Here is a 56,828-nt window from a genome sequence, read left to right on the forward strand (position 1 = left end):
GCGTCTCGAGCTCACGGGCAGTCATCGAGCCGGTCGTCCCCGACCACCACCGTCACCTGGTCGACAGGAACCCGGCGATACCCCTCATCTCGCTGCCACAGCAGATACCGCGAATCGCTCTCACCCAACAACAACCAGAGTGTGTCCGTCTGTACACCTCCCCCCTCCACGGTGAGCGTCGCCTCGGAGGGGAATGTGACACACACGGGATCCGCCCGTAACCCATAGAATGGGAAGTACGATCCCTCGGCACCCTCTCGCCTGAACCGGTCGGCGACCGACGGAGCCCACGAGATCGTCGCGGAGAGAGCCACCGATCCCGCCAGAAAGACCGTGAGGACGAGAGAGCCGGGCCCGAGGGGGATCGCCCCTGCATATCGGCGCACCAAGCCCATGCTTCCCACCATGACGAGGAAGAAGACCACGGCTACCGCAGCAAAGGGCAAACCAGCGATGACGTGGTCGAAGGTGTCATGAGCGACCGAGCCACTGGGTAGTGCGAGTCGCTCCTCCAACAGCTGGTAACCGAGCACTCCGAGCGCGAGCGTCGATCCACCTACAAGCGACAGCGCAAGAGGCGCCGCCCACGCCAAGTGGTCACTGAAGCGTCGCACACGCCACTCGGTCACGATGCCCACGCACAGGACGAGCACCGCGATGCTCACGACGATGTATGTCACAGCGTTGTGCGACGTCTCCGCCAACCGGCGAACTCCCAGAAAGGCCAGCCAAGCGAAGACGACGGCGAGGACAGCCGCGAGCACTCGGTCGGCCCGAGTTCCGTCGGCCGGGAGGCGCGCAGCGGTCGCGTAAGCGAGAACGGCGACGCACAGGACGGCGAGCGCGGACCACGTCACGGCGCTCGATGACAGGAAGCCGAGGGTGCCGCCGACGACGAGGGCGGCGAACATGGCGACGAAACCGAAACGCCGATCCTCGTCCTCCGGGATCGCCGCGGCGGGGATCTCTACGATCCGGTGGCTGACCGGCCCCGTGGACAGCTCGTGCGCCTGACTCACGGCCTCCGGGAACGAAGCAGCACTCAAGTGCGCCTGCGCCCCCATGCCGAGCACCACCATGCGACGGACTGCAACCGTCATCCTTCGACGCCACACGGTGGTCGGTAGCGGATCACCAGCCAGGCGTTGCAGCAACGGGTTCCGCAACTTCTTCCGCAGCAGTACGAACTGGGGCGCTCGACCGTCCGCCCGGAGGTTCTTCGGCATCGTCGTGGCGATGTGCGCTGCCTCGACTCCGGCGTCCCGGAGTTCCGTCATCACCGCCGCGGTCTCTTCTCGTGCAGCCGTCGAACGCGAGAGAGGACTCGTGCGTCTGATCATGCAGATCAGCCGACCCGGCGAAGGGCTCAGCGGACTCTCGACGACCTGCGATTGCGTTGCGGCTGCGACGGACGTGAACTCCGGGCCAGCGGACGCATCGACGGACACGTGGACATACAGCGTCGGCAACGCACTTCCTCATGAGAATCGACGCGAGACCCGCAGGCCCGGCTCAGCTCGAGTATGAGACCGCGCTCGTGCCGGATCGTCTTGCACGTCGCGTCGGCGCGTCGTACCCCGGTAGGACGCGCCTCTCAGCCCGTGCTCCGACGCGGGGGGACGCGCCCGGCGGCGAGGGTTCCTCCGTCCCGAGAAGCGATCCGCGGAGGTCCGCAGTGTCCGTCCCCGTCATGACCGTCCCCGGCGAACCGCCGGCGTCGGTGTCGTCCGCCGCCGTCCGCGCCACCGGCCTGACCAAGGTCTACGGCTCCGGCGAGACGGCCGTCCACGCGCTGGCCGGCGTCGACGTCGCCTTCGCCCGCGGCGAGTTCACCGCGATCATGGGCCCGTCCGGGTCGGGCAAGTCGACGCTCATGCACTGCCTGGCCGGCCTGGACACCGCCACCTCCGGGCAGGTCTTCCTCGGCGACACCGACCTGACCCGACTGCGCGACGACGAGCTCACCCGGCTGCGCCGCGACCGGGTCGGCTTCGTCTTCCAGGCCTTCAACCTGCTGCCGGTCCTCGACGCCCGCGAGAACGTCGTGCTGCCGATGCAGCTGGCCGGCCGCCGTCCCGACCCGGCCTGGTTCGACGCCGTCGTCGCCCGCCTCGGCCTGCGCGAGCGGCTCCGCCACCGCCCGTCGGAGCTCTCCGGCGGCCAGCAGCAGCGGGTGGCCATCGCCCGGGCGCTGCTCCCCCGCCCCGACGTCGTCTTCGCCGACGAGCCCACCGGCAACCTCGACTCGCGCTCGGGTGCGGAGGTGCTCGACCTGCTGCGCAGCAGCGTCCGCGAGACCGGCCAGACCGTCGTCATGGTCACCCACGACCCGACCGCGGCCTCCTACGCCGACCGCGTCGTGCTGCTCGCCGACGGCCGCCCCGCCGGCGAGGTCGAGCGGCCCACCGCCGCGTCGGTGCTCGAGGCGCTGCGCGGGCTCGGGGGCTGACCGGTGCTGTCCACCACCCTGGCGAACCTGCGCGCCCACCTGCCGCGGCTGGTCGCCGCCACGCTCGCCGTCGTCATCGCGGTCGCCTTCGTCGTCGCGACGCTGGTCCTCGACGAGACCGCCCGCGTCACGCTGCTGCGGGCCGCGGGCGCCGAGTACGTCGGCACCGACGTCGTGGTCACCGCCACCGACGGCTCCTCGCTGGCCGGTGCGGTCGGCGCCGTCGCGGCGGTCCCCGGCGTGCGCGCCGTCGACCCCACCACCTCCGCCGACGTCCAGGCCCGCTTCCCCGGCCGGTCGGAGGCCCACCTGCAGGTGCAGGCCGTGGCCGCCGACCCGGTGCTGCGCTGGCAGCAGGTCGCCGCCGGCACGCTGCCCGACTCCCCCGGCGAGCTCGCGGTCGCGACGACGACCGGCGCCGCGGTGGGCGACGTCGTGGCCGTCACCGTGTACGACCCCGTCACCGGCGAGGTCACCTCCACCGCCGACGCGACCGTCACCGGCCTCGTCGACCTCGGCGGCGACCCCGGCGCCGGGCTGTTCGCGCGCGGCTTCGCCGTCGCCGGCCAGGTGGCCGCCTGGGGCGGGCTCGAGCCCACCGAGCTGCGGGTCGTCGGCGAGCCGCGCACCGATCCGGAGGCACTGGCGGCGGCGGTGGCCCCCGCGCTGGGCTTCGCGGCGGTCGAGCTGCGCACCGGCGAGCAGGCCGCCGAGGACGCGGTCGCCGACGTCACCGGCGACCGGCTGGCCCTGGCCGCGGTGCTGCTGGTGTTCGCCACCGTCGCGGTGCTGGTGGCCGGGCTGGTCATCGCCAACACGCTGGCCGTGCTCGTCGCCCAGCGCACGCGCGACCTGGCGTTGCTGCGCTGCGTGGGCGCCACCTCCCGCCAGGTGCGGCGCAGCGTGCTCACCGAGGCGGCGGTCACCGGGCTGGCCGCCTCGGTGGTCGGGGTGGGCGCGGGCGTCGCGCTGGCCGCCCTCGTCTCGGGACTGGTCGGCACCGACTCACCGCTGCCGCTCGAGGGCGTCGCCGTGCCGCTGTACGCCGTCGGCGCGGGGGTCGCCGTCGGCACGCTGACGACGCTGCTCGCCGCCCTCGGCCCGGCCCGCGCGGCCACCCGGGTGGCGCCGCTGGCCGCCCTGCGGCCGGTGGACGCCGCCCCGCTGCGCAGCCGCGGCGGCCTGCTGCGGTTCGCCACCGGGCTGCTGCTCGTGCTCGGCGGCGCCGGCCTCATGGCGCTGGGCGTGCTGACGGTGGACGTGTACGCGTCGCTGGCCGGCGGCACGGCGAGCTTCCTCGGTGTGGTGCTGCTCGCCCAGCGGGCGGTGCCGCCGGTGGTGGCCGCGGCGGGGCGGGCGCTGGGCCGCATCGGCGGGGTCCCCGGCCGGATGGCCGCGGGCAACGCCTCGCGCAACCCGCGCCGGACCGCGGCGACGGCGACCGCGCTGCTCATCGGCGTCACGCTGACCACCGCGATGGTGGTGGGTGCCGCCTCCACCCGGGCCACCGCGCAGGCCGGCCTCGACGCCGCCTACCCCGCCGACGTCGAGATCGGCGCGTACGGCGAGCTGCCGGCGTCGCTGCTGCCGCAGCTGGAGGACGTCGACGGCGTGGCCGGCGGGACGGCGCTGCTCGGCGTGGACGTGACCGGGCCCGACGGGCAGCCGCTGTGGGTGCAGGGCGTGGACGCCGCCGCGGCGACGCCGGTGCTGCGCAGCACGGCCGGCCTGTTCCTGCCCGCGATCGGCGAGGCCGTGCTGCCGCAGTGGGCCGCCGACACCTACGGCCTGCGCGCCGGCGACACGATGACCCTGCGGGCGGGCGAGCGCAGCCGGGCGCTGACCGTCGCCGTCGGGGACACCGGCCTGGGCACGCCGCTGCTCTCGACGGCCGACGTGCGGGCGCTCGTGCCCGGCGCCACCACGGCGACGCTGTGGCTGCGCCTCGACGACGGCGGCGGCCAGCGCGACGCCATCGAGGAGGTCACCGAGCTGACCGGCGCGGCGGCTCCCGGCGCCTTCGTCACCGGCCTGGCCAGCGAGCGCGCCGCCATCGACTCGGTCCTCGACGCGCTGCTGCTGGTGGTCACCGGCCTGCTCGGCGTCGCGGTGCTGATCGCGCTGATCGGCGTGGGCAACACGCTGGCGCTGTCGGTGGTCGAGCGGCGGCAGGAGAACGGCCTGCTGCGGGCGATGGGGCTCACGCGGGGGCAGCTGCGCGGGCTGCTGGCGTGGGAGGCGGTGCTCGTCGCCGGCGTCGCGGCGGTGCTCGGCGTGCTGCTCGGCGGCGCGTACGGGCTGATCGGGACGGCGTCGGTGCTCGGCGGCCAGGACGCGGTGCTGCTCGACGTCCCGTGGCTGCAGGTGGGCGGCATCGTCGTCGTCGCGACCGGAGCCGGTCTGCTGGCCTCGGTGCTGCCGGCCCGCCGTGCGGCGCGCACGGCACCGGTCGCCGCCATCGCCGCGGTGTGAGCGTGCGCTTCCGTGGACGTGCCCGGGGCACGTCCGCGGAAGTGCACCTCAGGGCAGGACGTCGTCCGGGGGCAGGGGCCAGCGCGGCACGCCGGCCACCGCACCGTCGCCGAGCGGTGCACGGAACTCGGCGGGGCGCTTGGCGAGGAAGGCGGCCACGCCCTCGGCGGCGTCGGGGCCGCTCCCGAGCTCGGCCAGCGCCCGCGACTCGACGCGGTGGGCGTCCCAGGGCGAGGACGCGCCGAGCATCGACCAGAGCATCTGCCGGGCCGCGCCCACCGCCACCCCGGAGGTGTTGTCGGCGATCTCGCGGGCCAGGTCCAGCGCGGTGGGCAGCAGGTCGGCGTCGGGGACGACCCGGCTGACCAGCCGCCCCCGCAGCGCCTCGGCGGCGTCGAACACCCGGCCGGTGGCCACCCACTCCATCGCCTGGCTGATGCCGACCACCCGCGGCAGGAACCACGACGACGCCGCCTCCGGCGTGATGCCGCGGCGGGCGAAGACGAAGCCGAAGCGCGCCGACTCCGCCGCGATCCGCACGTCCATCGGCAGGACCATCGTCGCGCCGATGCCGACCGCCGGGCCGTTGACCGCGGCGATCACCGGCTTGCGCAGCGCGGCGAAGGGCAGCGACGCGACGCCGCCCCAGTCCCGGGCGACGCCGTCCACGGTCCCCTGCACCGGCGGGCCCTCCGCGCGGCCGCGGTCGGCGAAGGTCCCCGACCCCGCGCCGAGGTCGGCGCCGGCGCAGAACGCCCGCCCGGCCCCGGTGACGACGACGACCCGCACCGCGTCGTCGGCGTCCGCGGCCGCCGCGGCCTCGCCGAGCTCGCGGGCCATGACCGGCGTGAACGCGTTGAGCCGGTCCGGCCGGTCGAGGGTGAGGGTGGCGACGCCGTCGGCGACGGCGTACCGCAGCTGGGTCGGGGTCATCCCAGGGCGCCCGCGACGGCGAGCCGGGCGACGGCGTCGAGGTGCTCGGCGGCGTCGCCGAGCAGCAGCCGGTCGACCTTGGCGCGGCGCCAGTACAGGTGCGCGTCGTGCTCCCAGGTGAACCCGATGCCGCCGTGCACCTGCACCACCGTCTCGGTGGCCCGCTCGGCGACCTCGGCGGCGTAGGCCTTGGCGGCCGCGGCGGCCAGCGGCAGCTCGGCCGGCGAGCTGTCGGCCGCCCACGCCGCCCACCACACCAGCGAGCGCAACTGGTCCACGCCCACCCACGCGTCGACGAGCATGTGCTTGACCGCCTGGTAGGAGCCGATGACCCGGCCGAAGGCCTGCCGCTGCTGCGCGTAGTCCACGCCCACGAGCACCGCGCGGTCGGCGGCGCCGAGGTCCTCGGCGGCCATCACCACCGCGCCCACCTGCCGGGCGCGCGCCCACAGCTCGCCGGCGTCCTCGGCGAGCACCCGGCGGGAGGTCATCCGCACCGAGGCCAGCCCGCGCGTGGCGTCCATCGGCCGGCCCGGGGTCACCTCGCCCTCGCCGACGACCAGCGCGCCGCCGTCGAGGCCGAGGAAGAGCGTGGCGTCGGCGGCGTCCAGCGAGGGCGCCGAGCCGGTGACCGGCCCGTCGAGCACGGCGATCGCCGCCGACCCGTCGGCCAGCTGCGCGGCGAGGTCGGGCGCGCCCTCGAGCAGCACCGCCGCCCGCGCCGCGGTGACCAGCGACGGCCCGGCCAGCACCGCGCCGGCCTGCTCGGCGACGACGGCGAGGTCGAGCACGCTGCCCCCGGCACCGCCGGCCGACTCGGGGACGGTGATGCCGAGGAAGCCGATGTCGGCCAGCGCCTTGCGGCCGGGCGCGGGCGGGCCCTCGCCCTCCAGCGCCGCCCGCGCGGCCGAGAGCGGGACCGACCCGGTGAAGAACTCGCGGGCGCCGGCGGCGGCGTCGCGCTGGTCGTCGGAGAGGTCGAAGTTCACCGTCGTCCTCCGGAGGAGAAGGGAGCGCTCTTGTCGGTCCGGGGCTCCGGAGGCAGGCCCAGCACCCGCTCGCCGAGGATGTTGCGCAGCACCTGGTCGGTGCCGCCGGCGATCGCGATGCCGGGCACGTAGGCCTGGGCGCGCTGCCAGGTGTCGTCGCCGTCGGCGGTGGCGCCGAGCACCGCCTCGTCGCCGAGCAGCCGCACCCCGGCGTCGGTGACCAGCCGGGCCGCGGCGGTGCCGCCGAGCTTGCCGGCGCTGGCCTCCGGGCCGGGCACCCCGCCCTGCGACAGCGTGGTGAACCGCCGGTAGCCGGTGTACCGGGTGGCCAGCGAGGCGACCAGCGCCCGCCCGACCGCCTGCCGGGCCAGCACCTGCTGCTCCGGGGAGAGGGCGGGCAGCCGGTCGCGGGCGTGCGCGGTCAGCGACTCCGGCGAGGGGCCGATGTCGCTGCCCGCCCCGCCGATGGCCACGCGCTCGTTCATGAGCGTGGTGAGCGCGACCCGCCAGCCCTCGCCGGGCTCGCCGAGGCGCTCGGAGTCGGGGATGCGGACGTCGTCGAAGAAGACCTCGTTGAAGTCGGCGCCGCCGCTCATCTGGCGCAGCGGCCGCACGGTCACGCCGGGGGCGTGCATGTCGACGACGAACATCGTCAGCCCCGCGTGCTTGGGACGCGACGGGTCGGTGCGGGTGAGCAGGATGCCGAAGTCGGCGACGTGCGCGAGCGTCGTCCAGACCTTCTGGCCGTTGACCACCCAGTCCTCGCCGTCGCGGACGGCCGACGTGCGCAGGGCGGCGAGGTCGGACCCCGAGCCGGGCTCGCTGAACAGCTGGCACCAGACGTCGTCGGCGCGCAGCAGCCGGGCGAGGTAGCGGGAGCGCTGGTCGTCGCTGCCGTGGGCGATGACGGTCGGCCCGCACATCCCGATGCCGATGTGGTTGATGAGCGTGGGCACCCGGGCGCGGCCCAGCTCCTGCCCGACGATCGCCTGCTGCACCAGCGTGCCGCCCTGCCCGCCGTACTCCCGCGGCCACGTGACGCCGACCAGCCCGGCCTCGGCCAGCACCCGCTGGGTGTCCCGCAGCTCGGCCTCGCGCGAGCGCGCGTCGACCGGCTCACCGGGCGCGACGTGGAGCAGCTCGCTCGCGTGCTCCTCCAGCACGCTGCGGACGTGCGCCCGGAAGGACGCCTCCTCCGGGGTGTCGTCGAAGTCCACGCGGGGCCTCCTCGTCGTCGGGCGGTACGCGCCGCAGCGTGGCAGCGGTCACCCGTGACGGTCAACGGTGACTGTTCAGCACCGCGCCGGGGGCCTAGCCTGCCGCGGGTGAGCGCCCATCCCCTCCCGGACGACGGCCCGCGCAGCCGGTCGACCCGCACGGCCGACAGCCGGGCGCTGATCCTCGACGCCGCCGTCGCCTGCCTGGTCGAGTCCGGGTACGCCGGCGCCTCGACCCTCGCCGTCCAGGCCCGGGCCGGGGTGTCGCGCGGCCGGCTGCTGCACCACTTCCCCTCCCGCGCCGAGCTGCTGGTCGCCGCCGCCGGGCACGTGTCGAGCACGCTGCTGGCCGAGGTGGAGGAGCGCGCCGCCGCGGTGATGGCCGACGAGCCGACCGGGCCCGAGCGGGTCGACCGGGCCATCGACCTGATGTGGGCGACGTTCCAGGAGCCGCCGTTCTGGGCGGCGATGGAGCTCTGGACGGCGGCGCGCACCGATCCTCGGCTGCGGGCCGCGCTGCGGGTCGAGGAGCGCCGGCTGCGCGCGGCGATCCGCCGGGTGGCCGACGGGATCTGGGGCCCGCAGATCGCCTCCGCGCCGCACTACGCCGAGGTGTGCGAGCTGCTGTTCACGAGCATGCGCGGGGTGGCCTGCGTCTACGCCTTCGCCGACCGGCCGGCCGCCACCGACCCGCACCTGGCGCTGTGGAAGGGGCTCGCCGCGCGGCTGCTGTCGGCGCGCACGGAGGACTGACGCCCGGGTCCGCCGCGGGCCACGCTGTCGGGGCATGGACGACGGCTCCCCCACCGGCTCCCCCACCGGTTACGTGCTGGGGAACGACGACCCCGCGCTGGCCCGGCTCGACGCGCTGTCGCGGGTGTACGCGGCGGCGACCGCGGCCTGGCTGGACGCCGCCGGCCTGGCCCCCGGCCCGTCGGTGGTCGACCTCGGCTGCGGCACCGGCGCGGTGACCCTGGCGGCGGCGGAGCGGGTGGGCCCCACCGGCCGGGTGGTCGGCGTCGACACCGCGCCGCAGCCGCTGGAGGTCGCCCGCCGCCGGGCCGCGGCGGCCGGGCACCGCGGCGTCGTCCTCGAGCAGGCCGACGTCACCACCTGGGAGCCGCCCGGGCCGGTGGACGCCGTCCTGGGGCGGCTGGTGCTGATGCACCTGCCCGACCCGGTCGCGCTGCTCGCACGCCTCGCGCGGGCCGTCCGTCCGGGCGGCGTGGTCGCGTTCCAGGAGGTCGTCCTCTCCACCCGGGCCGCGTCCCCGCCCCTGCCGCTGCTGACCGCCTTCAACGGCTGGCTGCTCACCACCCTCGGCCGGCTGGGCGTCCCCGCGGACCTCGGCCTGCGGCTGGGTGCGGTGTTCCGGGCCGCCGGGCTGCCCGACCCGGCGCTGGTCACCGGTCAGCCGCTGGAGCGCGGCGGGGACGCGAGCGGGTGGTCGATCGTGGGCGGCGACGTCACCGCGCTCGCCGGCGCCTTCGAGCGCACCGGGACCGTGTCGGCCGCAGAGGTCGGACCGGCCGACTTCGAGCAGCGGCTCCGGGCCCAGGCCGCCTCCGCCGGCGCCGTCCTGGTGGACCCGCTGGTCGTCGGGGCGGTGGCCCGGCTGCCCTGACGGTCAGGGTTGACCGCCGCGACCCGCCGCCACCAGCATGACGCGGGTCACACCCGCCAGGCCAGGCCAGGAGGACCCGTGAGCGTCCCGATCCCCACCCTGCAGGGCCGCGGCATGACCGCCGCCGACCAGCTGGCCCGCTGGGCGCGCCGGACGCCCGACGTGTGGGCGCTGCGCTTCGACGGCGGCGGCCGGACCTACGCCGAGCTCGACGAGCGGGTCACCCGGCTGGCCCGTGCGCTGGCCGACCGCGGCGTCGGCACCGGGGACCGGGTCGCGGTGCTCGGGCTCAACTCGATGGAGGTCTGGGAGGCCTACCTCGCCGGCGTCCGGCTCGGCGCGATCGTCGTCCCGGTCAACTTCCGGCTGGTCGCCGACGAGGTGGCGTACGTCCTGGGCGACTCCGGCGCCACCGCGCTCGTCGTCGACGCCGCGCTCGCCGAGGTGGCTACCAAGGCCCGCGAGCAGGCGCCCGGGGTGACCACCGTGCTCACCATCGGCGGGGACCTCGAGGAGGCGCTGGCCGCGGCCTCACCCGAGCCGCTCGAGGTCGAGGTCGACGAGGGCGCACCGGCGTTCGTCATGTACACCTCGGGCACGACCGGCCGGCCCAAGGGCGCCGTGCTCACGCACCGCAACCTGCTCATGCACGTCTTCAGCCAGGTCACGCACCTCGGCTGGGCCCCCGACGACCGGGTCGGCGTCCCCGGCGCGCCGCTGTTCCACATCGCCGGGCTGGCCGGCGGCCTGCCCGCGCTGCTCGTCGGCGGCACGCACGTGATCCTCCGGTCGGGCGGTTTCGACCCGGTCGCCACGCTCGACCTCATCGAGCGCGAGCGGGTCAGCAACATCTTCCTGGTGCCCGCCATGTGGGCCGCGGTGGTCGCCGTCCCGGGCATCGCCGACCGCGACCTGTCCTCGCTCCGGCGGATCTCCTGGGGCGCGGCCCCGGCCTCGACCACGCTGCTGCGCACGATGATCGACACGTTCCCGCAGGCCGAGGTCGTCACCGCCTTCGGGCAGACCGAGTGCAGCCCGGTCACCTGCCTCCTGCGCGACGAGGACTCGGTCCGCAAGATCGGCTCGGTCGGGACGCCGATGCTCAACGTCGAGGTCCGCGTGGTCGACGACGAGATGAACGACGTGCCGCAGGGCGAGGTCGGCGAGATCGTCTACCGCAGCCCGATGGTGATGAAGGAGTACTGGGGCAAGCCGGAGGCGACCGCGGAGGCCTTCGCCGGCGGCTGGTTCCACTCCGGCGACCTGGTGCGGCAGGACGAGGACGGCTACCTGTACGTCGTCGACCGCAAGAAGGACATGATCATCACCGGCGGCGAGAACGTGTACTGCGCCGAGGTGGAGGACGTGCTCGCCGCCCACCCCGGCGTCGCCGAGGTCGCGCTCATCGGCGTCCCGGACACCAGGTACGGCGAGGCGCCGCTGGCCGTCGTCGCCCCGCGCGACCCCGCGTCCCCGCCCACGCCCGAGGAGCTCAGCGCCTGGTGCCGCGAGCGGCTGGCCCGCTACAAGCACCCGCGGGAGTACTCCGTCGTCCCGGCACTCCCGCGCAACCCCAGCGGCAAGGTGCTCAAGACCGCCCTGCGCGCCGAGCACCGCGCGGGGTCGCTGGTCTCCGACCCGGCCGTCTGACGAAGGACCCTCGCGCCCCCCCACCGCTCGCAGGCTCGCGGCGGGCCCCCGCACGAGGGCCGCGAGGTGTGCGCCGTGCACACCCGCAGCTGTGCTGAGCGCTGCTCGACAGCCGATGTGAGCTGTACCACGCTGACGGGCGCACCGACCCGGACGGAAGGACACGCATGACCGCCACGCCCCCTGCGACGACGCACCCTGCGACGACCGCCGCGCAGGAGCCCGCCACCCCGCAGGAGCCGGCCGTCGGCTGGCCGCCGGGCCTGCCGCGGTCGCTGGAGTACCCGCTGGTGCCGGTGGGGTCGATCCTGCGCGCCGCGGTGCGGCGCTGGGGCACGCGCACGGCGTTCGTCGACCACGACGTCGAGCTCACCTTCGAGGAGCTGGGCGCGCGGGCCGCCGCGGTGGCCAACTGGCTGGCCGACAACGGCGTCGGCCGCGGGGACGTCGTCGCGGTGCACCTGCCCAACTGCCGTCAGTACCCGGCGGTCTACTACGGCGTGGTGATGGCCGGCGCCGTCTTCTCCCCCACCAACCCCCTGCTGCCCGCGGCCGACCTCGCCGCCCAGCTCACCGACGCCGGCGCCACCGTCCTGGTGACCTGGGACCAGGTGCTGCCCTTCGTCCGCAGCGCGCTGGAGGCCACGCCGGTGCGCACCGTCGTCGTCACCGGCGAGGCGCACACCCTCGACCTCGCCGCCCGGCTCGAGGGCCTGGCCGACGACGACGTCGACCTGGCCGACCTGCTGGCCGCCGACCCCACCGACCGCCACCTCGACGCCGGGCTCGACCCCGCCGCCGACCTCGCGCACCTGGCCTACACCGGCGGCACGACCGGCGTGAGCAAGGGCGTGGAGCTGCCGCACCGCAACGTGGTCACCAACGTGCTGCAGTCGGCGTGCTGGACCTCGGGGTCGCTGCCGGAGCTCGACGAGGCCGGTGACGTCACCGTGCGCCAGGTCGTCGGCGAGGACGAGTACCCGACCCGGCTGGGCGAGGCCGTGCTCATCAACCTGACGCCGTGGTTCCACGCCATGGGCGCGATCGGCTACCTCAACGGCATGGTCATGAGCGGCACCACGACCGTCATCCACATGCGCTTCGACCCGGTGAGGTACGTCGAGGACGCCCAGCGGTACCGGGTGACGTCGATCGGCGGCGCCCCGCCGGTGTTCGTGGCGCTGCTGCAGGTGCCCGGCTTCACCGAGCACGACTGGTCGCACGTCCGCGGCGTCGCCAGCGGCGCCGCGCCGCTGCCGGTGCCGCTGATCGAGCGGCTGCAGGCCGTGCTGCCCAACGCCGTCATCGGCGAGGGCTACGGGCTGACCGAGGTCACCATGCAGGCCACCGGCAACCCGTCGTTCCGCTCGGGCACCCGCAAGCCCGGCACCGTCGGCCTGCCGGTGTTCGACACCGAGATCACCATCCGGCCGCTCGGCGGCGGCGACCCGCTGCCGGCGGGCGAGCGCGGCGAGGTGTGCATCCGCGGCCCGCAGGTCATGCGCGGCTACGCCCACCGGCCCGAGGCGACGGCGGAGTCGATCGACCCCGATGGCTGGTTCCACACCGGCGACGTCGGGATCCTCGACGAGGACGGCTACCTGTCCATCGTCGACCGCACCAAGGACATGCTGCTCTACAAGGGCTACAACGTGTTCCCGCGCGAGCTCGAGGAGATCCTCTTCGGCGTCCCCGGGGTCGCCGGCGCCGCCGTCGTCGGCCGGCCCGACGAGACCGCCGGGGAGCTGCCGGTGGCCTACGTCGTCCGCAGGGCCGACGACGCCGGGGCGGCGCTGACCGCCGAGTCGGTGATGGCCGCGGTCAACGACCGCGTCACCCACTACAAGCGGCTGCGCGACGTCGTGTTCATCGACGCCATCCCGGTCTCGGCGGCGGGCAAGGTGCTCAAGCGCGAGCTGGCGGCCCGGGAACGGGAGACCGCGGCCCAGGGCTGACCCCATCGGGGGCGGTGTGCGCCGGCATCCCGGTGCGCACCGCCCCCGCTCGCTATCGTCCGCGGGGTGATGGGCGGACACGGGTCGGAGGACCCGCACACCGGGGTGCAGATCGCCCACGAGGAGCAGTCCCCGGTCCGCCAGGTGTGGCGGCGGGTCGTGCTCGCGGCGTTCTTCCTCGGCCTGACGGTCTTCATCGTCTGGCTCGACCGCGACTCCTACCGCGACGGCGACGAGGTCGGCATCTCGCTGCTCGACGCCGTCTACTACTCCACGGTCACGCTCTCCACCACCGGCTACGGCGACATCACGCCCATCACCGAGTCCGCGCGGCTGGTGAACATCCTGTTCATCACGCCCCTGCGGATCATGTTCCTGATCGTGCTCATCGGGACGACGCTCGAGGCGCTCACCGCGCGCTCGCGCGAGGAGTTCCGCATCCGACGCTGGAGGTCCCGCGTGCGCCAGCACGTCATCGTGTGCGGCTACGGCACCAAGGGGCGCAGCGCCGTCCGCTCGCTGCGGGCCACCGGCACGCCGCTGGAGAACATCGTCATCGTCGACGCCGACCAGAAGGCGATCGACGAGGCCAACTCCATCGGGCTCACCGGCATCGTCGGCGACGCCGGCCGCACCGACGTGCTGCGCCGGGCGTCGGTGGAGCGCGCACGGGCGGTCATCGTGGCGGCCAACCGCGACGACGCCGCCGTCCTCATCACGCTGACCGTGCGCCAGCTCAACCCGAGCGTGCCGATCACCACCAGCGTCCGCGAGGAGGAGAACGCCAGCCTGCTGCGCCAGTCCGGCGCGGACACCGTCATCACCACCTCGGCGACGTCGGGCCGGCTGCTGGGCCTGTCCACCGACAGCCCGCGCGTGGTCTCGGTGGTGGAGGACCTGCTCACCGGCGGGCAGGGCCTGGACCTCTCCCAGCGCACGGTGCGCTCCGGCGAGGTCGGGCTGGGGCCGCGGGACCTGCGCGACGTCGTGCTGTCGGTGACCCGCGGCGGGCGCACGCTGCGCTTCGACGACCCGCTGATCGGCACGCTGCAGAGCGAGGACGTGCTGGTCGTCGTCCGCTCGCACGGCCCCGACGGTCAGGTCTACGCGCGCACGTAGGTCCGGGTCGGCTCGCCGCGGCCGCGCAGCTCCACCTCGGCGTCCGGCACCCAGTTCGCGGCCTCGCCGCCCCCGGCGGCGCGCACCGCGGCCTCGCTGGCCACCGCCCGGCCCGGGTGCTCCTTGGCCAGCTCGGTGAGCCGCGCGGCCTCGTTCACCGGGTCGCCGATGACCGTGTACTCCAGCCGGCTGGCGGTGCCCACCTGCCCGGCCCACGCCGGCCCGCAGGCCACGCCGACGCCGACGTCCACCTCGCCGGCGCGCCCGACGTCGTCGCAGATGCGGCGGGCCGCGCGCAGGGCGGCGCCGGAGGGGTCGGGGTGCGCGGTGGGGGCGCCGAAGACGCACAGCGCGGCGTCGCCCTCGAACTTGTCGACCAGCCCGCCCTCGGCCTCGACCGCGTCGACCACGACGGCGAAGAAGCGGTTCAGCAGGCCGACCATCGCCTCCGGGCCGGTGCGCCGCACCAGCGACGTCGACCCCACGACGTCGACGAACAGCGCCGCGACCGGCCGCACCTCACCGCCCAGCGAGGCGCCCTCGGCCAGCGCCCGCGCCGCGACCGTCGTCCCCACGTGCCGGCCGAACAGGTCGCGCAGCCGCTCCCGCTCGGCGAGCCCGGCGGCCATCGTGTTCACGCCCTCCTGCAGCAGGCCGATCTCGCCGGCGTCGTCGACGGTGACGCCCGCGGTGTAGTCCCCGGCGCCGACCCGCTGCACCGCCTGCCGCAGGTCGCGCAGCGGCTGGCCGACGGCGCGCGCGGTGAGCAGCGTGGCCAGCCCGCCGACCAGCACGGCGACGACGGCGAGGAAGACGACGGCGGTGCGGCCGGGCCCGCCGGGGTTGCTCGGGTCGACGAACAGCAGCACGACGCCGAGCAGCGGGACGGCGCTGGTCAGGCCCCAGGTGAGCAGCAGGCGCGGGCGCACGCCGAGGGCGAGCCGGCCGGCCGGCGGGTGCGCGGCCAGCGCGCGGGTGGTCAGCCCGCGGGCGGCGCGGGCCACGAGCAGGTAGACGACGCCGGCGGTGACCGCGCCGCCGAACAGGGCGGCGACACCGACCCGCAGCCCGACCAGCGGCTCGGGGAACGTGACCGCGGCGACGGCGCCGGCGAGGACGGCGCCGAGGAGCCAGACGACGGCGGCGATCAGCGCGGTGTCCACCGGCAGCCGCAGCGCGCGGGCGGCCTCGGCCGGGGTGGGGTCGCGGCCGGCGACCAGCCACGCGGTGGTGGCCCGCTGGCGGCGCAGCCCGGCGAGGGTGGCCAGCGGCAGCGCGACGACGAGGTAGGCCAGGGCGGTGAGCAGGACGGGGCCGCGGCCGGCGTCGTCCGCGCCGTCGGAGACGCCGAGCAGCAGCAGGGTCACGGTGCCCGCGCCGACGAGGTCGGCGACGACGACCAGCGCCACGATGAGCGGGACGGCGATCCGCCCGCTGGGCGCCCAGGCCAGCACGTCGTCGGCCCGCCGGGCGGCGGTGCGGGCGCTGGCCGGGATCACGGCAGGCTCAACGACCCCGGCCGGGCCGGGACACGGTCAGGCCGGGAGCGCGGCGAGGTCCTCGACGAGCCGGGCGTCGGCCAGCACGAGGTCGGTGGCGGTGGTGTGCCAGCCGGCCACCAGCAGCAGCGGCCACGGGCGCTCGTCGTCGGCCGAGGCGGTGGCCGCGACCAGCCCGGCCTGCGCCACGGCGCGGCACGCGAGGGGGTTCATGCCCTCGGGATCGGCACCGGCACCGGAGGAGTCGCGCCGGACGGCGCACCTCACCCCGAGGGACGAGATCGGCGGTCCCGCGGGGTCTGCCCCGCGTGGACGAGGACGGGTACGTCGTGCGCGGGGTCCTCCAGGCGTGGGCCACCGCCGTCCGGCACGCCGACGTCGACGCGGTGACGGCCGCTCGACCCGGCCCCGTCCCGGGTCCCGCCCTGAGCCTGCGAAGGGTGGGGAGGACGGGGTCCTCACACGGTGGCGGCTGTTCTGGGACGCGCAGGGCGAGGGCCTCTTCGACGTCTCGGACCTGACCGTGGTCGCCGGGGACGACGTCGCCTTCGCCCACGGCCTGCTGCGGATCGGCGCGGCCGGCACCGAGGGCTTCCGGGTGCGGCTCACCGTCGGGCTGCGCCGGGTGGAGGGGCGCTGGCTGACCACCCACGAGCACCACTCGCTGCCCACGGAGGGGGAGGCCCCCTCCGCGGGCCCCGCGCGTCGTCGGTGAGCCGCCCCCGGCTCAGCCCCGGGCGGCGCGCACGGCGTCGGCGAGCGGGGCCACCGGCCGGCCGAGCAGGGCGGCGAGGTCGGCGTCGCCGGTGTCGAGCTCGCCGCGGGCGATCGAGGTGTCGATCCCGGCGACGAAGCCGGCGGTGCCGGCGTCGAGGCCGACGCCCCGCAGTGTCGCGACGAGCTCCTCGGCGGGGAGGTCGCGGTAGCGGACGGCCGTCCCGGTGACCTCGGTGACGGCGTCGGCGAGGTCGGCGAGGGTCACGCCGGGGCCGCCGAGCTCGCGGACGACGGGGCCCTCGTCGTCGGCCAGCAGCGCGGCCGCGGCGGCGACGGCGTAGTCGGCGCGCGGGGCGACCGAGACCCGGCCGTCGGCCGCCGCGCCGACGATCTCGCCGGTGGCGAGGTACTCGTCGATCCGGGAGGTGTAGTTCTCGAGGTACCAGCTGTTGCGCAGGACCGTCGCCGGGACGCCGGAGCCGCGCAGCACCTCCTCGGTCTCCCGGTGCTCGGGGGCCAGCGGGTTGCTGGTCGTGTCGGCGTGCGCGATCGAGGTGTAGACGATCCGCTGGACGCCGGCCGCGGCCGCCGCCTCGACCACCGCGGTGTGCTGGGGGACCCGCTGCCCGGCCTCGCTGCCGGAGACGAGCAGCAGCCGGTCGACGCCGGCCAGCGCGGCGGGGAGGGTCTCGGGCCGCGAGTAGTCGCCGTGGCGCACCTGCACGCCGCGACCGGCCAGGTCGGCGGCGGCCTCGGGGCGGCGGACGACGGCGACGACGTCGGACGCGGGGACGCCGCGGTCGAGCAGTTCCTCGACGGCGCGGCGGCCGAGGAGCCCGGTGGCTCCGGTGACGGCGTACGTGGTCATGCGGGCACTCCCTCTGACGGTGACTGGACCGAGGGCGCCAACCAGGGGAGAGCACCTGCCATTCCGTCCGCGGTCGCACGCTCCGCCCCGTGACCGGCCCGTCGCCCGCGCTCGTCAGGGACGTGTTCGCGCGCGACTGCACCTCGCGCTCGGCGTCCGGGGACGTCACCGCCCGGTGGGCGTCACTGGCCCTGCCGGCGACGCGCTGCGCCGCCGCGTGGAGGGGGTGAGCGAGAAGACGCTGTCGCAGACCCTCCGGTCCCTGGAGCGCGACGGCCCGGTCACCCGCGACGTCGTCACGGCCATCCCGCCGGGGGTCGAGTACGCGCTCACCCGGGGCAGCGGGTGGCCGCCCGGCTGCGCGACCTCGCCGACGTGCTGGAGGACACCGTCCCCGAGGTCGAGCGGGCCCGCGCGGGACACCGCCCCCGCTGGGCCTCCCGCTCCCCCGCGGGCACGCGTCCGTTGACACGCGTGCCATGGTCGAGCGGTGGCGCTCGTGCCGGACGGACTCGTGGCGGTCGTCAAGCGCGACTGTCCCACCTGCGCGCTGGTCGAGCCGGTCCTGCGGCACCTGGCCGGCGCCGGCGCGCTGACCGTCGTCAGCCAGGACGACCCGTCCTTCCCCGCCGGGCTGCCGGTGACCGACGACCGCGAGCTGGAGGTCAGCTGGCGGCTGGGCATCGAGACGGTGCCCACGCTGCTGCGGATGGCCGACGGCGCGGAGACCGGCCGCGTCGAGGGCTGGCTGCGCAGCCAGTGGGAGTCCTTCACCGGCGTGCCCGGCCTCGGCGAGGGGCTGCCGGAGCACCGGCCCGGGTGCGGCTCGCGCAGCGTCGAGTGGGGCGTCGAGGAGGAGCTGGCCCGGCGGTACGGCGGCCGGGTGCTCACCGCCCGCAGGGTCGAGCTGGCCGACCTGGAGGACGACGTCGAGGCGCTGTTCGACCGCGGCTGGACCGACGGCCTGCCCTGCGTGCCGCCCACCGAGGAGCGGGTGCTGCGGATGCTCGGCGGCACCCGCCGGGCACCCGGCGAGGTGGTCGCCGTCGTCCCGCCGGACCTGGTCGAGTGCACGGTGGAGAAGGTCGCGGTCAACGCCGTCCTGGCCGGCTGCCTGCCCGAGCACCTGCCGGTGGTGCTGGCCGCCGTCGAGGCCGCCTGCCGCGACGAGTTCGCGCTGCACGGCGTCCTGGCCACCACCTGGTCGGCCGGACCGGTGCTGGTCGTCGACGGTCCGGTCACCGCGCGGCTGCGGATGAACTCCGGCATCAACGCGCTCGGCCAGGGCAACCGCGCCAACGCCACGATCGGCCGCGCGCTGCAGCTCGTCGTCCGCAACGTCGGCGGCGGGCGCCCGGGCGAGGTCGACCGCGCGACCCTCGGCAACCCGGGCAAGGTCGGCTGGTGCTTCGCCGAGGCCGACGACGGCCTGCGCCCCTTCCCCCCGCTGGCCGAGGCGCGCGGCGTCCCCGGGTCGGCGCTCACCGTCTTCGCGGGCGCGGGGCTGACGCCGTTCCTCGACCAGGCCAGCCGGACGCCGGAGTCGCTGGCCCGCACGCTCGCCCTCGTCCTGCGCACCGTCGGCCACCCGAAGGCCGCGCTCGGCATGGACGCCCTCGTCGTCCTCGGCCCCGAGCACGGCCGGGTGTTCCGGGAGGCCGGCTGGGGCCGGGAGCGGCTGCTCGAGGAGCTCGAGCCGCTGCTGCAGATGCAGCCCGACGAGCTGCGGCGCGGCGCCCTGGGCATCACCGAGGGCATGCCCGACGCGCTGCTCGACCGGCCGCTGCCCAAGTTCCGCCCCGGCGGGCTGCTGTTCGCCTACGCCGGCGGCCCGGCCGGCATGTTCTCGGCGGTCATCGGCGGCTGGGCCAGCGGCGCGACCGGCAGCTCGCCGGTCACCGTCCCGATCGAGGAGGCGTGATGGCACGGGTGCTGCTCGACCCGACGTCGGAGCGACGGCCGGCGGAGCGGGCGCTGACCCCGCGGCCGGCGTCCCTGCAGGGCCGGACGGTCGGCCTGCTCGACATCTCCAAGAGCCGCGGCGACGTCGTCGTCGAGGAACTGGAGGCGCTGCTGCACGCCGACGGCGTCCGCACGCTGCGCTACCGCAAGCCCACCTTCGCCCGGCCGGCCCCGGTGGACCTGCGACACGAGATCGCCACCCAGTGCGAGGTGGTCATCGAGGCGCTGGCCGACTAGGGCTCCTGCACGTCGTGCAGTGTGCACGACATCGCCGACCTCGAGGCCCGGGGCGTGGTGGGGGTCTTCCTCGCCTCCGCCGAGTTCGCCGACGCCGCCACCGCCCAGGCGCGGGCGCTGGGCCTCGCGGTGCCGCACGTGCTGGTCCCGCACCCCGTCCAGGACCGCACCGACGACGAGCTGCGCCGGCTCGCCCGCGACGCCTACGCCGCCGTCCTCGCCGCCGTGACCCGGAGCTGACGCCCCGGGCCCGCGCGTGGCGGGTGCGGGCGGTACCGCCACGCCGGACGGCCGGGAGCCGGGCGCACGAGGGGGTGGACCGCCGTGGTGCCGCCCTCCTGGGATGGGCCGGCCGGACTCCCGAGACCGTGGAGGACGCCGTGCGTCCGATCCCGCTCCCCCGCCGCCGCGTCCTGGGCACCGCCGTCGCCGCCGGCCTGACGACGACGCTGCTGCTCGCGCTCCCCGCCTCCGCCGCTGCCGCCGGCCCCACGGCCCCGGTCGCCGCACCGGCCACCGTCGAGGAGCCCGCCCCCTACGTCGGCCAGGCGATCTGCGACCCCGGGGCCAAGCCCGGCACGGTCGCGCTCGCGGAGCTGCTGGTCGACCACTACGGCACCGGCAGCGTCGGCATCTCCCGCGACTGCTCCGTCGGCGGGGCCAGCGAGCACAAGGAGGGGCGCGCCCTCGACTGGATGCTCGACGCCGGGGACCCGGCCGAGCGGGCCGTCGCCGAGGACGCCCTGGCGTGGCTGGCCGGGGCCGGGCCGGACGGGGAGCCGGCCTACGCGGCCCGGCGGCTCGGCGTCATGTACGTCATCTGGGACCGGGAGATCTGGTCACCGAGCCGGGGCTGGCGGCCGTACAGGGGGGCCAGCCCGCACACCGACCACGTCCACGTCTCACTGTCGTGGGCCGGCGCGATGGGCGCCACCTCGTGGTGGACCGGCGTGGCGGTCCGGGTGGACACCGGCCCGTGCACCCCCGACCCGGGACCCGGCGACCTGCCGCCGTGCGCGCCCGGCGCGGAGCAGCCGGCACCGAGCACCGCCGCCGCGGCCGAGCCGCAGGAGGGGTCCGGCGTGCCCGACGGCGACGCGGAGGCCGGCGCCCTGGCCGAGCTCGCGGCCCTGCGGGAGGACTCCCTCGCCCGGCTGGAGACCGACGGCCGCTGGGTGGCCCAGCTCGCGTCCAAGGACGTCGGCATCACCGATCCGCTGCAGACCGCGCAGAACGGGACGCACGTGTTCCAGGCGGTCGACGTCCTCGCCGAGAGCCGCGCGGCGCTGGCGACGGTGACCGACCCGGCCGCGGTGTCGGTGCTGCACGGCACCGACTTCGGCCGGCACTCCACCGCGGCCGACGGTGATCCGTACTGGATCACCGTGGTCGACGCCGGGTTCGGCAGCCGGGCCGACGTCGAGGACTGGTGCGCCGCCACCTATCCCCAGCTGGACGGCGGTGAGCTGACCAACGCCTGCGTGCCCCGGCGGCTCACGCCGCCGCACGGCTGACCGGCGGCCTCCCCGGGACGACGCCGGGGACCACCGGCGCACCGTCGAGGAGTTCGAGGAGGCCGTCCTGGCCTTCGACGAGGTGGTCGAGGTCCGGCGGCTGTTCGGCGTGCCGGACCACTTCCTGCACGTGGCGGTCGCCGACGCCGAGGCGTTCGAGGCGTTCCAGGTGTCGAAGCCCATCGGCCCGCCGGCCGTGGCCCGGGCCGTCTCGCACCGGACGGTGCGGCTGCTCAAGGGCTGACCGGAGGGGCCGCCTAGGGTCGCCGCCATGACGGATCCGGACGTGCAGGGCTGGACGGGCCCCCCGCCGACGGGCGACGAGACCGCGACGCTGCTCGGCTCCCTGGAGCGCCAGCGCGCCACCTTCGCGTGGAAGACCGGCGGCCTGGACGCGGCCGGCCTGCGCGCGACGGTCGGCGCGTCGTCGCTCACCCTGGGCGGGCTGCTCAAGCACCTGGCGTTCGTCGAGGCCCTCACGTTCTCCACCAAGTTCCTCGGCCGCAGCCCGGGCGCCCCGTGGGAGACGGTCGACTGGGACGCCGACCCCGACTGGGTGTGGCGCACGGCCGCCGACGACCCGCCCGAGCGGCTGCGCGCCCTGTGGCGGGACGCGGTGACCCGTTCCCGGGCCGTCGTCGCGGAGGCCCTGGACGACGGCGGCCTGGACCGGCTGGGCTCGGGGTGGCCCGACGGGGAGGTGGCCAGCCTGCGCCGGCTGCTGGTCGACCTCGTCGAGGAGTACGCCCGGCACGTCGGCCACGCCGACCTCATCCGCGAGTCGGTGGACGGCCTCGTCGGGGAGGACCCGCCGGCCGGACGTCCCCCCGCCGGGACCTGAGGGCACGGGACGACGGAGCGCCCCGGACCGTGGGTCCGGGGCGCTCCGTCGTCGTGCCGAGGGGTGGAGGTGGCGGGAATCGAACCCGCGTCCTGCGACGCATCACCAGGGCTTCTCCGAGCGCAGTCCGCTGCGTCTCTGCTCGGCCCTCCCGATCTCACGAACGAGTCGGGATGACGGGCCCAGTCACTGTTTGGTGTCCCGTGCACGCCCGCGACCGGCGCACACGGTCAGTCATCTAGCTGATGCCAGGATCCGGGCCGATGACGAACCCGGGCTGACAGAGTCGCCTCGCTACTTAGGCAGCGAGGGCGAACTCGCGCTGACTGGAGTCGGCGCTTGTGTTGTTTCCGACGCGTGGTTAACGAGCTCATCGTCGGCTTCCTCGGCTCGCTTCCCCTGGTCACCCGACCGCAGTCGAGACCATTCACCCCCTGTGCAGTTGTGCATGCAGGATAACGCCCACGCGCGCGGGATGTTCCGGCCCCGCGCAGGGGCCCGCCGCGAGCCTGCGGGTGGCGGGGGCAGCGGGGTCCTAGATCCAGTCGCGGCGCTTGAAGACGGCGTAGAGCGTCAGGCTCACGCCGAGCATCAGCACGAGCGCGAACGGATAGCCCAGGTGCCACGACAGCTCGGGCATGTCCTCGAAGTTCATCCCGTAGACCGTGCCCACCAGGGTCGGTGCGAACAGGATGGCCGCCCACGCGGAGATCTTCTTGACCTCCTCGCCCTGCGCGATCGAGGCCACGGTCAGCTCGCGGATCTCGTCGTTCTGCCGCTGCGCCACCAGGGTCGCGTTCACCGTGAGGATGTCGCGTAGCTGCAGCCGGAAGGCCTCGATGCGCTCGTTGACCTGCGTGACGTGGTCGGCGACGTCGCGCAGGTAGCTGCGCAGGTCCTCGTCGACGCCGTACTTGTCGAACCCGGCGGTGATCGCCGCGAGGATCCCGGTCAGCGGCTGCGCGGCGCGCTGGAACTCCAGGACCTCCTGCGACAGCTCGTAGATGCGCCGGGAGACGCCGGGGTCACCGCGGAAGACCTCGGTCTCGATCTCGTCGATGTCGTTGGCCAGGCCCGCGACCACCGGCGAGTACCCGTCGACGACGGCGTCGAGGATCGCGTACAGCACCGCCTCGCTGCCCTTGGCCAGCAGCGCCGGCTCGCTCTCCAGGCGCCGCCGCACGCGGGCGAGGTCGGGGGACTCCGAGTGGCGCACGGTGATCGCGAACTGCCGCCCGAGGAACAGGTGCAGCTCGCCGAACTCGACCTCCTCGGCCGCGTCGAGGTACCGCGCGGCCTTGAGGACGACGAACAGCGTGTCGCCGTAGCGCTCGAACTTCGGCCGCTGGTGGGCCTGGATGGCGTCCTCGACGGCGAGCTCGGGCAGGTCGTACTGCTCGGCCATCTCCCCCAGCTCGGCGGGCTCGGGCCGGTAGAGGCCCAGCCACACCAGCCGGTCGTCGAAGCCCTCGGTGAGCCAGTCGTGGCTCTCCTCGGCCGACCCCGGGGTCGCGATGCGCCGGCCGCCCGCGTAGACGGCGTTGTCGACCAGACGCGAGACGCGCTCCGGCTGCGGCGGCTCGGGCGGGGGCGGAGGAGCCACCGGCCGCAGGACCTGCGGGCGGGGCCGGCGCCCGAGGGTGGACAGGGCGGTGAGGGGCGCGAGGCGACGGTCGGCCATGACGGGCTCCCGGGGACGCTGGGTGACGGGACTCAGCGGAGGCCCTCCACGCACCGGCACCCGGCGCGCACGGCGGCCGGTACTAGGCGGGGAGGACCTCGGGACTGGGACTGGGCGGTTCGCTGCGCACGCGCTCGCCCTCCCTCCCGTCGACCGGCGCCCGGCGTCCTGCGGGCCGTCGTCCATCGTGACACGCCGGGTCGCCCGTGGCCCGCCCCGAGGGGATGACTTCCCTCTCCGTTCACCCGCCTGCCACCGCGGGACCCGCGGGGGTCAGACGTTCAGCACGAGCTCGATCATCAGCGGGAGCAGGACGACGATCAGCAGGGCGCCGAGCACGTCGAAGGAGATCCCCGAGCGGATCATCTTCGTGATGGGCACGACGCCGGAGCCGTAGACGATCGCGTTCTGCGGCGTCGACACCGGCAGCATGAAGCCGAAGGACGCCGCGAACGTCGCCGCCAGCGCCGGCACGAACGGGTTGATCCCGGCGGCCACCGCCACGGGGATGACGATCGGGACGACGACCGCCGCGGACGCGGTGTTGCTCGTGGTCTCGGAGATGACGATCGCCAGGATCACGGCGAACACCGTGATGGCGATCGTGCTGGTCAGCCCGAGGGTGTCGGCCGAGCTGGTGCCGATGGTCTCGGCCAGGCCGGTGTCGGCCAGCAGCGACCCGAAGATGATCCCGGTGCCGAAGAGCAGGATCGTGCCCCAGTCGATCGTCGCGGCGTCGGACCAGTTGAGGGTGAACTCCCGCCGCCCCCAGTCGGTGGGCAGCAGGAACAGCAGCGCGGCCCCGAGGACGGCGATGATGCCCTCGTCCATCCGGTCGCTGATCGTCGTGTAGAGGTCGGACTCGGTGCCGGCGGTCAGCGCGATGACGCCGGGGAAGATCCAGCACGCGACGGTGATCCCGAAGGCGACGAGGGTGTTCCTCTCCGCCCGGGTGACGGGGCCGAGCTGGGCGCGCTCCTGCTGGACGTACTCGTGGACGCCCTCGATCCGCCGGATCTCCGGCCGGTTGAGCAGCAGCAGGACGAACGCCAGCGCCACGAACATGAGCGCGCAGATCGGCAGCGCCATGAGCATCCAGTCGAGGAACCCGATCCGCTCCCCCGTCGCCTCCTCGATCAGCCCGCGGCCGATCAGGTTCGGCGGCGTGCCCACCGGGGTGAGCAGCCCCCCGACGCTCGCGCCGTAGGCCAGCATGAGCATCAGGGCGACGCCGACCTTCAGCCGCAGCGGGTCGAAGTCCGGCTCGACCATCCCCTTGTCCTGCATCAGCTTGGCGATCACCGACAGGATGCCGATCGCCGTGGGCAGCAGCATCGCCACGGTCGCGGTGTTGGAGACGAACGCCGACAGCAGGCAGGTGATCAGGCCGAACGCGATGACCACCCGCGCGGTGGAGGCGCCGACCCAGCGCATCGACAGGATGGTCATGGCGAACCGCCGGGCCACGCCGTGCTTGAGCATCGCGGCGGCCAGGATGAAGGCGCCGATGAAGGTGAACACCGTCGTCGAGCCCAGCGGGCCCACCGCGTCGTCGGCGGGGACGACGCCGAGCACGACGATGGCGCCGACGCCGATCAGCCCCCCGACCGGGATGGGCACGGGCTCGGTGATCCACAGGACGATGACGCCGAGCAGGACGGCGGCGAGCAGGTGCTGGGCGCGCGGCAGGTCGATCGGCAGCAGGGCGAAGACGATCGTCACGGCCGGGGCCAGGAACAGCCCGACGGTCCGGCGGCCCCTCTCGAAGCGCTCCTCGGCCGGGCTGAGCTCCTGCTCGCCCAGGCTCCGGTACGTGGCCGAGCCACGGAAGGCGGCGTCGACGTCGGTGCGCTGACCGGAGCGTCCCGGTCGGTCGAGAATGCTCATGGCGACTCCCCGGAAGGTGTGACGCACACCATAGGGAGCCGGAGGTCAGCCCGGAACCTCTCCGTCCGGCGGCGGCACCTCCATCGCCACGAGGAAGCGGGCGACCATCGCGTAGCCGCCCACCAGCACGGTGAGCTCGACGACCTGGCGGTCGTCGAGGTGCTCGCGCACCGCGGCGAAGACCGGGTCGGGGACGGCGACGGCGCGGGCCGAGGCGTCGGTGAAGGCGAGGACCGCGGCCTGCGCCGGCGTCCACACCGGCTCGGCGGTCGGGTCGCCGGCGCGCAGCACCCGCAGGTGCAGGTCGGTGAGCCCGGCGCGGCGGCCGACCGGCTCGTGCGCGGCCCACTCGAAGGCCGCGCCGCAGAGGACGGCCACCCGCAGGACCACCAGCTCGCGCAGGTCGGCCGGCAGCGTCGTGCTCCCCCGCAGCGCGCCGAGCAGGGCGTTCCAGCCCTCGGCCACCGGCGGGCTGTGCAGCAGCAGCCGGTCCAGCGCCGTCAGGACGCCGCCGCGCCGGGCGCGCAGCAGGTCGGCGGTCGGTCCCTCGTCGGGCCCCTCGGGCAGGCGGGGGCTCACCGGCCGGCGAAGACCCCGGCCGGGTACGCCCCGTGGGCGACGAGGGTCGCCGACAGCCGCTTGCCCAGCTCGACGACCCGCGCCGTCCGCTCCGGGCCCAGGTGCGCCCAGGGTGCGGTGGCCAGCGCGTCGGTCTCCGTCTCGAGGTCGGCGCGCAGCCGCTGCCCGGCCTCGGTGAGCCGGTCGCCGTCGAGCAGGCCACGCTCGGCCAGGCGGGCCGCGGCGGCGTCCCACTCCTCGTCGCTCCAGCCGCGGGTGGCCTTGGCCGAGGCCGGCAGGAAGCCGCGACCGGTCGCCGTGTGGCTGACCAGCGCCTCCAGCCCCGACAGCCCGGCCCGCACCAGGACGGCGACGTGCCCGTCCCCGCGCCACTCGCGCAGCAGCGAGGCGGCGTGCCACAGCCGGGAGACCGGGTCCTCGGGCCAGGGCAGGTCGGCGTGCCCGGCGTACAGCGGCCGGCCCTCGGCGGTCAGCACGGTGCAGGCCTCGACGAGCAGGTCGGTCAGCTCGGCGACCTCGGGCGCGGCCGCGGCCTCCTCGCCGCCGAGCAGCCGGGTGAGCGAGGCGCGGGCGGAGGCGAACCGGGCGGTGACCACCTGCTCCGGCGAGGCCAGCGTCCACGCGCGCGGGAGGTGCCGGCCCACGATCGCCGGGGAGAAGTTGGAGAAGGTCGCCGTCACCACGCCCGGGCCGACGGCGCCCATCGGCGCGGCGCGGCCGGCGAAGTAGACCATCCGCCCCGGCCGCAGGCCCACCGCCGTCAGGTGCTGCTCGGTCTCCGGCACGAAGTAGACGTGGTTGTGCAGCGGCTCGACGGCGCGGTGCGCGCGGCCGACGGGGGCCGGGTCGAGGACGGGCTGATCGGCGCTGACCATGGGACGACCCTAGCCAGCGGCCGGGACCACCGTCCGCCGGTACAGCAGGTAGGCGCCGTCCTCCCCCGCCGGCACGAACCCCGCCGCCTCGTAGAGGGCGCGGGCCGGGTTGTCGCGGTGCACGCCGAGGCGCACCTCCGCGTACCCGGCCGCCGCGGCCCGCCGCGCGCACTCCTCGAGCAGCCGACGTCCCAGGCCGCGGCGGCGGGAGGCGGGGAGCACCTGCACGGTCACCACCAGCGCGGCACCGCCGTCGGGCGTCCACATGACGAACCCGGCCGGCTCACCGTCGGCCTCCAGCACGGTGGTGCGGGCCAGGTTCGCCCGCCACAGCGCCCGGTTCCGCTCGAGCGCTGCGGTCCAGGCGGACTCCTGGCCGGGCTCGACGTCGCGGACGTACGCGCGCTCGGCCTCCTCGACCAGGGGCAGGTCGGCCCCGGTCGCCGGGCGTGTGGCCAGGCGCGTCACCCGGCGACCGGCGGGACGGGGAATGCCCAGGAGTGGTGGGTGCGGGCCACGCGGAAGCCCACCCGCTCGTAGAGCGCGAACGCGCCGGTGGTGTTCTCCGTGTCGACGTCGAGCGCGGCGCGGCGGCACCCGTCGGCCGCGGCGGCGGTCAGCGCCGCGGCGATCGCCGCGCCGGCGACCCCTCGCCCGCGGAAGGCGGACAGCACGCCGATCTGGCCGAGGTGCACCGTGGTCACGCCGGTGGCGCGGGTGTCGGCGTCGTACACGTAGCCGAGCGCGTACCCGGCGACCGCACCGTCGGCCAGCGCCAGCACCGACAGGTCGGGCCGGAACGCCCTCACGCCGGTGAACCAGGTGCGCCAGGCGGTCTCGTCGCGCTCGGTGGAGCCGTGGTGCTCGGTGAACGAGGCGTTGTGCGCGCGGCGGACCTCGTCGTCGCGGTCCCAGGTGAAGGGCACCAGCTCGAGGCCGGCGGGGGCGACGGCGGTGGGCACGTCGTCGAGCGGGCGCTCCATCGAGGCGAACAGCCGCTCGACCTCGAAGCCGGCGCGCCGGACCAGCCGCTCCAGCGACGTCATCGCCGGCCAGACGCTGGTGACGAGCCGGCCGGGCAGCCCGGGCGGCGCGAACTGCGCGTGCTGCTCGGTGCCCCGGCGGACCTGCCAGTCCAGCAGCGCCCGGCCGATGCCGCGCCCGCGCTGGTCGGGGTGCACCCGGCCCTCGGACCAGACGCGCAGCGCCTCGCGGCCGCCGCGCTGGGAGATCGACGTCGCCCAGGCCACCAGCCGCCCGTCCGCGGTGAGCACCGCCCGGCCGTCGCGCGGGAGGTCGACCAGCTCGCGACCCCACCACTCGGCCAGGTCGGCGGCGTCCTCGTGCTCGCCGGTGTCGTCGACGGCCTCGGCCGCCTCCAGCAGCCCGGCGGCGGCTCCGGCGTCGTCGAGGGTGAGCGGGCGGGCGGTCAGGCCCTCGGGCAGGCCGGTCAGGTCGGCGGAGAGCACGTCGGACACGAGCCGTCACGCTAGGCGGGCTGCCCCGGGGGCGGCGACCCCTTTGTCAGCGACACGAACAGGCATAGGAGGTGGCCGTCGGGGCCGGCGTGGACGCGCACGACCTCGTCGGGGGCGTCGTAGCCGCCGATGGGCCGCGCGCCCGCCTCCTCCGCGAGCGCACGGGCGGCCTCGAGGTCGTCGACCCGGGGTGCCGAGGACGGCGGCGGTGGGGCGGTGCGGCGTCAGCCCTCCAGTGCGAACAGCCGGGCGCCGTTGTCGTGCAGCACCGCGCGCAGCCAGTCCTCGCCCAGGCCGAGGCGGGACAGCGCGGCCAGCTGCTCGGCGTAGGGGTACGGGATCGAGGGGAAGTCGCTGCCGAGGAGCACCTTGTCCCGCAGCGCGGCCAGCCGCGGCCGGTCGGCGGGGTCGAAGGGCATGAGCCGCTCGGTGAAGTCGGTGGCGAACATCGTGGTGTCCAGGTGCACCCGCTCGTACCGCTCGGCGAGGTCGAGGAAGTCGCGGTACTCGGGCATGCCCAGGTGCGCGATCACCAGGCACAGGCCGGGATGCCGCTCGAGCAGGCCGGTCATCGGCGCGGGCCCGGTGTGCTCCCCGCGCAGCGGCCCGGAGCCGCAGTGGATGACCACCGGCGTCCCGGCCTCCTCCAGCCGCGCCCAGACGGCGTCGAGCAGCGGGTCGCGCGGGTCGAAGCCGCCCACCTGCACGTGCACCTTGAACACCCGCACGCCGCGGTCGAGCGCGTCGGCCACGTAGTGCGGCGCCTCGGGCTCGGGGAAGAACGTGGCCGAGGACAGCACCCGCGGGTGGGCGGCGGCGAAGCCGTGCGACCAGTCGTTGAGCCAGGCGGCCATGCCCGCCTTGTGCGGATAGGGCAGCGTGGGGAAGGCGCGCACCCCCAGCCGGCCGAGGACGGCGAGCCGCTCGTCCTCCGGCAGCCGGTAGTGCACCGGCCAGGCCGCCCCGTAGTGGGTCTCGGCCGCCTCGAAGTAGGACCAGACCTTGGCCTGCACCCGGGGCGGGAGGAAGTGCACGTGCACGTCGACGAGGCCGGGCAGGCCCAGCTCGCGCCAGAACCGCGGGACGTCGTCGTCGTCGACCGGCGGCTGCACGCTCATCGCAGGGTCACGACCACCTTGCCGCGCACGTGACCGCCGGCCACGAGGTCGTGGGCCTCGGCGGTGCGCTCCAGCGGGAACGCCTTGGCGATCGCCACGCGCAGCTGGCCGGCGTCGGCCATCCGGCCGAGCTCCTCGAGGTCGTGCCGCTCGGGGCGGACGAACACGTAGCGCCCGCCCATCCCGTTGACCGCGGGGTCGACGACGCTGGCGACCCGGGCGACGTCGCGCACCTGACGGGGAGCGTCGGCCAGGGCGTCGCCGCCGTTGAGGTCGAGGACGGCGTCGACCGGCTCCGACAGCTGCTCGCTGACCGGCCCGGCGGAGTAGTCGAGCACCTCGGCGGCGCCGGCGTCGCGCAGGAAGCCGTGGTTGCGCGGGCTGGCCGTGCCGATGACGTGCGCGCCGAGCGCGGCGGCGATCTGGACGGCGAAGAAGCCGACCCCGCCCGCGGCGCGGTGGACCAGCACGCGGTCGCCCTCGCCGACCTCGAGCGTCTCGGTGAGCGCCTGGTAGGCGGTGAGCCCGGCCAGCGGCAGCGCCCCCGCCTCGGCGAAGGACAGCGACTCGGGCTTGTGCGCCAGGCAGCGCTGCGGCGCGGGCACGAGCTCGGCGGCGGTCCCCCACTGGACGTCGTCGCGGCGCAGGTACCCCATGACCTCGTCGCCGGGCGCGAAGTCGACGACCGCGGGGCCGACCGCCTCCACGGTGCCGGCGAGGTCCCAGCCCGGGACGATCGGGAAGTGGTGCGGGAAGAGCCCGGCCAGGTTCCCCTCGCGGATCCCGACGTCGACTGGGTTGACGCCCGCGGCGTGCGTGCGGACGAGCACCGCGTCCGGGCCGACCGGCGGCTCGGGGAGGTCGTCGCGCAGGGTCAGGACGTCGGAGGAGCCGAACCGGTCGTAGGCGATGCCCCTCAACGGCGTCCCTTCACGTAGCGGCCGAAGGCCTTCTGGATCTCCCGGCGGGAGTCGCGCTCGGCGAGGTCGTGGCGCTTGTCGTAGGACTTCTTGCCCTTGGCCAGCGCGAGCGTGGCCTTGACCTTGCCGTCCTTGAAGTACAGGTCCAGCGGCACGAGCGTCAGGCCGCCCTCGCGGGTCTTGCCGACGAGCTTGTCGATCTCCTCGCGGTGCATGAGCACCTTGCGCTTGCGGCGCGGGGCGTGGTTGGTCCAGGTCCCCTGCGTGTACTCGGGGATGTGCACGTGCTGGAGCCACACCTCGCCGTCGTCGACGGTGGCGAAGCCGTCGACCAGCGACGCCCGACCGGCACGCAGGCTCTTGACCTCGGTGCCGGTGAGCACCAGGCCGACCTCGTAGGTGTCGAGGATCGAGTAGTCGTGCCGCGCCTTCTTGTTCTGGGCGATGAGCTTCCGCCCCTGTTCCCGCGGCATGTCCCCAGGTTACCGGGGACCGGTGGCGGTGATCTCGCGCCGGAGCTGCCCGTACGTCGGGGCCTGCACCGGGAGGAACGCCGCCTCGCGCACGCGCCGCGCGGTGTCGCTGCCGGCGAGGTACCCGGACCCCCCGGCCACCGCGGACTCCAGCCGCACCGCCTCGGCGGCGACGTCCAGGGCGGCCAGCCGCAGCCCCGCGAGGTCGCCGGGGTGCACGCCCACCCGGTCCCCGGCCAGGTCCTCCAGCCGCCGGGCGACGTCGTCGCGGCGCTCGGTCAGCGCCGCGGCGTCGGGCCGCAGGACGCTGGGCAGGTGCCCGCCGGCGGCGGAGAGCGCGGCGTCGGCGACGCCGAGGGCGAGGGCGGTCTGCAGCAGCAGCATCGCCGGGCGGCACACGGCCATGAAGCCGGCCAGGTCGTCGCTGAGCACCTGCCCGGGCCCGACGACGACGCCGTCGAGGTGCAGGCCCCCGGTGCCGGTGCCGCGCAGGCCGAGCAGGTCGTGCGGCCCGGTCGGCGTCACGCCGGCGTCGGTGCGCCGGAAGAGCGCGACCACCCGGCCCTCGTCGGCGGTCCGGGCGGGGCTCACGACGACGGCGTCGTCGAAGAGGTTCGAGGCCCAGCCGACGGTGCCCGACAGCCGCCAGCCCGCGCCGTCGCGGACCGCGGTGACCGGCAGCGTGCCGGTGCCGGCGAGGTCGGCGACCGCCGGGGCGAGCGCGGTGGCGCCGGGGACGGTGCCGGCGCGCAGCTCGGCGACGAGCCCGGTCAGCGGCTCCGGCGGCGGGCAGCAGCGCAGGTACTCCAGCACCATCCGCTGCGACCACGCCGCGAAGGCCGTGGCCAGCGACACCGACGCGAGCTGGCGGAGCATCCGCACCGAGGCCAGCAGCGCGACGGTCGGGTCGTCGTCGTCCGCGCCGAACGCGCCGACGTCCCCGAGCCGCCGCAGCGCGGGGCGGACGTCGGCCCGGCCGGTGTCGAGGTCGTCTGCCGTGGCGCCGGGAGCCGTCGTCGTCATGCCCCCTGCCTACCCGCGTCCGCCCCGCGACGCGCGAGATCCCGCGATCTCGTACGCCCCGGAGGCCGGAGACGTACGAGACCACGGGATCTCGACGGGAGGAGCGAGGGACTACAGGCGGACGTAGAGGCGCAGCGTCACGTACGCGGCGACCGCGGCCAGGCCGACGCCGGCGGCGCCGATGACCGGGGCGATCGTGGCGATCGCGCCCCAGTCGACCGGCGGGATGATGCCGGCCTTGATCGGCCCGGCCAGCGTCTTGTCGACGAAGAGGACCTTGGTGAGCACCAGGCCACCGACGGCCAGCAGCGCACCGATCAGCCCGGCCAGCGCCGCCTCGAGGATGAACGGCAGCTGGGTGTACCAGCGCGAGGCGCCGACCAGCCGCATGATGTTGGTCTCGTTGCGGCGGTTGAACGCGGCCAGCTGGATGGTGTTGGAGATCAGCAGCAGGGCCGCCAGCGCCTGCACCACCGCCACGGCGATGGTGGCGTTGCGGGCGCCGTTGAGCAGGCTGAACAGGCGGTCGAGGAAGTCGCCCTCGTCGCGCACCTGGTCGACGCCGTTCTGCCCGTTGGGGAACTCCGCGGCGATGACCTCGTAGCGCTCGGGGTTGACCAGCTCCACGCGGAAGCTCTCCGGCAGCGCGTCCGGCGGCGTGTTCTCGACCAGCTCGGGCTGCTGGGAGAACTGCTGCTGGAAGCGCGCGTAGGCCTCCTCCTTGGACTCGTACAGGTAGTTCGCGACCTCGGGCGAGTCCGACAGCTGCGCCTCGATGGCGCTGCGCTGCTCGTCGGTGACGTCGTCGGCCAGGAAGATGGAGACCTGCACCTTGTCGTAGTAGATCTCCTTCATGTCGGAGATCATCCCGGCGATGAGCAGGCCGGTCCCCATGAGACCGAGCGAGATGGCCGTGGTCAGGATCATCGCGACCGTCATGGTCAGGTTGCGACGCAGCCCGGTGGCCACCTCGGAGAGGACGAAGTTGACGCGCATGGATTCCCTGTCGTGAGGTGCAGGTCGAGGTGGGCGGCGGGGTGCTCTACCGGCCGACGCCGTAGACGCCGCGCGTCTGGTCGCGGGTGATCTGGCCGCCGTTGAGCTCGATGACGCGGCGGCGCATCGAGTCGACGATGTGGTAGTCGTGCGTCGCCATGATCACGGTGGTGCCGGTGCGGTTGATCCGCTCCAGCAGCAGCATGATCCCCTCGCTGGTCTCCGGGTCGAGGTTGCCGGTGGGCTCGTCGGCGAGCAGCACCAGCGGCCGGTTGACGAACGCGCGGGCGATCGCGACCCGCTGCTGCTCACCACCGGAGAGCTCGTGCGGCAGGCGGTTGGCCTTGCCCTCGAGACCGACCATCTCCAGCACCTCGGGGACCACCCGCTTGATCGTGCGGTGCGGCTTGTTGATGACCTCGAGCGCGAAGGCGACGTTCTCCGACACCGTGCGGTTGCGCAGCAGCCGGAAGTCCTGGAAGACGCAGCCCATCGTGCGGCGCAGCTTGGGCACCTGCCACTTGCTCATCGTGTTGAGCGCCTTGCCGTTGACGGTGACCGTCCCGCGGGTCGGGTCGTCCTCCTTGAGCAGCAGCCGGAGGAAGGTCGACTTGCCGGAGCCCGAGGAGCCGATGAGGAAGACGAACTCGCCCTTGTCGATCTCCGTCGACACGTCATCGAGGGCCGGCCGTGCGCTGGCCGGGTAGAGCTTGGTGACGTGTTGCAATTCGATCACGAGGGGCCACGGTACCTGCCCGGAGCCGCACGATGGTCGGTTCGGGGCAGGACGCACCGGAGGATGTCACCGACCCGCGCCCCTACCCAGCGGGATCGCCCCGGCAACCGCGCCGGAGTGTGACCGAGGCGACCCTAGCTCGCCGGGACGGACTCCTGCTGGCGGCGCCAGCGGATGCCGGCCTCGATGAAGGAGTCGATGTCGCCGTCGAGGACCGCCGTCGTGTTGCCGGTCTCCTGCTCGGTGCGCAGGTCCTTGACCATCTGGTACGGGTGCAGGACGTAGGAGCGCATCTGGTTGCCCCAGCTGCTCCCCTCCCCCTTGAGCGCGTCCATCTCGGCGCGCTGCTCGGCCTGCCGGACGGCGAGCAGCCGCGCCTGCAGGACGCGCAGCGCCGCGGCGCGGTTCTGGATCTGGCTCTTCTCGTTCTGGCAGGAGACGACGATGCCGGTGGGCAGGTGGGTGATCCGGACGGCGGAGTCCGTGGTGTTGACGCTCTGCCCGCCGGGGCCCGAGGACCGGAAGACGTCGATGCGGATCTCGTTCTCCGGGATGTCGACGTGGTCGGTCTGCTCGACGACGGGCAGCACCTCGACGCCGGCGAAGGACGTCTGGCGGCGGCCCTGGTTGTCGAACGGCGAGATGCGCACGAGCCGGTGGGTGCCCTGCTCGACCGAGAGCGTGCCGTAGGCGTAGGGCTGCTTGACCGCGAAGGTCGCCGACTTGATGCCGGCCTCCTCGGCGTAGGAGGTGTCGTAGACCTCGACCGGGTACCGGTGGCGCTCGGCCCAGCGCAGGTACATCCGCATGAGCATCTCGGCGAAGTCGGCGGCGTCCACGCCGCCGGCCTCCGAGCGGATGGTCACCAGCGCCTCGCGGGAGTCGTACTCGCCGTTGAGCAGCGTGCGGACCTCGAGCTCGTCGATCTCCGCGCGCAGCGCGGCCAGCTCGCGCTCGGCCTCCTCCGCGGTGGCCGCGTCGGACTCCTCCTCGGCCATCTCGTGCAGCACGCCGACGTCGTCGAGCCGGCGGCGCAGCTCCTCGACCCGCCGCAGGTCACCCTGCAGGTAGGAGAGCTTGGAGGTCAGCGCCTGGGCGGCCTCGACGTCGTTCCAGAGGTCGGGCGCGGCGGCCTGTTCCTGCAACTCGGCGACCTCGCGGCGCAGCCGCTCGACGTCGAGGACGGACTCGATGCTGGAGAGGGTCGTGTCCAGTTCGTCCAGGACGACGGAGAAGTCTGCGGCCACGTCGATCGAGGGTAGTGCGCCCCGGGGACGGAGCGGCGGTCCCCGCGGTGGCTGCCGCCCACGACCGGGAGGAGCAGGGGGATGCGAGCCGTCGTCCACACCGCGTACGGGGAGCCCGAGGTCGCGGGTGTCGGGGAGGTGGACGAGCCGCACGCCGGGCCCGGGCGGGCCCGCATCGCCGTCCGCGCGGCGGGCGTCGACCCGCTGGACTGGAAGCAGGTCACGGGGCTGATGGCGCGCGGCGACCGGCCCGACGGGCCGACCGTGCCCGGCGTGGACGCCGCCGGGGTGGTCGACGAGGTCGGCGAGGGCGTGACCGGCGTGCAGGTCGGCGACCCCGTCCTCGGCCTCGGCCGGGCGACCGCGGCCGAGCACGCCGTGCTGCACGCGTGGGTCCCCAAGCCGCCGGAGGTGTCCTTCGAGGTGGCCGCCGGGCTGGGGGTGGTCGGTGAGACGGCGGTCCGCGTGCTCGACCTGCTGGGCCTGCCGCCGGGCCGCACGGTCGTCGTCGACGGCGCGAGCGGCGGCGTCGGCACCGCGACCGTGCAGGTCGCCGTCAGCCGCGGGCTCGCGGTGATCGGCACGTCGTCGCCGGCCAACGCCGACTTCGTCCGATCACTCGGCGCGCTGCCCGTCCCCCACGGCCAGGGCCTGGCCGACCGCGTGCGGGAGATCGCCCCCGACGGGGTCGACGGCGGCATCGACACCGCGGGCCGGGGGTCGGTGCGCGACCTCGTGGCGCTCACCGGCGACCCGGGCAGGGTCGTGACGATCGCCGACTCCGGCGCCGCGGAGCTCGGCGTGCGGGTGACGACGTCGAGCGAGGGCGCCGTCCCCCGGCTGACCGAGGTGGCCGCGCTCGTGCGCCAGGGCCGGCTGCAGCTGCCGGTCGCCGCGAGCTACCCGCTCGAGCGGGCGGCCGAGGCCCACCGCCGCAGCCGCGAGGGCCACGTGCGCGGGAAGCTCGGGCTGGTCCCCTAGTAGGGCTCCCGCGTCTCCGCGACGACCCAGCGCAGGTAGTCGGGACCGCCGTCGACCAGCGGCAGCGCGATGACGCACGGGACGTCGTACGGGTGCAGCTCGGCGGTGCGGGCGACGACCGCCGGCACCAGCGCGCGGCGGGTGTGCAGCGCGACGCGGGCCTCCGGCTCGTCGTGCACCGCCCCCTCCCACCGGTACACCGACCGGATCGTGGCGAGCTGGTGACCGCAGGCGGCCAGCCGCTCCTCGACGAGGGTCCGCGTGTAGCCGGCCAGCCAGTCGGCGTCCGGTCCGGTGACGACGACCTCGCAGCACTCGGCCGCCCCGCTGGTGTCCACGTGCCCATCCTCGGGTGCGTGCCGGGGGCGCGCGGGGTAGGGCCCGCCCATGAGCGACGACCTGACACTCGACATCGACGGCGAGCAGTACGTGGTGCGGCAGGGCGGTGAGGGCCTGCGGGTGGGTCGCCGCAACGGCGACGACGTGGCCTGGCTCGACGACGTCGACCCGGCGCTGCTGCCCGAGGACGCCCGCACGGCGCTCGCCGAGGGCGACTCGTCCAACGAGGCGCTGCGCGTCGCGGTCAGCGGCATCGTCCAGGCCGAGGTCGAGCGCGGCGGCTGACCCTCCCGGAGGACGCACCGCCCGGGCCCCGCGCGGGACCGGGCGGTGCGCCGCCGGTCAGCGGTACACGTACGGCGCGAGGGCCGGCTCCTCGGCGACGTCGGGCGCGTTGCCCGCGCTGTCACCGGCGTAGGCGACGAAGGCCGCGAGGTCGCCGGCGAAGGTCAGCGGGTCCACGCCGGGCTGGAACGCCTGCAGGCAGGTCGACAGCGGGATGCGAGAGCGGACCGCCGGCCCGTCGTGGGTGAGCGCGTCGGCGACGACGGCGTAGCCGACCGGGTCGTAGCTGCCGATCGCGAAGTGGTCGGCGGCGTTGGCCGGGCAGACCTCCTGCGTGGCGATGTTGGCGACCGCGCCGTCGCCGGTGCGCAGCGCCGAGCTCGCCACCCCCGGGGTGTTGGGGACGACGACCTCGTCGAGCGCCGTGTAGGCCACGGTGTAGTCGACGCCGGCGAAGGTCTCCGCGCCGCTGTTGAGCGCCTCGAGGAACCGCGACCCGGTGGCCTGCTGGTGGAACGAGGGGTTGCAGTCCCCGCAGGTCACCGCGGAGTCGAGGGTGCCGTGGTTCGACGGCGACAGGCCCACGACGTCGTCGACGAGCGCCCGGGTGTCCGGCCAGAAGCGCAGCGCCCAGCGCGGCACCATCCCGCCCTGGCTCCAGCCGACGACGTCGACGTCGCGGCGGGACTGCGCGCTCACCGTGCGGATCGCGTGGACCAGGTACTCGCCGGCCACCTGGATGTCGCCGGTGGCGTCGAAGGGCAGCGTGACCGTGCACCAGCGCCAGCCGTTGCGGTCGAAGGCGCGGGTGTAGTTCCAGCCGAAGCCCACCTGCGGGTCCATGGTGGTTCCGGGGACGAGCAGGATCGGGTCCTGGGCCAGGCCGCGCAGCGGGCCGTTGCAGGACAGGCTCGCGTCGAGGTCGGCCCTCGGCACCGACAGCCGCGGTCCGGGCCGGTCGAGGGGCGCGTAGGCGCCGGTGTCGGCCGTCGCCGCGGGTGCGGCGACGGCGGTGCCGGCTCCCAGCAGGACGGCGGCGCAGGCCGCGGTCAGGGCGGTCAGCAGTCGGGACCTCGTCATCGAGCGTCGCGTCTCCTCGCGGTCGGGCGCGCGCGGTCCGCGCGCTCGTGCAACACAACGACCGAGTGTCCCGCAGGATGTGGTCCGCGCCACCGGGCCTAGGGTGCCGCCGTGACCCCGACCCGCGAGGACGAGATCCTCCGCGGCGACGACCGCTGGGGCGAGGACCTCTCCGGGGAGGGGTTCGTGCGCTGCACCCTCGTCGACGTCGACCTCTCCGAGACGACGTCGGTGGGCGCGACGTTCGAGGACTGCACGTTCACCGCCTGCCGGTTCTCCGCCGGCCGGCACGAGGCCTCGGCGTTCCGCGGCTGCCGGTTCACCGCGTGCTCGTTCACCACGGCGGAGTTCACCGACTGCACGTTCCTCGGCAGCGCCTTCGCGTCGTGCTCGCTGCGGCCGCTGCGGGTGACCGGCGGCGACTGGTCCTTCGTCTCCCTCGTCGACGCCGACCTGCGCGGTGCCGTGTTCACGGGCGTGGCGCTGCGCGAGGCCGACCTGCGCGGCGCCGACCTCACCGGGGCCACCGTCACCGACGCCGACCTGTCGGCCGCCGCGCTGGAGGGCAGCCGCTGGGCCGGCGCGGACCTGCGCGGCAGCGACCTCTCGGCGTTCGACCCGCGCGGGCTGCCGCTGGACGGTGCCCGCATCCGCGCCGAGCAGGCCGTCGTCCTCGCGCAGCTGCTGGGGCTGCGCGTCGGCTGACGGCCGGCGGCGGGTCAGCCGGTGACGAGGTCGGCGGCCGCCTCGGGCCACCACTGGCCGGCCGGCGGGCCGCCCCCGCAGGTGCCGTCGGAGTCGCCGGGCTGCTTGACCCACAGCAGCGCGTCGAGCCGCGGGGCGTCGGGGGACGTCGTCGGCGGCTCGCCGAGCGCCCGCCCCGGCGGGTTGCACCAGCGGCCCTCGCCGCCGGGGGCGTCCTCGGGCGGGCCGGCGCCGTTGCGGCTGGTGTCGATCACGAAGTGGGCGACGGGCGCGCCGGGGGGTGCGCCCTCCTCCAGCTGCTCGGACAGCGCCAGGCCGTACTCGGCGTTGGCCTCGGTGGTCTCGTAGTTGGAGACGTTGAGGGCGAACCCGTCGGCGGAGTCGATCCCGCTCTTGCGGAGGGCGTCGGCGAGCGCCGGCAGGTCGTCCACCCAGTCGGCGTTGCCGGCGTCCAGGTAGATCCGCGTCTCCGGCTGCCGGTCGAGGATCGCGACCGCCTGGGAGAGCAGGTCGTAGCGCGCGGCGGAGTCGACGCCCTGGCAGCCGGCGACGGCGTGCGGCACGGCGTCCGGCTCCAGGACGACGACCGCGGGCCGGTCCGCCAGCGCCGCCGCGAAGCTGCCGATCCAGGCCAGGTAGGCGCCGGGGTCGGCGGCGCCGCCGGCGGAGTAGGAGCCGCAGTCACGCCCGGGCACGTTGTAGGCGACCAGGACCGGCAGCCGGTCCTCCTCGGCCGCGGCCACGGACGCCCGCTCCACCATCGGGTACGGGTTGTCGGGGCTGGCGATCCAGACGGCGGTCGGCTGCTCGGCCAGCGGGGCGAGCGCCTGCGCCTCCTCGGTCCGGCCGGCGGCACGGGCCTCCCGCACCGCGGCCGGGCCGTGCCCGTCGGGGTCGAGCCACAGCTCCTCCCCCGCGAGCCGGCTGGACTCCTGCGGGGCGGCGGTGCCCGTCGCGGTGCCCGTCGCGGTGCCCGTCGCCCCGCCGTCGCCCCCGCTGCTGCCGTCGCCGCCGGCCCTGTTCCCGCCGGTCCCGTCACCGCTCCCGCAGGCGACCGCGGTGCCGGCGACGGCGGCCAGCACCGCGGCGCGGACCGACCGTCGCCGGTGCAGACGGGTCCTCACGCGACGTGCACCCAGCGGGCCGGGGAGGGGACGCCGTCGGAGTCGAGCACCACCAACATGTACCAGCCGGAGGGGGTGAGCCCCTCCTCCTCGGGCACGGTGAGCTCGACCGTGTCGCTGCCGCAGCAGCCGTCCGGGCAGTGCTGGCTGCCGTCGGCGGCGGTGTGGCCGGCCGCGCCCTCGGGGCACGACGCCGGGGCCACGTCGAGGGCCACCGAGCGCTGCTCGGTGTCCGTCTGGTGGGTCACCGCGCTGGGCCGCATCAGGCGGGCCTCCGCGACGTCGGCGCCCTCGACGTCGACGGTGAAGCTCGTCCCCCGGGTGACCTCCTCCGGGGCGTCGGCGATGGCCGGCCGGTCCCCGGCGAAGAGGTAGGGCGGGGAGTAGATCTCGATCCGCGTGTCGAAGGTGCCGGTGCGGGTCTCCTCCTTGTCGGCGAACAGCGGGTCCGACCCCATCGTCATGACCCGGCCGTCGGGCAGCAGCAGCGCCGTCGCGTGGTAGTTCCGCCCCACGAAGTTGCGCGCCGCCTCGTCCAGCTCGCCGGTCTCCGGGTCGTAGAGCGTCGTCAGGTGGAGATCGCTCTCCTCGTTGCCGCGGTAGTCCACCGAGCCGCCGGTGAGCAGGGTGCTGTCGTCGGGCAGCGTGACGGCGTTGAGGTAGCGCACCGGGCTCGGGTAGTCCGGCGCCGGCTCGTAGCGCGGGGCGTCCTCGTCGAGGTCGACCACGTTGAACCGCGCGGTCGACTCCGGGCTGTCGCCGACCAGGCCGCCGCCCACGATGCCGACGCGCTGGTCCTGCACCGGGGCGAGGAAGAACGACGCGCTCGTCTCGTTGTAGGCGGCGTCCTCCAGGCCCGGGACGTCCTGCCAGGTGTTGTCGCGCAGGTCCCAGATGCCCGGCTGCCGGCCCGCCTCGGCGGGGCCGTAGCCGGTGTTGGACCCGCTGTAGAAGACGCGCTGCCCGTCGGCCAGCCGGAACAGCGCCGGGTAGGTCGGGAAGTAGCGGAAGAGGTCCGGCTGGTCGGTCCACGTGCGCGTGGCCGGGTCGTAGACCTCGTTGTCGCCCGGGAGGACCCGGCCGTACTCGTCCAGGCCGGACACGGCCAGGACCCGGCCCCCGTCCAGCCCGATCAGGGTGGGGTACCAGCGGGCCTCGTCCAGGCGGCCGGTGCGCCGGTAGGTCTCGGTGGCGACGTCGAACTCGTAGGAGGCGTCGAGGCCCTGGAAGTTCTGCTTGTCCTTCGTGACGCCGCCCCCGCGCGCGTGCACGTACCCGCGGTGCCCGGCCGGGAGGTCCAGCACGCCGAAGGCGCGCTCCTCCTCGACGACGTACTCGTCGCCGGTGCCCTCGGCCTCCACCCACACGTCGGCGACCCCGTCCATCGCCGAGCCGTCCGGCATCCGGTGCGCGGCGGGCAGCCTGACCTCCTCGGTGGAGGTGTAGGTCAGGCCCCCGACGGCGAACTCGGTGCCCACGGGCAGGGTGAGCGGCTCGTCCTGCTCGTTGGTGAGCGACAGGACGCCGGCGGCCCGGTCGACCTGCTCGTCGAGCCGCTCGTACCGGCGGGTGCCGCCGGCGATGAGCAGGTTGCCGTTGGGCAGGTAGGCGTGCCCGCCGCAGAAGAGGTCCTCCGGCGTCGGGACCTCCTTGGTGTCGCCGGTGACCGGGTCCCAGACGATCGAGCGGAAGGTCCCCGCCTCGAACCGCTCGGCGTTGTTGCCCGACCCGGCGATCAGCAGCACCTTGCCGGTGGACAGCAGCGCGGCGTGCACCGCCGACAGCCGGTACTCCTCCGGCAGCTCCACGGTCTCCCAGAAGCCGTACTGCGCCTTGTAGTCGTCCTGGTTGCGCTGGAAGTCGTAGACGAGCCGGTCGGCCACGTCGACGACGACCGGCCCGTTCGCCGCGACGACGCCCGTCACCGCGGCGCCGACCAGCGCGGCGTTGCGCAGCCGCCGCAGCGGCCCCGGCACGCGGCGGGTCATCGGAGGCTCTCCTGCGGGAGGCCCGCGAGCTGCGCGGGCGCGACGACGGCAGGGGGGATGACCGACAGGTCCGGGATGACGTTGCCCTCGATCCGGTAGGGAGGAGCCGCCGCGCGGCGGCGGGTGGTGACCGCGGTGCCCAGCCAGCAGGCGACCGGGACGAGGCACATGAGCGCGCTGAGGCCCGCCCAGGCGGAGACGGCGACGTGCACGTGGCCCAGCGGGAACGAGGCGGCCAGCACCCCGACGAGGACGATCCCCCAGGCGAGGTGCCGCCGGAAGACGCCGACGTGGTCGCCGGAGACCGCGCCCTTGCGGGTGACGACGAAGGCCGGCTCGCGCCGTCGCACCGCCTGCCACAGCGCCTGGACGTAGACCGGCGCCGACATCGCCGACATCGCCATGCCGGCCACGCCGGAGGAGCCCTCCTGCTCGTGCGGGCTCACGTTGTGCCGGCGGTTCCAGAAGTAGACGCCGAGGTGGAGCACCGCGGAGTTGACGTAGAGCATCAGCCAGATCTGCGCCGTCACCTGGAGGCCGCCCACGCCGGTCAGCAGGAAGGCGGTCAGGTTCAGCCCGCCCAGCACCCAGCTCACCGCCGCCGACGGGTAGTAGGCCAACAGCATCGTGTAGTGCGCCTTGCCGGCCCACGACAGCTTCCCGAAGGAGCGGCGGAAGTGGCGGAGGATCGTCTGGTCCGCGCCGCAGGCCCACCGGTGCTGCTGGGAGAAGAAGTCCCGCCAGGTGGCCGGGCCCTCGCCGACGGCGAGCACGTCGGGGGTGTAGACGGACTTCCAGCGCGCGCCGGTCTCCGGGTTGCGCGAGGCGTGCCAGACGACGCTCGTGGCGGCGTCCTCGGTGATCGAGTCCTGCAGGCCGCCGATGGCGCGCAGCGCCGAGATGCGGACGGCGTTGTTGGTGCCGACGAACATCGCCGAGGAGAGCCGGTTGCCCGCCCGCTGCAGCACGCTGTGGAACATGTACTGCTGCGACTCCGCGCCCCGGGTGACGACGTTGTCGTAGTTGCCGTACACCTGCGGGCCGACGACGAAGGCGACGTCGGGGTCGCGGAAGTAGCCGACGAGCCGCTCGACCATGTTCGGCTGCGGCACGTGGTCGGTGTCGACGGACACCCAGAGGTCGTAGTCGTCGCCGTGCGCGTCGAGCCAGGCGTTGTAGTTGCCGTGCTTGGTGCGCGCCTTGAACCCGCCGCTCGGCTGGTTCCAGCGGTCGACGCCCTTGCGGCTGAAGTGCCGGACGCCGAGCTCGGTGCACATCGCGCGCACGGCCGCGTCGTCGCCCTCGTCGAGCAGCCAGACGTCGAGCCGGCCGTCGTGGCGCATGCGCAGCGCGGCCTCGAGCGTGCCGCGGACCATCTCCAGCGGCTCCTTGCCGGGGACGATCGTGGTGAGGAAGGCGACCCGCTGCCCGCTCAGGGGCGTCATGGGGACCGGGTCGCGGGCGTTCAGCGTGGCCAGCGCCAGGGTGATGACGTTGACCATCTGCAGGACGCCGATGACGGCGACGCTGCCGAGGAGCACGACCGCGAGCACCGAACGCCAGTCGCCGACGTACTCGGGGTGGTGCGACGGCAGCAGCAGCCAGACGAGGAAGACCAGCTCGAAGACGAAGGCGCCGAGGACCAGCAGCCGGGCGCGGACGCGGGCCCAGCCCCGGGTGACCGGCCGGAACCGGACGCGCCCGTCGGCGGTCGGCTCCTGCAGCGGCCCGGCGAGCTCGCTGAACTCCGCGTAGGGGTAGGTCGTGACCTCAGACACCCCGGGACGTGACCCGGAGGCTGCCTCCTTCCCGATCGGACACCAGCGGGGACGTCGCAGCCCCGCAGGGCACGGCGATCAGGAGCAAGGCAGACCCATTCGTGAGACGGCGGTTCGGGCAGTACACGCGGCGCAACACCGGCGGAGGAGGCCGGCGGACGGAGGGACCGTGGCGTGCTCCAGCGAACGACTTCCGACCCCTGCGCGGCTGTGCGCGGGGCGGATCCGATCGGCCCGTTCCGTGCAGCACCCCGGAGGATGCCGACACGGACGGTAACCAGAGCCGTCCCGCGGAGGCCAACCGATCACCTGTTCGGAGTCGTCCCGTGCTCGTAACGCGGAGGTTCGTCACCTGATGGCCTTGTGACCCTCACCGTGGGTCACCCCGGTCGACAGGCGCCCCGAGCCCCTCCCCGCGCCACGCTGGGGCAGGCTGCCCGTCCGGGCGGGCCGCCGGGGACGGGACCTCCGACCCTCGGCGCGGCCCCGCGCCGGTCCTAGCGTCGGGAGCGGACGCCGGCGCGTCGGCGTCCGGACGCCGGTCTCCGCGGCCGGTCGCTCCGGGGAGTCCCCATGACCGTGCCCGTCGACCACCCCACCCCTGCTCCCGAGGACCCGAAGCCGGCCGCCGACCACGAGGCCGAGGACGACTACTCGACGAGGCCCGGCATCGAGGACCGGACGTTGCTGCTGGCCGGCGTCGTGATCGCCTTCATCGTGCTCGCGTTCGTCGGGATGTTCGTCCTGACCGCCCTCGGCGGCGGCACTGACTACGTGCCCTGGGGCGAGTGACCCCTCGTCCGACGGGTCACTGCTGGGCGGCGAACCGCTCCTCCAGCAGGCGGTTGACGCAGCCCTCGGCCTCGGCGACGGCCGCGGCGTTCTCGCCGCTCGGGCACCGGTCGAAGGAGCTGCGGGCGACGCCGAGCGCGATGTAGGCGACGGAGATGTCGTAGTCGAGCTGGTCGAAGCTGCTGACGGTCGGGCTCATGACGACCTCCTGGCGTTCGGTGCCTGTGAGCTGCACGTTAGGACGCAGGTGTGACGGTTCTGCTGCGCCGAGGTCATCGGCAGATGCCGATCCGTTCCACCCGGCCCTCCCTCCCCCTAGCGTCGGCGCCGACCCACCGGAGGACGACGGAAGGCGATCCCATGACCGGTACGACCACCCTCACGCGGGAGCGGGCCGACCTCATCGAGTCGCTGCGGAGGCACCGGGCCTTCCTGCGGTTCACCGTCCGCGACCTGACCGACGAGCAGGCGCAGCGGCGGCCGACCGCGAGTGCGCTCGACCTGGCCGGGCTGGTCAAGCACGTGGCGGCCACCGAGGCCGGGTGGGTGCGGTTCGCCGAGGGCGGGGCCGAGGCGATGAACCGCAACTGGGGACCCGACGCCGCCACCCGGCACTGGCACCTCGCGCCCGGGGAGACGCTGGCCGACGTGCTGGCCGAGTACGAGGAGGTCGCCCGGCACACCGACGAGCTCGTCGCCGCGCTGCCCGACCTCGACGCCGACCACGCGCTGCCGGAGGCCCCCTGGTTCGAGCCGGGCGCCCGATGGTCGGCCCGGCGGGTGTTCCTGCACGTCATCGCCGAGACCGCCCAGCACGCCGGCCACGCCGACATCCTCCGGGAGTCGATCGACGGCCAGAAGACGATGGGCTGACCCTCGGGTCCTCAGCGGTCGCCGCTGCGGCCGGTCTCGACGACGAACTGCCTCGTCGCGGTGTCGGTGTCGACGCACCCGGCAGCAGCGGGAGCGGGCGTCCTCCAGTCCGGCACGGCCCGCCACGCCCCTCCCCCGGCGGCCACCACGTCTCGAGCGGTACCGACCCCGGTTCCCGGGCCGGTGACGTGGACACCTGCCTCGGCGCCCGCCGCGCCGTCGGGGTCGACGGCCGGCTCGGGTCCGGGCACCGCGCCGGGGACGGGCGTCCGAGCCGCCCCGCCGGCACGTGCCGCCAGGTCACGATTGCCGCATCCGGGCGTGGTCGTCGTTGACCGGACCAGTTCCGGTTCGGATGCTGTGCCGGGGCGTCGGCGCGGGGGCCGACCATGTTCTGGCGAGGCGATTCCCATGTGGCTGGCAACTCGCGCGCGCCCTCCACGGCCGGCCGGTCGCGAGCCCGCGGACCACCTCCGGTCGCGACCGCGCGGGCTGCCGGTCGTCCTGGTGGCGGCGCTGTGCCTGGCGAGCTGTTCCGGCGAGCCGGACGACTCCAGCGCCTCCTCCGGCAGTGCCACCGCCGGCAGCGCGGCGGTGTCCCAGGACGTCGCCCCCGATCAGCCGCTCGAGCTGACCATCGACGGGGTCGCGCAGCTCACCGCACCGGCCGGCGCGTTCACCGGACCCACCCGGGTGACGCTCACCCCGCAACCGGCGACGGCCGCCGCGACCGCGGACGTGCCGGGGACCACCGTCGCCGGCCCCGGCGTCGACGTCACCTTCGACGGGCCTGCGCCGGTGCAGCCGCTGCGCCTGGTCCTCACCGACGTCAGCGACCAGCCGAGCGCCGACGCGATCCCGGTCGTGCTGCACCAGCGCCACGACGGCACCTGGGAGACCGAGCTGGGCGAGTTCACCCCCGACGGAGGCATCGCGGTCGAGGCGACCGAGTTCTCCTCGCGGTGGACCGCCTGGTTGTCGGCCCCGGCCGACTGGGTCCGGAACGCGCTGAGCGCGGTCGCCGACTCACTCGTCGACGCCGTCGGCGGGCGTACCGACCCGCCGGCGTGCGCCGACGACGGGCCGGCCTGGGCGGCCCAGGCCTCGACGACCACGACGGTCCACGACTGCCTGATCACCAACACCGACCCGGACAGCGGCCGGGTGCGGGCCGAGCTGCAGCTCGCGCCGAACCGGCGCTACTACGTGGGCGTCCACGTGCCCGAGGGTGTCGAGTACACGTGGGTGCAAGAGCAGCCGGCGGCGCTGCGCGCGGCGCTGGGCCGGATGTTCGGCTTCGACCCGGACCGGCAGGTGTACATCGGGCCGGGCACCATGACCACCAGCGGCGCCGTGCAGCCGGCGGCGGACACGACCCTGACCTTCACCGCCGCGGTCGACGGGACCAGCGCCGCGCTGTCGTTCACGGTCGCCGTGCTCGGCCTGGCCGCGGACGTGCCGCGGGTCTTCGGCGGGCAGGCGGTCGACCCGCGCGGCGGACTGCTGGCCGCGGCGATGGTCACCCTCGCGTGCGCCGACAAGATCCCCGCCCGGTGGAGCGACCCGAACCAGACCTACGAGTTCTTCCGCTGCGTCCTGGGCGCGGCGCTGAGCAACCTCGAGGACACGGACAAGGCGTTCAGCGCCGCCGTGCAGCAGTTCGGCGACCGGGCCTACGCCCAGGAGGCCGAGGACGCGCTGAGCACCCGCGCCACGGTGCTCAGGGTGTTCGGCACCGCGGTGAAGGTGGTCAGCCTCGGCGCCGCGGTCCGCGACATCTGGCTCAACGTCGTCGAGGCCTTCACCCAGATGACCGATGAGCGCGCCGGTCAGGTGCGGCTCGACCTCCGCGGCCGGTCGGCCAGTCCCACCGGCGCCGCGGACCCGCACGTCGTGCGGTCGACCGGCATCGGGGAGCTGAACGTGAACATGACCGTCGACGACCTGGAGAGCCTCGGCTACGTCGACCAGGGCAACCTCTACGAGGACGTGGACGCCTCCTGCGTCCGGTACGCGAAGCCGGACGGCCCACTCAGCGCTGCCGTCGACACGGCGACCGACCGGGTGGTCGCCGTCCACGCCACCGAGGGGTCGCACACCGAGGTGGGCGGCATCGCCGCCGGCTCGACGCTGGCCCAGGTGCGGTCGGCGTTCGCCGGTGACGGCTACCGGATCACCGAACTGCTCGACAGCGACTTCGGGCAGGGCAGCAACGGCGTCGTCGTCACCGGTCACGGCGGGGCCATCGGGCTGGGCCTGACGTACGCGACCGCCGACGAGTACGCCGCCGGCACCGCCACGGTCGACTGGGTCGCCGGCGTCGGCGACGTCGGCAACGCACCGACCCGCGCGGAGACCGGCTGCTGACCCGGTGCCCGCCGGCGGACCCCGATCGGGACGACGGGACCGACTCGACCCGGCCCGGTGTCCCTGGTCAGCGCAGCAGGGCGAGGACGCGGCCGGCGGACTGGTTGGCCTGCGCCAGCACCGCCGTCGCGGCGGAGGCCAGCACCTGGCCGCGGGCGAGCGCGGTGACCTCCGCGGCCACGTCCACGTCGCGGATCCGCGACTCCGACGCCGTCGCGTTCTCGATCGCGACGCCGAGCCGGGCGACCCGCGAGGTGAAGCGGTTGTCCATCGCGCCGATGCGGCCCCGCAGGTCCGACACCCAGCCGATGGCCCGGTCGATCGCGCGCAGCGTCCCGGCGGTCCCGGCGTCCCCCGCGTAGTACGGCGTCATCGCCCGGGCGTCGGCCGCGGTCGAGGCCGGGCCGGGCGGCGGCGCCGTGAAGACCAGTCCGGTCGCGGTCGCGACGAACGGGCTGAAGCTCGTCCCCAGGGCGGCGATCGCGGCCGCGTCGAGCCGGTCGATGCGGTCCTGCGCCGTGACGGCCCCGGTGTAGTCGACCGAGCCGAGGTCGAAGGTCCGCCCGCCGTAGGTGACCGTGCCGACGAGCGCGTCGTAGCTGGTCGCGTAGGCGTCGGCGGAGACGTAGTCGCCGGCCAGCGAGAGCCGCCCGGCCGACGGGGTGTTGCGCGCGGCGGGGACGGCGGCGACCACCGTGGCGGCGGTCCCGCCTGCGTACTGGGGGGTCAGCGCGGCGGCGTCGGGCGGCAGGGACGCCGGCCCGGGAGTCGCGCCGGTGAACACGAGACCGGTGGGCGACGCGGTGATCGCGGCGCCCAGGCCGGCGGCGTCGAGCCGGTCGAGGTGGTCCTGCACGGTGACGGCGCCTGCCCAGTCGACCGCCCCGAGGTCGAGGGTCCGGCCGTCGTGGGTCACCGTCCCGGTCAGCGCGCGGAACGCGGCTCCGGACGTGTAGTCGCCCGCCAGTGTCAGCCGGCCGGGCGCCGGTGTGCTCGGCTCCACGGCGACGGCCTCGGCCAGCGTGTGCTGCAGGCCGAGGCCACCGGTCAGGTCGACGTCGGACAGCCCGAGCCCGGCCACGTCGGCCGCCCGGCCGGAGACCGTGAGGACGACGCGCACGCTGTCGCCGGCGTCGGCGCCGACCTGGAACAGCCGGTCGTAGGTGCCGTCGAGCAGCGGGATGCCGTGGAACGACGTCCGGCCGGCGACGTCGTCGATCTCGCTCTTCAGCTGCTCGAACTCCGCACGGACGGCGGCCGTCGCCTGCGCGTCGAGGAGCCTGCTGTTGCCGCCCTGCACGGCGAGGTCGCGCATCCGCCGCAGCATCGCGGAGACGCCGTCGAGGGCGGCGTCGGCGGTCCGCAGCAGGCCGATGCCGTCCTGGGTGTTGCGCACCGCCTGGGTCATCCCGCGGACCTGGGCGCGCAGGCCCTCGGAGACGCCGAGCCCCGTCGCGTCGTCGGCGGCGGTCGCGATCCGCAGGCCCGAGGCCAGCCGCCGCAGCGACGTCGCCACCGCCTGGTCCGTCCGGCCCAGCGCGCGTGAGGCACCGAGCGCCGCCACGTTCGTGGCGATACCCAGACCCATCCCCGCGCCTCCGTGCTCTCGGGGGCCCGCTGCCTCCGTGCGGCGGGCACCTCCTGTCACAACGGCACCACGGGGCCCGTCCTCGACCCGAACCGGGATCCGCACCCCATTCCGGGTGCCGCGGCCTCAGCGGTCGACGTAGCGGTCGGTCTCGACGGCGAACTGCCCCGTCGCGGTGTTGGCGTCGACGAAGTCGGGCAGCAGCGGGATCCGCACCGTCACCGTCGCGCAGACCGAGAACTCCTCCCCCGGCGCCAGCGTCGGCGTGTAGCCGCTCCCCGCGTCGTCGCACGCGACGCCGGCGGGCACGAAGGACAGCCGCACGTCGGTGGCCTCCACCGACTGGTCGGCCACCGCCAGCTGCGCCGCGCGCTCGGCCCGTGCCAGCCCCGAGCCGACGTCGGGGGCGGTGGCCAGCGCCCGCCCGGCCTCCCGCGCGGCCGCCGTCGCGGCGAACACCCCGCGCTGCACGGCCGAGAAGCCGGCGACGACGTAGACCAGCGGCACGAACACCACCAGCGCCACGAAGACGAACTCCACGATCGCCGACCCCCGCTCCCCACCACCCAGCCGCGCCCGCACCCACCTCACGCGGCCTCCTCCACCGCGCGGCCGGTGACGTCCAGCGGCAGCAGGTTCCCCAGCCCGGCCAGCAGCGTCGGCACCGCACCGGTGCAGCGCACGCTGACCAGCACCAGGCCGGTGCCGTCGACCTCCTCCGCCGCGGTACAGACCAGCCCCTCGGCGGTGCCCTCGGTCGTCGCCCGCGCCACCGCCGCCAGCGTCCGTCCGGCGGCGGCGCCGGTGGGCACGTCGGCGTTGGCGGCGTACCGGGCGCCCTCCTGCGCGCTCGCCGTCACCACGGTGCGGACGTGCACGTAGACCGCCACCTGCAGCACCGCCAGCAGCAGCACGACGACGAGCACCGAGACGAGGACGAAGTCCACGACGGCGCTGCCCCTCTCGGTGGTGACCCGCTGGAACGGCCTCGCTGCAGGGGCCCGCCGCCAGCCTGCGAGCGGTGGGGGGCAGCGAGGTCCTTCACCCACCGCTCGTGACGGAGGCCAGCGCGTTCTGCACCGCCGACACGATCGCCTCGCGGAACGGCACGAGGATGGCCAGCACGAGCGCCGCGGTCATCACGGTGATCATCACCCAGCCGGGGACGTCGCCCCGCTCGGGATCGTCCTCCCGCATCCGTGCGGCCAGTGCCGCCGTGGTCGTGAGCAGCCAGGCCCAGGCCCGCATGCGTCGTCCTCCTCCGTTGTGCACCGGCGCTCAGCGCGCCAGCGAGACGATGCTGATCAGCCCCGGGAACAGGGCGAACAGGACGGTGACCGGCAGCACCAGGAAGACGACCGGCACCATCATGGCGATCTCCTTGCGGCCGCCGGCCTCGAGCAGCCGGCGCTTGCCGGCCTCCCGGACGTCGGCGGCCTGTGCGCGCAGCACCTCGGCCAGCGGGGTGCCGCGCTCGATGGCCACGAGCAGGCCGTCGACGAAGCGGGCGAGCGCGTCGACCGACGTCCGGTCGGCCACCTGCTGCAGCGCCGTTCCCAGCGGGACGCCTGCCCGCGCCCGGCCGAGCGCCCCGCCGAGCTCGCGGGCCAGCTCACCGCCGGACAGCCGCGTGACCCGGGCGATCGCCCCCGCGGGCCCCTCCCCCGCGGTCACCGCCAGGGCCAGCAGCTCGGCGACGACGGGGAACTCGGCGAGCAGCAGGTCCTCGCGCCGGCGCACCTGCTGGGTCAGCCACCAGTCGCGCCCGAGGACGCCGCCGAGCAGCCCGGCCAGGCACAGCAGCGCCACCGACAGCACGTTGACGCTGCCGGCCAGCAGTGTGCCGACCGCCGCCACCAGCGCGGCGCCCAGCAGGCCGAGGCCGCCCCACACGACCTGCTCGACGCGGAGGTCCTCGACCGACTGCTCGCCGCCCAGGGCGTCCAGGCGGCGCCGGACGGCGGCGCGCCCGCCGAGCACGCGGTCGACGAACCGGGCGCCGTCGGCCACCACCGGGCCGAAGACGCGGCGCGCGGCGGTGAGCAGGCCGGGCGCGGTCGCCGTCCCGAGCAGCCGCGACGGCGGCGGGGTGTCGTGCACGTAGGGCGCCAGCCGGTCGACGAGCCGCACCGCGCGGAACGGCGGCGCGAAGGTGACGACCAGCAGCACGCCCACGGCGGCGACCCCGCCTAGGAACATGCCGAGGACCGTCATTGCAGCACCCGCACGTCCTGCGGCAGCCGCCCGATCCGCATCATCAGCCGGTAGGCCACGAGGCAGACGACGCCGCCGCCGAGCAGCAGCCCGGTGCCGAGCGGGGTGTCGTAGGCGGCCAGGGTCGTGGACTGGGTGGCCAGCAGCAGGAGCACCACCCACGGCGCGCCGACGGCGAGCCGCGCGGCCTGCACCACCCAGCCCTGCCGGGTCTCGAGCTCGGCCCGGGCGCGGGCGTCCTCCCGGAGGAAGCCGGCCAGCGTCCGCAGCACCCGGCCGAGGTCGGAACCGCCGACCTCGCGGGCCACCCGGAGCGTCTCGACGATGCGGTCGCCCACCGGGTCGGCGAGGTCGGCCTTGAGCCGGTCGAGGCTCTCGCCGAAGCGCCCGCTGGAGCGGTGGTCGGCGGCGAAACGGGCGAACGGCGGGCGCAGCACCTCGGGACCGCGGCTGGCCAGCGCCGCCAGCGACTCCGGCAGCGAGAGGCCGGCCCGCACGGCCGAGGCCAGGTTGTCGACCACCTCCGGCCACACCTCGCGCAGGTCGGCCCGCCGTCGCGCGGCCAGCCGGCGCACCTGCGCGTGCGGCAGGGCGGCGGCGAAGACGCCGAAGGCGAGGCTGACGGTGACCGTGCCGGTGGTCAGCAGGACGACGACGAGCGCGAGCACCGCGAGGGCGACCTGCAGCGCGACCAGCTGGGCCGGGTTGATGCCGGTCAGCCCCGCCTCGGCCAGCAGCCGCGCCCGGCGGCCCGGGCCGCGTGGCGTCGCGCCGCGCCGCGGTGCCCGGGGTCCGCTGCGCCAGACGAGCAGCAGCCCCACGCCGAGGAGCAGCCCGAGCAGCGCGCCGGTCAGCTCCACGACGACGTCCCGAGCAGCGCGGCGAGGTCGAACCCGGCGGCGGCGAACCGCTCGGGGTGGGGCGGGAAGCCGTCGGCGCGGACGAGCCGGCCCTCCCGGGTGGCGAAGACGTCGGCCAGCTCGACCACGCCGTCCTCGGCCCGCCCGGGCACCGCCACCACCTCGCGCACCCGGCGCTGCCCCGAGGCCTCCGTGGCCACGTGCACGACCAGGTCGACGCTGGCCGCGACCGTGGGGACGACGAAGGCGTGGCCGATGTTGTCCCCGGCCAGCAGCGGCAGGGTGCACATCTTCACCACGGCCTCGCGCGCGCTGTTGGCGTGCAGCGTGCACATGCCCGGCAGTCCGCTGTTGAGCGCGATCAGCAGGTCGAGGCACTCCTCCTGTCGCACCTCGCCGACGACGATCCGCGAGGGCCGCATCCGCAGCGCCTCCTTGACCAGCCGCCGCAGCGGGATCTCGCCGGCACCCTCGAGGTTGGGCTGGCGGGTCTGCATCGCGACGACGTCGGGCAGCGGCACCCGCAGCTCGAAGACCTCCTCGCAGGTGATCACCCGCTCGCGCGCCGGGATCGCCGCGCACAGCGTGTTCAGCAGCGTCGTCTTCCCGGCCTGCGTGCCGCCCGAGACCAGGATGTTCAGGCCCGCGGCGACGGCTGCCTCGAGGAAGCGGGCCGCCTGCGGGGTCAGCGTGCCGGTGGCGACCAGCTCGTCGAGGCCGTGCGCGCGCAGCACGAACTTGCGGATGTTGACCGCCACGTGCCGCCGGGTGACGTCGGGGAGGACGACGTGCAGCCGCGAGCCGTCGGGCAGCATCGCGTCGACGAAGGGCTGGCTCATGTCGACGCGCCGTCCCGAGCTGCGCAGCATCCGCTCCACCAGGTCGGCCAGCTCCCCGGCGCCGAGGATCGTCGTGGTCAGCTCGCTGCGGCCGCGGCGGGCCACGAAGACCCGGCCCGGCTCGTTGACCCAGACCTCCTCGACCTCGGGATCGTCGAGGTGGCGCTGCAGCGGCCCGAACCCGGCCACCCGGTCGAGGACGTCGCGCACCACCGACTCGGCATCGCCGATCGGCGGCAGCGCCGAGGTCAGCGACCGCTCGGAGTAGTCGGCGACGACGTCACGCACCAGCACGCGCACCGGCGCCGGGTCGCTGAACGGGTCGAGCCCGCGGCGCCGGATGAGCTCGCGCACCTCGCCGTCGACGACCTCCAGGGCGCTCGTCGCAGTCGGCACCGCACCCCCGTCTCGCCTGCCCGACCCCGTTCGGGACGACGGGACGATAGGGAGACGCAGGCGTTCCGCGGGAGGCTCGTCAGCCGATCTGTGGACAGCGCGTGCGCGGCCGGGGACCGGCTCCACCCGGCCGGGTGTCCCCCGTCAGCGCCGGGGGACGAGGGCCCCGGCGGCGTCCCGGATCTGCTCACCCGGCGGGCAGCTCCCGCGCCACCAGGGCACCCATCACGGGACCGAGGAAGGCGGCGTAGCCCGCGGTCAGGTGGTTGTCGTCGCGGAACACCAGCTGGTCGCCCACCACGAGCGGGCACTCGGCCGTGCTGCAGAACAGGTCGGTGAGGTCGGCGTAGCTCCCGCCGGCGGCCTGCACCACCTGCGCCTCGGCCGCGACGCCCGCCTCGTCCACCCCGGTCGCGCGGTCGGGGGTGCAGGCACCGGCGTCGTCGAGGTGCTCGGCCAGGCAGGAGGGCACCACCGCGTGCGGGTCGGGCACCGGGCTCAGGACCAGCACCGCCGCTCCGGTCGAGCGCAGGTCGGTCACCATGCGGCCCAGCGCGTCGAGCCAGACGGGGTCGTAGGGCAGGAACCCGAAGTCGGCGCCGTAGCGACGGGTCGTGGCCAGCACCACCAGGGACGGTGGCGCCGCCCGCAGGTCGGCGACCACCTGCTCCCGCCACTCGCCGCACTCGGTGTAGACCCGGTCCAGGTAGGGGCTGGTGATCGGCAGGTCGAGCAGCGGGCAGGTCACCTTGCTGGCGACCCGCAACCGCCAGCCCTGCTGCTCGGCGACCGGCTCCAGCGCCGGCACCCACTGCGCGGCGTGCGAGTCGCCGGCGAGCGTCACCGACACCGGCGCTCCCGGGACGCCGTACTCGCACGTCGGCTGCTCGACGGCCAGCCAGGTGAGGAAGCAGCCGTTGTTGAAGACGGCCGGCACGTCGGCCCGCGCCTCGGCCAGCGGCGGGGTGAGGTTCGAGGGGACGGCGGCCAGCCCGGCCGAGCCGGCCACGGCGGCCTGCACCTGTGCGGTGAGGTCGGCGACCAGCGCGTCCCGCGGGTCCACCGCAGCCGCGACGGGGGCGGGGGGCTGCGCCGGGACCTCCAGCGTGGCGGCCTCGGCGGCGGCCCCCTCACCGATCGGCGCCGGGACGAGCGCGGTGACCACCAGCGCGCCGGCCACCCCGGCCGCCGTCAGCCCGCCCCCGAGCAGCAGGCTGCGGCGGGCGGAGTCCCGCAGCGACCGGGCGAAGCGGACGCGGTTCTCCAGCAGGTGCAGCGTCGCGCCCGCCAGCAGGAGGGCGAGGGCCGCCGCGGCCAGCCGCCCCCCGAGCCCGAGGTCCCCGACGAGGTACGGGGCCAGCACCAGCACCGGCCAGTGCCACAGGTACCAGGAATAGGACCAGCGGCCGATGCCCCGCAGCAGGCCGATCGACAGGAGGCCGCCCACCCCGCCGCGGCGAGGACGGACGCCGGTGCAGACCACCAGCGCCGTCCCGACGACGGGCAGCAGCGCGGCCGTGCCGGGGAACGGCGTCCCCTCGTCGAGCAGCGTCGCGCCGGCCACCACCATGCCCAGCCCGGCCCAGCCCGCCGGGACGGCGAGCGCCGCGGGCAGCCGGCGCCACAGCGGCAGGCCCAGCGCGACGAGCCCGCCGAGGCCCAGTTCCCAGGCGCGGGACGGCAGGGAGAAGTACGCCCACGGGGGCGAGGACGACGTCCACGCGAGCGAGACGGCGAACGAGGCCGCCGTGAGCGCGGCGAGCACGGCCGCCGGCGGCACGACCGACCGCCGCCGGCCCCCGCGCCAGGCCAGCCAGCCGACGCCGATCATCAGCGCCGGCCACAGCAGGTAGAACTGCTCCTCCACGCCCAGCGACCAGAAGTGCTGGAACGGCGAGGGCGCGGTGTCGGCCGCGAGGTAGTCGGTGCCCCGGATCACCAGCGCGTAGTTCGCGCCGTACACCGCGGCGGCGACCGCGTCCCCCAGCGCGGTGCGCGCCTGCAGCGGCGGCAGCAGCCAGGCCGCCGCGACCGCCGTGGTCAGCAGCACCGTGATGCCGGCGGGGAGCAGGCGGCGGGCGCGGGCGCCGAAGAAGCGGCCGAGCCGCACCGTGCCCGTCGCGGCCAGCTCCCGCCACAGCAGGCCGGTGATGAGGAAGCCCGACAGCACGAGGAAGACGTCGACGCCGACGTAGCCACCCGTCAGGCCCGGCACCCCGGCATGGAAGAGCACGACGGCCAGGACGGCGACCGCGCGCAGGCCCTCGACGTCCGGGCGGAAGCCACGCCGGTCACCCGAGGCGTGCCGTCCACCGGCGCCGGGAGCCGGGAGCCGCGGGGACGCCCCGGGCACGGGCGGCGCGACGGCAGCGGGGCAGCGGCGGGCGGCGGGCCGCGGCGGGGCGTCCCGGCGCGAGCGGGCGGTCGAGCACGAGCGGCCGGGTGGCGTCGGCGGGCAGCGGCAGCGGGGGCAGTCCCCGGACGGGCCGGACCGGTCCGCGGGAGTCGGTGGTCGAGTGCGGCATGCGGTCCCCGGTCGGTCGTGCGGCTGCTGGCGGCGACGTCCACGGGGGCGACACCGCCCGGCCTGGACCCGGCCCGGCGCTCCCCCGCCGGATCCGCCCGCGGGAGCATGCCATCGCCGAACGCGATCGGTCCCCGGTGTCCGCCCCGGGGTCCACACGTGTCGCAGGGGTCCCGCGCGCCCCCTCGCTCCCGTCCCTCCGGGGGTGGGCGCCCCCCTGGAGGGTGGCCTGCGCCGCCGGTGTCCGCCACCGGCCGGACGGTGGCGTCAGGCGCGCCGGGCCGGCACGCGGGGGGCCCGGGGCAGCGGCACGGTCCCCGCCCGGGGACGGACCCGCTCCAGCAGCAGCGCCTCCGCGTCGCCGGGCTCCAGCGGCCTCGCGAACAGGTAGCCCTGCGCGCTGTCGCACCGGCCCTCGGCCAGCAGCCGCGCCTGGTGCTCGTGCTCCACGCCCTCGGCGAGCACCTCCAGGCCCAGGGTGCGGCCCAGGTCGATGGTGCCGCGCACGATCGCCGGCAGCGGCTCGCCCTCGGCCATGGCGCTGACGAACGACCGGTCGATCTTGAGCACGTCCACGGTGAACTGCCGCAGGTGCGCCAGCGAGGAGTAGCCGGTGCCGAAGTCGTACAGCGCCAGCCGCACGCCGAGCGCCCGCAGGGCCGACAGGCACGCGGCCGCCCGCTGGGGGTCGCCCACCAGCGCCGTCTCGGTCACCTCGAGCACCAGCGCACCGGCCGGCAGCCCGCTCTCGGCCAGGGCGGCGGCGATGGAGCCGACGAGGTCCGGCGAGGTCAGCTGGGTGGCCGACACGTTGACCGCCATCGTGCACCGCCCGGCGCCGGGGTGGCGGTGCCGCCAGGCCGCCGCGGTCGTGCACGCCTCCCGCAGCACCCACGCGCCGATCTCGTCCATCAGGCCCGCGGCCTCGGCCACCGGCACGAACCGGTCGGGGGTCACCGGGCCCAGCCGCGGGTTTTCCCAGCGCAGCAGGGCCTCGAAGCCGGTCACCCGTCGGTCGCCGAGGTCGACCACCGGC

Annotated in this window: 54 protein-coding genes, 1 other RNA gene and 2 pseudogenes (1 of these 57 only partly in view); 20 read left to right on the plus strand and 37 right to left on the minus strand. The window is 75.4% G+C overall.

Annotation, left to right across the window (positions count from 1 at the left end; genetic code table 11):
• Positions 1-11: 11 nt before the first annotated feature.
• Positions 12-1,340, minus strand: a complete 1,329-nt coding sequence (locus tag JD79_RS00905) for a hypothetical protein (RefSeq protein WP_146220355.1) — start codon at positions 1,338-1,340, stop codon at positions 12-14.
• A 335-nt stretch (positions 1,341-1,675) separates the two neighbouring features.
• On the opposite strand from JD79_RS00905, the gene JD79_RS00910 reads away from it, so the two are divergent.
• Together JD79_RS00910 and JD79_RS00915 are read left to right on the plus strand one after the other, a co-directional pair.
• Positions 1,676-2,449, plus strand: a complete 774-nt coding sequence (locus JD79_RS00910) for an ABC transporter ATP-binding protein (RefSeq protein ID WP_245899480.1) — start codon at positions 1,676-1,678, stop codon at positions 2,447-2,449.
• Positions 2,450-2,452: 3 nt separating this feature from the next.
• Positions 2,453-4,921 (plus strand): ABC transporter permease, encoded by a 2,469-nt coding sequence (locus tag JD79_RS00915; RefSeq protein ID WP_110004019.1) that lies wholly within the window; start codon positions 2,453-2,455, stop codon positions 4,919-4,921.
• 48 nt (positions 4,922-4,969) lie between these two features.
• Here the strand turns inward: JD79_RS00915 and JD79_RS00920 are convergent, their stop codons facing one another.
• Genes JD79_RS00920 through JD79_RS00930 form a run of 3 tightly spaced genes read right to left on the minus strand, consistent with a single transcriptional unit; the run spans position 4,970 to position 8,060 of the window.
• Positions 4,970-5,854, minus strand: a complete 885-nt coding sequence (locus JD79_RS00920) for an enoyl-CoA hydratase-related protein (protein WP_110004020.1) — start codon at positions 5,852-5,854, stop codon at positions 4,970-4,972.
• Positions 5,851-6,843: an acyl-CoA dehydrogenase family protein gene (locus tag JD79_RS00925; protein WP_110004021.1), complete on the minus strand. Its 993-nt coding sequence runs from the start codon at positions 6,841-6,843 to the stop codon at positions 5,851-5,853. Before JD79_RS00925 ends, JD79_RS00920 begins: the two co-directional genes overlap by 4 nt.
• The gene (locus JD79_RS00930; RefSeq protein ID WP_110004022.1) at positions 6,840-8,060 is read right to left on the minus strand and encodes an acyl-CoA dehydrogenase family protein; all 1,221 of its coding nucleotides are present in this window, start codon (positions 8,058-8,060) and stop codon (positions 6,840-6,842) included. Before JD79_RS00930 ends, JD79_RS00925 begins: the two co-directional genes overlap by 4 nt.
• Before the next feature lie 108 nt (positions 8,061-8,168).
• Here JD79_RS00930 and JD79_RS00935 point away from each other — a divergent pair, with 108 nt between their 5' ends.
• The 5 genes from JD79_RS00935 (at position 8,169) to JD79_RS00955 (ending at position 14,408) form a co-directional block, all read left to right on the plus strand.
• Positions 8,169-8,813, plus strand: a complete 645-nt coding sequence (locus JD79_RS00935; RefSeq protein ID WP_110004023.1) for a TetR/AcrR family transcriptional regulator — start codon at positions 8,169-8,171, stop codon at positions 8,811-8,813.
• 34 nt (positions 8,814-8,847) lie between these two features.
• Positions 8,848-9,684 (plus strand): class I SAM-dependent methyltransferase, encoded by an 837-nt coding sequence (locus JD79_RS00940; protein ID WP_110004024.1) that lies wholly within the window; start codon positions 8,848-8,850, stop codon positions 9,682-9,684.
• A gap of 78 nt (positions 9,685-9,762) precedes the next feature.
• Positions 9,763-11,334, plus strand: coding sequence for a long-chain-fatty-acid--CoA ligase (locus JD79_RS00945; RefSeq protein WP_211307808.1), 1,572 nt, complete (start codon positions 9,763-9,765; stop codon positions 11,332-11,334).
• Positions 11,335-11,501: 167 nt separating this feature from the next.
• The gene (locus JD79_RS00950) at positions 11,502-13,289 is read left to right on the plus strand and encodes a class I adenylate-forming enzyme family protein (protein ID WP_110004025.1); all 1,788 of its coding nucleotides are present in this window, start codon (positions 11,502-11,504) and stop codon (positions 13,287-13,289) included.
• Positions 13,290-13,358: 69 nt separating this feature from the next.
• A complete protein-coding gene (locus JD79_RS00955; protein ID WP_110004026.1) occupies positions 13,359-14,408 on the plus strand; it encodes a potassium channel family protein in 1,050 nt (349 codons plus the stop codon).
• Here the strand turns inward: JD79_RS00955 and JD79_RS00960 are convergent.
• Positions 14,393-15,907, minus strand: coding sequence for an adenylate/guanylate cyclase domain-containing protein (locus JD79_RS00960; protein WP_211307809.1), 1,515 nt, complete (start codon positions 15,905-15,907; stop codon positions 14,393-14,395). The two genes, JD79_RS00955 and JD79_RS00960, sit on opposite strands and share 16 nt — an antisense overlap.
• Positions 15,908-15,943: 36 nt before the next feature.
• Complete coding sequence (locus JD79_RS22360) at positions 15,944-16,120, minus strand: hypothetical protein (protein ID WP_170149066.1); 177 nt, start codon at positions 16,118-16,120, stop codon at positions 15,944-15,946.
• Here JD79_RS22360 and JD79_RS00965 point away from each other — a divergent pair.
• Complete coding sequence (locus JD79_RS00965; protein WP_110004027.1) at positions 16,119-16,622, plus strand: YybH family protein; 504 nt, start codon at positions 16,119-16,121, stop codon at positions 16,620-16,622. The two genes, JD79_RS22360 and JD79_RS00965, sit on opposite strands and share 2 nt — an antisense overlap.
• Positions 16,623-16,634: 12 nt before the next feature.
• Here JD79_RS00965 and JD79_RS00970 read toward each other — a convergent pair whose 3' ends face one another.
• The gene (locus JD79_RS00970; RefSeq protein ID WP_110004028.1) at positions 16,635-17,492 is read right to left on the minus strand and encodes an NAD(P)H-binding protein; all 858 of its coding nucleotides are present in this window, start codon (positions 17,490-17,492) and stop codon (positions 16,635-16,637) included.
• Between JD79_RS00970 and JD79_RS24370 the strand changes: the two genes are divergently transcribed.
• The 6 genes and pseudogenes from JD79_RS24370 (at position 17,491) to JD79_RS01005 (ending at position 22,046) form a co-directional block, all read left to right on the plus strand.
• Positions 17,491-17,961 carry a winged helix-turn-helix transcriptional regulator gene (locus JD79_RS24370; RefSeq protein ID WP_211307810.1) on the plus strand — a complete coding sequence of 157 codons (471 nt, stop codon included), beginning with the start codon at positions 17,491-17,493 and terminating at the stop codon, positions 17,959-17,961. The two genes, JD79_RS00970 and JD79_RS24370, sit on opposite strands and share 2 nt — an antisense overlap.
• Before the next feature lie 21 nt (positions 17,962-17,982).
• Entirely contained in the window at positions 17,983-19,413 is a 1,431-nt protein-coding gene (locus JD79_RS00980) for a thioredoxin family protein (RefSeq protein WP_170149068.1), read from the plus strand.
• Positions 19,413-19,931 (plus strand): annotated as a pseudogene (locus tag JD79_RS24105) (UGSC family (seleno)protein). The gene JD79_RS00980 and the pseudogene JD79_RS24105 overlap by 1 nt, the downstream one beginning before the upstream one ends.
• Before the next feature lie 140 nt (positions 19,932-20,071).
• Positions 20,072-21,205, plus strand: coding sequence for a VldE C-terminal domain-containing protein (locus JD79_RS00995; protein WP_146220356.1), 1,134 nt, complete (start codon positions 20,072-20,074; stop codon positions 21,203-21,205).
• Between the two features lie 43 nt (positions 21,206-21,248).
• Positions 21,249-21,449, plus strand: a pseudogene (locus tag JD79_RS01000) (Lrp/AsnC ligand binding domain-containing protein); the annotation flags it as partial.
• A gap of 27 nt (positions 21,450-21,476) precedes the next feature.
• Positions 21,477-22,046 carry a DinB family protein gene (locus JD79_RS01005; RefSeq protein ID WP_110004032.1) on the plus strand — a complete coding sequence of 190 codons (570 nt, stop codon included), beginning with the start codon at positions 21,477-21,479 and terminating at the stop codon, positions 22,044-22,046.
• Positions 22,047-22,107: 61 nt separating this feature from the next.
• Here the strand turns inward: JD79_RS01005 and ssrA are convergent.
• The 14 genes from ssrA to prfB form a co-directional block, all read right to left on the minus strand.
• Positions 22,108-22,481: a transfer-messenger RNA gene (gene ssrA, locus JD79_RS01010) on the minus strand.
• Between the two features lie 100 nt (positions 22,482-22,581).
• The gene (locus JD79_RS01015; protein WP_110004033.1) at positions 22,582-23,727 is read right to left on the minus strand and encodes a magnesium and cobalt transport protein CorA; all 1,146 of its coding nucleotides are present in this window, start codon (positions 23,725-23,727) and stop codon (positions 22,582-22,584) included.
• A gap of 273 nt (positions 23,728-24,000) precedes the next feature.
• A complete protein-coding gene (locus JD79_RS01020) occupies positions 24,001-25,614 on the minus strand; it encodes an SLC13 family permease (RefSeq protein WP_110004034.1) in 1,614 nt (537 codons plus the stop codon).
• Positions 25,615-25,659: 45 nt separating this feature from the next.
• Positions 25,660-26,193 (minus strand): carboxymuconolactone decarboxylase family protein, encoded by a 534-nt coding sequence (locus tag JD79_RS01025; protein ID WP_211307811.1) that lies wholly within the window; start codon positions 26,191-26,193, stop codon positions 25,660-25,662.
• A complete protein-coding gene (locus JD79_RS01030) occupies positions 26,190-27,068 on the minus strand; it encodes an SCO6745 family protein (protein WP_211307812.1) in 879 nt (292 codons plus the stop codon). The genes JD79_RS01025 and JD79_RS01030 overlap by 4 nt, the downstream gene beginning before the upstream one ends.
• 9 nt (positions 27,069-27,077) lie before the next feature.
• Positions 27,078-27,536 (minus strand): GNAT family N-acetyltransferase, encoded by a 459-nt coding sequence (locus JD79_RS01035; RefSeq protein WP_170149069.1) that lies wholly within the window; start codon positions 27,534-27,536, stop codon positions 27,078-27,080.
• Entirely contained in the window at positions 27,533-28,546 is a 1,014-nt protein-coding gene (locus JD79_RS01040; protein ID WP_110004036.1) for a GNAT family N-acetyltransferase, read from the minus strand. Before JD79_RS01040 ends, JD79_RS01035 begins: the two co-directional genes overlap by 4 nt.
• Positions 28,547-28,770: 224 nt before the next feature.
• The gene (locus JD79_RS01045; RefSeq protein WP_110004037.1) at positions 28,771-29,664 is read right to left on the minus strand and encodes an amidohydrolase family protein; all 894 of its coding nucleotides are present in this window, start codon (positions 29,662-29,664) and stop codon (positions 28,771-28,773) included.
• The gene (locus JD79_RS01050) at positions 29,661-30,584 is read right to left on the minus strand and encodes an NADP-dependent oxidoreductase (RefSeq protein ID WP_110004038.1); all 924 of its coding nucleotides are present in this window, start codon (positions 30,582-30,584) and stop codon (positions 29,661-29,663) included. Before JD79_RS01050 ends, JD79_RS01045 begins: the two co-directional genes overlap by 4 nt.
• Positions 30,581-31,057 carry an SsrA-binding protein SmpB gene (smpB, locus tag JD79_RS01055; protein WP_110004039.1) on the minus strand — a complete coding sequence of 159 codons (477 nt, stop codon included), beginning with the start codon at positions 31,055-31,057 and terminating at the stop codon, positions 30,581-30,583. The genes JD79_RS01050 and smpB overlap by 4 nt, the downstream gene beginning before the upstream one ends.
• 9 nt (positions 31,058-31,066) lie before the next feature.
• Positions 31,067-32,080: an acyl-CoA dehydrogenase family protein gene (locus JD79_RS01060; RefSeq protein WP_110004040.1), complete on the minus strand. Its 1,014-nt coding sequence runs from the start codon at positions 32,078-32,080 to the stop codon at positions 31,067-31,069.
• A 111-nt stretch (positions 32,081-32,191) separates the two neighbouring features.
• A complete protein-coding gene (ftsX, locus tag JD79_RS01065) occupies positions 32,192-33,076 on the minus strand; it encodes a permease-like cell division protein FtsX (protein ID WP_110004041.1) in 885 nt (294 codons plus the stop codon).
• Between the two features lie 46 nt (positions 33,077-33,122).
• On the minus strand, positions 33,123-33,812 hold the full coding sequence (gene ftsE / locus JD79_RS01070) for a cell division ATP-binding protein FtsE (RefSeq protein WP_110004042.1): 690 nt from the start codon (positions 33,810-33,812) through the stop codon (positions 33,123-33,125).
• Between the two features lie 134 nt (positions 33,813-33,946).
• A complete protein-coding gene (gene prfB, locus JD79_RS01075; protein ID WP_110004043.1) occupies positions 33,947-35,059 on the minus strand; it encodes a peptide chain release factor 2 in 1,113 nt (370 codons plus the stop codon).
• 81 nt (positions 35,060-35,140) lie between these two features.
• Between prfB and JD79_RS01080 the strand changes: the two genes are divergently transcribed.
• Positions 35,141-36,040 (plus strand): NADP-dependent oxidoreductase, encoded by a 900-nt coding sequence (locus JD79_RS01080; protein WP_110004044.1) that lies wholly within the window; start codon positions 35,141-35,143, stop codon positions 36,038-36,040.
• Here JD79_RS01080 and cutA read toward each other — a convergent pair.
• On the minus strand, positions 36,037-36,378 hold the full coding sequence (gene cutA / locus JD79_RS01085; RefSeq protein ID WP_245899484.1) for a divalent-cation tolerance protein CutA: 342 nt from the start codon (positions 36,376-36,378) through the stop codon (positions 36,037-36,039). The two genes, JD79_RS01080 and cutA, sit on opposite strands and share 4 nt — an antisense overlap.
• A 49-nt stretch (positions 36,379-36,427) precedes the next feature.
• Between cutA and JD79_RS01090 the strand changes: the two genes are divergently transcribed.
• On the plus strand, positions 36,428-36,664 hold the full coding sequence (locus tag JD79_RS01090) for a hypothetical protein (RefSeq protein ID WP_110004046.1): 237 nt from the start codon (positions 36,428-36,430) through the stop codon (positions 36,662-36,664).
• Between the two features lie 57 nt (positions 36,665-36,721).
• Here the strand turns inward: JD79_RS01090 and JD79_RS22365 are convergent, their stop codons facing one another.
• A complete protein-coding gene (locus JD79_RS22365; protein WP_110004047.1) occupies positions 36,722-37,744 on the minus strand; it encodes a lipase family alpha/beta hydrolase in 1,023 nt (340 codons plus the stop codon).
• Positions 37,745-37,855: 111 nt separating this feature from the next.
• Here JD79_RS22365 and JD79_RS01100 point away from each other — a divergent pair, with 111 nt between their 5' ends.
• Entirely contained in the window at positions 37,856-38,449 is a 594-nt protein-coding gene (locus tag JD79_RS01100; RefSeq protein WP_110004048.1) for a pentapeptide repeat-containing protein, read from the plus strand.
• A 14-nt stretch (positions 38,450-38,463) separates the two neighbouring features.
• On the opposite strand, the gene JD79_RS01105 is transcribed toward JD79_RS01100, so the two are convergent.
• From JD79_RS01105 to JD79_RS01115, 3 genes are read right to left on the minus strand one after another with little or no spacing between them, the layout of a single operon-like run.
• Positions 38,464-39,573, minus strand: coding sequence for a glycoside hydrolase family 6 protein (locus tag JD79_RS01105; protein ID WP_211307813.1), 1,110 nt, complete (start codon positions 39,571-39,573; stop codon positions 38,464-38,466).
• Positions 39,570-41,561, minus strand: a complete 1,992-nt coding sequence (locus JD79_RS01110) for a galactose oxidase early set domain-containing protein (RefSeq protein WP_110004049.1) — start codon at positions 41,559-41,561, stop codon at positions 39,570-39,572. The genes JD79_RS01105 and JD79_RS01110 overlap by 4 nt, the downstream gene beginning before the upstream one ends.
• Positions 41,558-43,339: a glycosyltransferase family 2 protein gene (locus JD79_RS01115; protein ID WP_211307814.1), complete on the minus strand. Its 1,782-nt coding sequence runs from the start codon at positions 43,337-43,339 to the stop codon at positions 41,558-41,560. The genes JD79_RS01110 and JD79_RS01115 overlap by 4 nt, the downstream gene beginning before the upstream one ends.
• A 573-nt stretch (positions 43,340-43,912) precedes the next feature.
• Here JD79_RS01115 and JD79_RS01120 point away from each other — a divergent pair.
• Positions 43,913-44,131 (plus strand): hypothetical protein, encoded by a 219-nt coding sequence (locus JD79_RS01120; protein WP_110004050.1) that lies wholly within the window; start codon positions 43,913-43,915, stop codon positions 44,129-44,131.
• Positions 44,132-44,147: 16 nt separating this feature from the next.
• Here the strand turns inward: JD79_RS01120 and JD79_RS01125 are convergent, their stop codons facing one another.
• Complete coding sequence (locus JD79_RS01125) at positions 44,148-44,330, minus strand: hypothetical protein (protein WP_110004051.1); 183 nt, start codon at positions 44,328-44,330, stop codon at positions 44,148-44,150.
• Positions 44,331-44,491: 161 nt separating this feature from the next.
• Here JD79_RS01125 and JD79_RS01130 point away from each other — a divergent pair, with 161 nt between their 5' ends.
• Positions 44,492-45,004, plus strand: coding sequence for a DinB family protein (locus JD79_RS01130; RefSeq protein ID WP_110004052.1), 513 nt, complete (start codon positions 44,492-44,494; stop codon positions 45,002-45,004).
• A gap of 11 nt (positions 45,005-45,015) precedes the next feature.
• On the opposite strand, the gene JD79_RS22120 is transcribed toward JD79_RS01130, so the two are convergent.
• Positions 45,016-45,255: a hypothetical protein gene (locus tag JD79_RS22120; protein ID WP_146220357.1), complete on the minus strand. Its 240-nt coding sequence runs from the start codon at positions 45,253-45,255 to the stop codon at positions 45,016-45,018.
• Positions 45,256-45,511: 256 nt separating this feature from the next.
• Here JD79_RS22120 and JD79_RS01135 point away from each other — a divergent pair, with 256 nt between their 5' ends.
• On the plus strand, positions 45,512-47,371 hold the full coding sequence (locus JD79_RS01135) for a hypothetical protein (protein WP_110004053.1): 1,860 nt from the start codon (positions 45,512-45,514) through the stop codon (positions 47,369-47,371).
• Positions 47,372-47,438: 67 nt separating this feature from the next.
• Here the strand turns inward: JD79_RS01135 and JD79_RS01140 are convergent, their stop codons facing one another.
• The 9 genes from JD79_RS01140 to JD79_RS01185 form a co-directional block, all read right to left on the minus strand.
• The gene (locus JD79_RS01140) at positions 47,439-48,959 is read right to left on the minus strand and encodes a flagellin N-terminal helical domain-containing protein (protein ID WP_110004054.1); all 1,521 of its coding nucleotides are present in this window, start codon (positions 48,957-48,959) and stop codon (positions 47,439-47,441) included.
• A 126-nt stretch (positions 48,960-49,085) separates the two neighbouring features.
• Positions 49,086-49,550, minus strand: coding sequence for a hypothetical protein (locus JD79_RS01145; RefSeq protein ID WP_110004055.1), 465 nt, complete (start codon positions 49,548-49,550; stop codon positions 49,086-49,088).
• Positions 49,547-49,906 (minus strand): TadE/TadG family type IV pilus assembly protein, encoded by a 360-nt coding sequence (locus JD79_RS01150; RefSeq protein ID WP_245899486.1) that lies wholly within the window; start codon positions 49,904-49,906, stop codon positions 49,547-49,549. Before JD79_RS01150 ends, JD79_RS01145 begins: the two co-directional genes overlap by 4 nt.
• A 94-nt stretch (positions 49,907-50,000) precedes the next feature.
• Entirely contained in the window at positions 50,001-50,207 is a 207-nt protein-coding gene (locus tag JD79_RS01155; protein WP_110004057.1) for a hypothetical protein, read from the minus strand.
• Positions 50,208-50,237: 30 nt separating this feature from the next.
• Complete coding sequence (locus tag JD79_RS01160; RefSeq protein ID WP_110004058.1) at positions 50,238-51,173, minus strand: type II secretion system F family protein; 936 nt, start codon at positions 51,171-51,173, stop codon at positions 50,238-50,240.
• Complete coding sequence (locus JD79_RS01165) at positions 51,170-52,033, minus strand: type II secretion system F family protein (protein WP_245899488.1); 864 nt, start codon at positions 52,031-52,033, stop codon at positions 51,170-51,172. The genes JD79_RS01160 and JD79_RS01165 overlap by 4 nt, the downstream gene beginning before the upstream one ends.
• The gene (locus JD79_RS01170) at positions 52,024-53,268 is read right to left on the minus strand and encodes a TadA family conjugal transfer-associated ATPase (RefSeq protein ID WP_211307815.1); all 1,245 of its coding nucleotides are present in this window, start codon (positions 53,266-53,268) and stop codon (positions 52,024-52,026) included. The genes JD79_RS01165 and JD79_RS01170 overlap by 10 nt, the downstream gene beginning before the upstream one ends.
• Before the next feature lie 187 nt (positions 53,269-53,455).
• Positions 53,456-55,621 (minus strand): acyltransferase family protein, encoded by a 2,166-nt coding sequence (locus JD79_RS01175; protein ID WP_110004059.1) that lies wholly within the window; start codon positions 55,619-55,621, stop codon positions 53,456-53,458.
• Positions 55,622-56,059: 438 nt separating this feature from the next.
• On the minus strand, positions 56,060-56,828 hold the 3' portion of the coding sequence (locus tag JD79_RS01185; RefSeq protein WP_110004061.1) for a putative bifunctional diguanylate cyclase/phosphodiesterase. The gene runs 1,886 nt beyond the window's last position; 769 of the gene's 2,655 nt are visible here — the last part of the coding sequence; the start codon falls outside the window, past its right edge; the stop codon is at positions 56,060-56,062.

This window comes from Geodermatophilus normandii, assembly GCF_003182485.1.
Taxonomy (GTDB): domain Bacteria; phylum Actinomycetota; class Actinomycetes; order Mycobacteriales; family Geodermatophilaceae; genus Geodermatophilus; species Geodermatophilus normandii.

Coding starts and splice junctions, on each gene's coding strand:
- JD79_RS01125 (WP_110004051.1), bottom strand. CDS start 44,330: ATGAGCCCGACCGTCAGCAGCTTCGACCAGCTCGACTACGACATCTCC.
- smpB (WP_110004039.1), bottom strand. CDS start 31,057: ATGCCGCGGGAACAGGGGCGGAAGCTCATCGCCCAGAACAAGAAGGCG.
- JD79_RS01060 (WP_110004040.1), bottom strand. CDS start 32,080: ATGACGACGACGGCTCCCGGCGCCACGGCAGACGACCTCGACACCGGC.
- JD79_RS01155 (WP_110004057.1), bottom strand. CDS start 50,207: ATGCGGGCCTGGGCCTGGCTGCTCACGACCACGGCGGCACTGGCCGCA.
- JD79_RS00965 (WP_110004027.1), top strand. CDS start 16,119: ATGCCCTCGGGATCGGCACCGGCACCGGAGGAGTCGCGCCGGACGGCG.
- JD79_RS01020 (WP_110004034.1), bottom strand. CDS start 25,614: ATGAGCATTCTCGACCGACCGGGACGCTCCGGTCAGCGCACCGACGTC.
- JD79_RS00955 (WP_110004026.1), top strand. CDS start 13,359: ATGGGCGGACACGGGTCGGAGGACCCGCACACCGGGGTGCAGATCGCC.
- JD79_RS00920 (WP_110004020.1), bottom strand. CDS start 5,854: ATGACCCCGACCCAGCTGCGGTACGCCGTCGCCGACGGCGTCGCCACC.
- JD79_RS00940 (WP_110004024.1), top strand. CDS start 8,848: ATGGACGACGGCTCCCCCACCGGCTCCCCCACCGGTTACGTGCTGGGG.
- JD79_RS01140 (WP_110004054.1), bottom strand. CDS start 48,959: ATGGGTCTGGGTATCGCCACGAACGTGGCGGCGCTCGGTGCCTCACGC.
- JD79_RS00905 (WP_146220355.1), bottom strand. CDS start 1,340: ATGATCAGACGCACGAGTCCTCTCTCGCGTTCGACGGCTGCACGAGAA.
- JD79_RS01130 (WP_110004052.1), top strand. CDS start 44,492: ATGACCGGTACGACCACCCTCACGCGGGAGCGGGCCGACCTCATCGAG.
- JD79_RS01045 (WP_110004037.1), bottom strand. CDS start 29,664: ATGAGCGTGCAGCCGCCGGTCGACGACGACGACGTCCCGCGGTTCTGG.
- JD79_RS01005 (WP_110004032.1), top strand. CDS start 21,477: ATGACGGATCCGGACGTGCAGGGCTGGACGGGCCCCCCGCCGACGGGC.
- JD79_RS01080 (WP_110004044.1), top strand. CDS start 35,141: ATGCGAGCCGTCGTCCACACCGCGTACGGGGAGCCCGAGGTCGCGGGT.
- ftsX (WP_110004041.1), bottom strand. CDS start 33,076: ATGCGCGTCAACTTCGTCCTCTCCGAGGTGGCCACCGGGCTGCGTCGC.
- JD79_RS01160 (WP_110004058.1), bottom strand. CDS start 51,173: ATGACGGTCCTCGGCATGTTCCTAGGCGGGGTCGCCGCCGTGGGCGTG.
- JD79_RS01030 (WP_211307812.1), bottom strand. CDS start 27,068: ATGGTCAGCGCCGATCAGCCCGTCCTCGACCCGGCCCCCGTCGGCCGC.
- JD79_RS22360 (WP_170149066.1), bottom strand. CDS start 16,120: ATGAACCCCCTCGCGTGCCGCGCCGTGGCGCAGGCCGGGCTGGTCGCG.
- JD79_RS00950 (WP_110004025.1), top strand. CDS start 11,502: ATGACCGCCACGCCCCCTGCGACGACGCACCCTGCGACGACCGCCGCG.
- JD79_RS24370 (WP_211307810.1), top strand. CDS start 17,491: ATGCGGGCACTCCCTCTGACGGTGACTGGACCGAGGGCGCCAACCAGG.
- JD79_RS01120 (WP_110004050.1), top strand. CDS start 43,913: ATGACCGTGCCCGTCGACCACCCCACCCCTGCTCCCGAGGACCCGAAG.
- JD79_RS00970 (WP_110004028.1), bottom strand. CDS start 17,492: ATGACCACGTACGCCGTCACCGGAGCCACCGGGCTCCTCGGCCGCCGC.
- JD79_RS22365 (WP_110004047.1), bottom strand. CDS start 37,744: ATGACGAGGTCCCGACTGCTGACCGCCCTGACCGCGGCCTGCGCCGCC.
- JD79_RS01015 (WP_110004033.1), bottom strand. CDS start 23,727: ATGGCCGACCGTCGCCTCGCGCCCCTCACCGCCCTGTCCACCCTCGGG.
- JD79_RS01090 (WP_110004046.1), top strand. CDS start 36,428: ATGAGCGACGACCTGACACTCGACATCGACGGCGAGCAGTACGTGGTG.
- JD79_RS01110 (WP_110004049.1), bottom strand. CDS start 41,561: ATGACCCGCCGCGTGCCGGGGCCGCTGCGGCGGCTGCGCAACGCCGCG.